54 protein-coding genes and 1 pseudogene (2 of these 55 running past the window's edge) are annotated in these 57,671 nt (G+C 39.1%); 2 read left to right on the forward strand and 53 right to left on the reverse strand.

Annotated features, from left to right (window positions below):
• The 20 genes and pseudogenes from dnaK to rpsB all read right to left on the reverse strand — a co-directional run.
• A protein-coding gene (gene dnaK, locus C3945_RS01420; protein ID WP_161877903.1) for a molecular chaperone DnaK crosses the window boundary here: on the reverse strand, nt 1-991 show its 5' portion. The gene continues 851 nt to the left of window position 1, outside the view; 991 of the gene's 1,842 nt are visible here — the first part of the coding sequence; it begins with the start codon at nt 989-991; its stop codon lies off the left edge, out of view.
• 32 nt (nt 992-1,023) lie between these two features.
• Entirely contained in the window at nt 1,024-1,596 is a 573-nt protein-coding gene (gene grpE / locus C3945_RS01425) for a nucleotide exchange factor GrpE (RefSeq protein WP_161877904.1), read from the reverse strand.
• Nucleotides 1,597-1,616: 20 nt separating this feature from the next.
• Nucleotides 1,617-2,645 (reverse strand): heat-inducible transcriptional repressor HrcA, encoded by a 1,029-nt coding sequence (gene hrcA, locus C3945_RS01430; RefSeq protein WP_161877905.1) that lies wholly within the window; start codon nt 2,643-2,645, stop codon nt 1,617-1,619.
• 235 nt (nt 2,646-2,880) lie between these two features.
• Complete coding sequence (locus C3945_RS01435; RefSeq protein WP_161877906.1) at nt 2,881-3,843, reverse strand: bifunctional riboflavin kinase/FAD synthetase; 963 nt, start codon at nt 3,841-3,843, stop codon at nt 2,881-2,883.
• A gap of 3 nt (nt 3,844-3,846) precedes the next feature.
• Nucleotides 3,847-4,770, reverse strand: a complete 924-nt coding sequence (gene truB / locus C3945_RS01440; protein WP_161877907.1) for a tRNA pseudouridine(55) synthase TruB — start codon at nt 4,768-4,770, stop codon at nt 3,847-3,849.
• Nucleotides 4,771-4,897: 127 nt separating this feature from the next.
• Nucleotides 4,898-5,263, reverse strand: a complete 366-nt coding sequence (gene rbfA / locus C3945_RS01445) for a 30S ribosome-binding factor RbfA (RefSeq protein ID WP_161877908.1) — start codon at nt 5,261-5,263, stop codon at nt 4,898-4,900.
• Between the two features lie 82 nt (nt 5,264-5,345).
• Complete coding sequence (gene infB / locus C3945_RS01450; RefSeq protein WP_161877909.1) at nt 5,346-7,844, reverse strand: translation initiation factor IF-2; 2,499 nt, start codon at nt 7,842-7,844, stop codon at nt 5,346-5,348.
• Between the two features lie 21 nt (nt 7,845-7,865).
• On the reverse strand, nt 7,866-8,165 hold the full coding sequence (locus C3945_RS01455; protein ID WP_161877987.1) for a YlxQ-related RNA-binding protein: 300 nt from the start codon (nt 8,163-8,165) through the stop codon (nt 7,866-7,868).
• Nucleotides 8,155-8,451 carry an RNase P modulator RnpM gene (gene rnpM / locus C3945_RS01460; protein ID WP_272928071.1) on the reverse strand — a complete coding sequence of 99 codons (297 nt, stop codon included), beginning with the start codon at nt 8,449-8,451 and terminating at the stop codon, nt 8,155-8,157. The genes C3945_RS01455 and rnpM overlap by 11 nt, the downstream gene beginning before the upstream one ends.
• 539 nt (nt 8,452-8,990) lie before the next feature.
• Nucleotides 8,991-10,023: pseudogene (gene nusA, locus C3945_RS01465) on the reverse strand (transcription termination factor NusA); the annotation flags it as partial.
• Nucleotides 10,024-10,051: 28 nt separating this feature from the next.
• Nucleotides 10,052-10,522, reverse strand: a complete 471-nt coding sequence (gene rimP, locus C3945_RS01470) for a ribosome maturation factor RimP (RefSeq protein ID WP_161877912.1) — start codon at nt 10,520-10,522, stop codon at nt 10,052-10,054.
• A 154-nt stretch (nt 10,523-10,676) separates the two neighbouring features.
• The gene (locus tag C3945_RS01475; protein WP_161877913.1) at nt 10,677-15,005 is read right to left on the reverse strand and encodes a PolC-type DNA polymerase III; all 4,329 of its coding nucleotides are present in this window, start codon (nt 15,003-15,005) and stop codon (nt 10,677-10,679) included.
• A gap of 311 nt (nt 15,006-15,316) precedes the next feature.
• Nucleotides 15,317-17,029, reverse strand: coding sequence for a proline--tRNA ligase (locus C3945_RS01480; RefSeq protein ID WP_161877914.1), 1,713 nt, complete (start codon nt 17,027-17,029; stop codon nt 15,317-15,319).
• A 30-nt stretch (nt 17,030-17,059) separates the two neighbouring features.
• Nucleotides 17,060-18,322 (reverse strand): RIP metalloprotease RseP, encoded by a 1,263-nt coding sequence (gene rseP, locus C3945_RS01485; protein ID WP_337249266.1) that lies wholly within the window; start codon nt 18,320-18,322, stop codon nt 17,060-17,062.
• 20 nt (nt 18,323-18,342) lie between these two features.
• On the reverse strand, nt 18,343-19,110 hold the full coding sequence (locus tag C3945_RS01490) for a phosphatidate cytidylyltransferase (RefSeq protein ID WP_161877916.1): 768 nt from the start codon (nt 19,108-19,110) through the stop codon (nt 18,343-18,345).
• 28 nt (nt 19,111-19,138) lie between these two features.
• A complete protein-coding gene (locus tag C3945_RS01495; protein WP_237585441.1) occupies nt 19,139-19,906 on the reverse strand; it encodes an isoprenyl transferase in 768 nt (255 codons plus the stop codon).
• Nucleotides 19,907-20,290: 384 nt separating this feature from the next.
• Nucleotides 20,291-20,848, reverse strand: a complete 558-nt coding sequence (gene frr / locus C3945_RS01500; protein WP_161877917.1) for a ribosome recycling factor — start codon at nt 20,846-20,848, stop codon at nt 20,291-20,293.
• Nucleotides 20,841-21,572, reverse strand: a complete 732-nt coding sequence (pyrH, locus tag C3945_RS01505) for a UMP kinase (RefSeq protein ID WP_161877918.1) — start codon at nt 21,570-21,572, stop codon at nt 20,841-20,843. Before pyrH ends, frr begins: the two co-directional genes overlap by 8 nt.
• A 236-nt stretch (nt 21,573-21,808) precedes the next feature.
• Nucleotides 21,809-22,690, reverse strand: coding sequence for a translation elongation factor Ts (tsf, locus tag C3945_RS01510; RefSeq protein ID WP_161877919.1), 882 nt, complete (start codon nt 22,688-22,690; stop codon nt 21,809-21,811).
• A 58-nt stretch (nt 22,691-22,748) separates the two neighbouring features.
• Nucleotides 22,749-23,507, reverse strand: a complete 759-nt coding sequence (gene rpsB, locus C3945_RS01515) for a 30S ribosomal protein S2 (protein ID WP_161877920.1) — start codon at nt 23,505-23,507, stop codon at nt 22,749-22,751.
• Between the two features lie 326 nt (nt 23,508-23,833).
• Here rpsB and C3945_RS01520 point away from each other — a divergent pair, with 326 nt between their 5' ends.
• A complete protein-coding gene (locus C3945_RS01520; RefSeq protein ID WP_161877921.1) occupies nt 23,834-24,436 on the forward strand; it encodes a lysophospholipid acyltransferase family protein in 603 nt (200 codons plus the stop codon).
• Nucleotides 24,437-24,772: 336 nt separating this feature from the next.
• Here the strand turns inward: C3945_RS01520 and C3945_RS01525 are convergent, their stop codons facing one another.
• From C3945_RS01525 to C3945_RS01545, 5 genes are all read right to left on the reverse strand, one after another.
• Complete coding sequence (locus C3945_RS01525) at nt 24,773-26,563, reverse strand: ABC transporter ATP-binding protein (RefSeq protein WP_161877922.1); 1,791 nt, start codon at nt 26,561-26,563, stop codon at nt 24,773-24,775.
• On the reverse strand, nt 26,563-28,320 hold the full coding sequence (locus C3945_RS01530) for an ABC transporter ATP-binding protein (protein ID WP_161877923.1): 1,758 nt from the start codon (nt 28,318-28,320) through the stop codon (nt 26,563-26,565). Before C3945_RS01530 ends, C3945_RS01525 begins: the two co-directional genes overlap by 1 nt.
• 105 nt (nt 28,321-28,425) lie before the next feature.
• Nucleotides 28,426-28,668 carry a YneF family protein gene (locus C3945_RS01535; RefSeq protein ID WP_161877924.1) on the reverse strand — a complete coding sequence of 81 codons (243 nt, stop codon included), beginning with the start codon at nt 28,666-28,668 and terminating at the stop codon, nt 28,426-28,428.
• A 232-nt stretch (nt 28,669-28,900) separates the two neighbouring features.
• Nucleotides 28,901-30,895, reverse strand: a complete 1,995-nt coding sequence (gene tkt / locus C3945_RS01540; protein ID WP_161877925.1) for a transketolase — start codon at nt 30,893-30,895, stop codon at nt 28,901-28,903.
• A gap of 108 nt (nt 30,896-31,003) precedes the next feature.
• Nucleotides 31,004-31,252 (reverse strand): DUF896 family protein, encoded by a 249-nt coding sequence (locus C3945_RS01545; protein WP_161877926.1) that lies wholly within the window; start codon nt 31,250-31,252, stop codon nt 31,004-31,006.
• Nucleotides 31,253-31,501: 249 nt separating this feature from the next.
• Here C3945_RS01545 and lexA point away from each other — a divergent pair, with 249 nt between their 5' ends.
• Entirely contained in the window at nt 31,502-32,137 is a 636-nt protein-coding gene (gene lexA, locus C3945_RS01550; protein ID WP_161877927.1) for a transcriptional repressor LexA, read from the forward strand.
• 93 nt (nt 32,138-32,230) lie between these two features.
• Here the strand turns inward: lexA and C3945_RS01555 are convergent, their stop codons facing one another.
• The 28 genes from C3945_RS01555 to C3945_RS01690 form a co-directional block, all read right to left on the reverse strand.
• Nucleotides 32,231-32,743 carry an adenine phosphoribosyltransferase gene (locus C3945_RS01555; protein ID WP_161877928.1) on the reverse strand — a complete coding sequence of 171 codons (513 nt, stop codon included), beginning with the start codon at nt 32,741-32,743 and terminating at the stop codon, nt 32,231-32,233.
• A gap of 37 nt (nt 32,744-32,780) precedes the next feature.
• Nucleotides 32,781-35,087, reverse strand: coding sequence for a single-stranded-DNA-specific exonuclease RecJ (gene recJ / locus C3945_RS01560; RefSeq protein ID WP_161877929.1), 2,307 nt, complete (start codon nt 35,085-35,087; stop codon nt 32,781-32,783).
• A 104-nt stretch (nt 35,088-35,191) separates the two neighbouring features.
• Entirely contained in the window at nt 35,192-36,055 is an 864-nt protein-coding gene (locus C3945_RS01565) for a DegV family protein (protein WP_161877930.1), read from the reverse strand.
• Nucleotides 36,056-36,090: 35 nt separating this feature from the next.
• Nucleotides 36,091-36,420 (reverse strand): LapA family protein, encoded by a 330-nt coding sequence (locus C3945_RS01570; RefSeq protein ID WP_161877931.1) that lies wholly within the window; start codon nt 36,418-36,420, stop codon nt 36,091-36,093.
• Nucleotides 36,421-36,531: 111 nt separating this feature from the next.
• Nucleotides 36,532-37,323: an SDR family NAD(P)-dependent oxidoreductase gene (locus C3945_RS01575; protein WP_161877932.1), complete on the reverse strand. Its 792-nt coding sequence runs from the start codon at nt 37,321-37,323 to the stop codon at nt 36,532-36,534.
• A gap of 39 nt (nt 37,324-37,362) precedes the next feature.
• Nucleotides 37,363-38,292, reverse strand: a complete 930-nt coding sequence (gene rnz, locus C3945_RS01580) for a ribonuclease Z (RefSeq protein ID WP_161877933.1) — start codon at nt 38,290-38,292, stop codon at nt 37,363-37,365.
• 56 nt (nt 38,293-38,348) lie between these two features.
• Nucleotides 38,349-39,650 (reverse strand): GTPase ObgE, encoded by a 1,302-nt coding sequence (gene obgE, locus C3945_RS01585; protein ID WP_161877934.1) that lies wholly within the window; start codon nt 39,648-39,650, stop codon nt 38,349-38,351.
• 261 nt (nt 39,651-39,911) lie between these two features.
• The gene (locus C3945_RS01590; RefSeq protein ID WP_161877935.1) at nt 39,912-41,051 is read right to left on the reverse strand and encodes a hypothetical protein; all 1,140 of its coding nucleotides are present in this window, start codon (nt 41,049-41,051) and stop codon (nt 39,912-39,914) included.
• Entirely contained in the window at nt 41,048-41,653 is a 606-nt protein-coding gene (gene yihA / locus C3945_RS01595; protein ID WP_161877936.1) for a ribosome biogenesis GTP-binding protein YihA/YsxC, read from the reverse strand. The genes C3945_RS01590 and yihA overlap by 4 nt, the downstream gene beginning before the upstream one ends.
• 204 nt (nt 41,654-41,857) lie before the next feature.
• On the reverse strand, nt 41,858-43,108 hold the full coding sequence (gene clpX / locus C3945_RS01600; protein ID WP_161877937.1) for an ATP-dependent Clp protease ATP-binding subunit ClpX: 1,251 nt from the start codon (nt 43,106-43,108) through the stop codon (nt 41,858-41,860).
• A gap of 110 nt (nt 43,109-43,218) precedes the next feature.
• Entirely contained in the window at nt 43,219-44,523 is a 1,305-nt protein-coding gene (gene tig / locus C3945_RS01605; RefSeq protein WP_161877938.1) for a trigger factor, read from the reverse strand.
• 150 nt (nt 44,524-44,673) lie between these two features.
• Nucleotides 44,674-45,624 (reverse strand): tetratricopeptide repeat protein, encoded by a 951-nt coding sequence (locus tag C3945_RS01610; protein ID WP_161877939.1) that lies wholly within the window; start codon nt 45,622-45,624, stop codon nt 44,674-44,676.
• An 83-nt stretch (nt 45,625-45,707) separates the two neighbouring features.
• Nucleotides 45,708-46,463, reverse strand: coding sequence for an acetyl-CoA carboxylase carboxyltransferase subunit alpha (locus tag C3945_RS01615; protein WP_237585445.1), 756 nt, complete (start codon nt 46,461-46,463; stop codon nt 45,708-45,710).
• Between the two features lie 57 nt (nt 46,464-46,520).
• Nucleotides 46,521-47,354 carry an acetyl-CoA carboxylase, carboxyltransferase subunit beta gene (accD, locus tag C3945_RS01620; protein ID WP_161877941.1) on the reverse strand — a complete coding sequence of 278 codons (834 nt, stop codon included), beginning with the start codon at nt 47,352-47,354 and terminating at the stop codon, nt 46,521-46,523.
• A complete protein-coding gene (gene accC, locus C3945_RS01625; RefSeq protein WP_161877942.1) occupies nt 47,341-48,726 on the reverse strand; it encodes an acetyl-CoA carboxylase biotin carboxylase subunit in 1,386 nt (461 codons plus the stop codon). The genes accD and accC overlap by 14 nt, the downstream gene beginning before the upstream one ends.
• Before the next feature lie 45 nt (nt 48,727-48,771).
• A complete protein-coding gene (fabZ, locus tag C3945_RS01630; protein ID WP_161877943.1) occupies nt 48,772-49,203 on the reverse strand; it encodes a 3-hydroxyacyl-ACP dehydratase FabZ in 432 nt (143 codons plus the stop codon).
• Between the two features lie 12 nt (nt 49,204-49,215).
• Nucleotides 49,216-49,722, reverse strand: coding sequence for an acetyl-CoA carboxylase biotin carboxyl carrier protein (gene accB / locus C3945_RS01635; protein WP_161877944.1), 507 nt, complete (start codon nt 49,720-49,722; stop codon nt 49,216-49,218).
• A gap of 2 nt (nt 49,723-49,724) precedes the next feature.
• Nucleotides 49,725-50,963 (reverse strand): beta-ketoacyl-ACP synthase II, encoded by a 1,239-nt coding sequence (fabF, locus tag C3945_RS01640; RefSeq protein WP_161877945.1) that lies wholly within the window; start codon nt 50,961-50,963, stop codon nt 49,725-49,727.
• Nucleotides 50,964-50,979: 16 nt separating this feature from the next.
• Nucleotides 50,980-51,714, reverse strand: coding sequence for a 3-oxoacyl-[acyl-carrier-protein] reductase (gene fabG / locus C3945_RS01645; RefSeq protein WP_161877946.1), 735 nt, complete (start codon nt 51,712-51,714; stop codon nt 50,980-50,982).
• Nucleotides 51,715-51,736: 22 nt separating this feature from the next.
• Entirely contained in the window at nt 51,737-52,660 is a 924-nt protein-coding gene (fabD, locus tag C3945_RS01650) for an ACP S-malonyltransferase (protein WP_161877947.1), read from the reverse strand.
• A gap of 80 nt (nt 52,661-52,740) precedes the next feature.
• Complete coding sequence (fabK, locus tag C3945_RS01655; protein ID WP_161877948.1) at nt 52,741-53,691, reverse strand: enoyl-[acyl-carrier-protein] reductase FabK; 951 nt, start codon at nt 53,689-53,691, stop codon at nt 52,741-52,743.
• 18 nt (nt 53,692-53,709) lie between these two features.
• Nucleotides 53,710-53,943, reverse strand: a complete 234-nt coding sequence (locus C3945_RS01660; protein ID WP_161877949.1) for an acyl carrier protein — start codon at nt 53,941-53,943, stop codon at nt 53,710-53,712.
• 18 nt (nt 53,944-53,961) lie between these two features.
• The gene (locus C3945_RS01665; protein WP_161877950.1) at nt 53,962-54,948 is read right to left on the reverse strand and encodes a beta-ketoacyl-ACP synthase III; all 987 of its coding nucleotides are present in this window, start codon (nt 54,946-54,948) and stop codon (nt 53,962-53,964) included.
• Entirely contained in the window at nt 54,948-55,403 is a 456-nt protein-coding gene (gene fabT, locus C3945_RS01670) for a fatty acid biosynthesis transcriptional regulator FabT (protein ID WP_161877951.1), read from the reverse strand. Before fabT ends, C3945_RS01665 begins: the two co-directional genes overlap by 1 nt.
• 252 nt (nt 55,404-55,655) lie before the next feature.
• Entirely contained in the window at nt 55,656-56,054 is a 399-nt protein-coding gene (locus C3945_RS01675) for a DUF2187 family protein (RefSeq protein WP_202623259.1), read from the reverse strand.
• A 95-nt stretch (nt 56,055-56,149) separates the two neighbouring features.
• Nucleotides 56,150-56,590 (reverse strand): MarR family winged helix-turn-helix transcriptional regulator, encoded by a 441-nt coding sequence (locus C3945_RS01680; RefSeq protein WP_161877953.1) that lies wholly within the window; start codon nt 56,588-56,590, stop codon nt 56,150-56,152.
• A gap of 62 nt (nt 56,591-56,652) precedes the next feature.
• Complete coding sequence (locus tag C3945_RS01685; RefSeq protein ID WP_161877954.1) at nt 56,653-57,222, reverse strand: NADPH-dependent FMN reductase; 570 nt, start codon at nt 57,220-57,222, stop codon at nt 56,653-56,655.
• A gap of 42 nt (nt 57,223-57,264) precedes the next feature.
• On the reverse strand, nt 57,265-57,671 hold the 3' portion of the coding sequence (locus C3945_RS01690; RefSeq protein ID WP_161877955.1) for a CDP-alcohol phosphatidyltransferase family protein. 175 nt of this gene lie beyond the right edge of the window; only the last 407 of its 582 coding nucleotides appear in the window; its start codon lies off the right edge, out of view; it ends in the stop codon at nt 57,265-57,267.

A 57,671-nucleotide genomic window follows, 5' to 3' on the forward strand; every position in this document is an offset into this window, starting at 1 on the left:
GCTCTTTACCTGTTTCTTTTTTAACTGCATCGACGACTGCTGGTATACGAGTTGATCCACCAACTAAAATAACTTGGTCGATTTCAGATTGTGATAAACCAGCATCTTGTAAGGCTTGACGAACAGGTCCTTTTGTTCTTTCAACTAGATCATCAGTTAACTCATCAAATTTCGCACGAGTCAATGTGATTTCTAAGTGCAATGGACCAGCATCGCCTGCACTAATAAATGGCAAGCTGATTTGTGTTGACGATACACCTGATAAATCTTTTTTAGCTTTTTCTGCTGCATCTTTCAAACGTTGCATAGCCATTTTGTCTTTAGACAAGTCAATGCCGTTTTCTTTTTTGAATTCATCTACTAAATAATCGATGACTTTTTTATCAAAGTCATCTCCACCTAGGCTGTTATCTCCTGAAGTAGACAGAACATCAAAGACACCGTCTCCTAATTCAAGGATAGACACGTCAAAGGTTCCTCCACCTAAGTCAAAGACAAGGATTTTTTCTTCTGTTTCTGTTTTATCTAAACCATAAGCAAGTGATGCTGCAGTTGGCTCGTTAACAATACGGTCAACTTCTAAACCAGCGATTTTACCAGCGTCTTTAGTTGCTTGACGTTGAGAGTCGTTAAAGTAAGCAGGAACAGTAATAACGGCGTTCGTTACTTCTTCTCCTAAATAATCTTCAGCGTATGCTTTTAAGTGTTGCAAAATATAAGCAGATAACTCTTGTGGAGAATACGTTTTGCCTTCAGCTTCAACTTTGAAATCTTCACCCATGTGACGTTTAATTGAAATCACTGTGTTAGGGTTTGTGATAGCTTGACGTTTAGCTACTTCTCCAACTTGTATTTCACCATTTTTAAATGACACAACAGATGGTGTTGTTCTGTTACCTTCTTTGTTAGGAATAATCTTTGCTTCTCCGCCTTCTAAAACGGCTACTGCTGAGTTTGTTGTTCCTAAGTCAATACCAATTACTTTTCCCATTAATAATCTCACCTTTATCTATAGAATTTTTTTTATAGTGTTACTGATACTTTAGCAGCACGCAAGACACGGTCTTTTAATTTATATCCTTTTTCAAAGACTTGTGCTACGGTATTGCTCTTTGCATCCCCTTCGGCTGGTACTTGTGTATACGCCTCGTGGATGTTTGGATCAAATGGCTCACCTACTGGATTAATGACCTCAATACCTTCAGACGCGAAGGCTTGTAAGAAACTGTCATAAACCATTTCAATTCCTTTTTTCAAATTCTTCCCAGCTTCTGTATCAACTTCAATACTTAAAGCACGTTCTAAATTATCCAATGCTGGCAATAGTTCTTTAGCCAATGATTGTGATCTATACTTCACGACATCTTCTTTTTCACGTTGATTGCGTCTGCGCATATTAGCCATTTCTGCTTGTAAACGTAAATAACGATCCGACAGTTCATCCAATTCAGTTTGGAGTGTCGCTACGTCTGAATTGACTTCTGATGTCTCTTCAGACTGTTCTTCATTAGTTGAATCCATTTCCTCTAACACTTCTTCTTCTTGAATCGTCGGCTCAACTTCTTCATTTGTGTTGTGCTCTTCTTTTTCTTTCACTATACTTCCTCATTTCTGTATTAATCTAAATAGTAATTTAAAAGGGTATGAGTGAGTTGTTTTCTAAATACATCCAACACTCCAAAAGTCTCGTCATATGCCATACTAGTTGGTCCTAATATAGCGATAACGCCTTTCCCATACTTACTTACATTATATGTGGTTGTGACTAAACTAAATTCTGTAAATAAGTCATTATTTATTTCATCGCCTATTCTAACGTCGAAATCTTGATTCATCTTCTCAATGAGATGAGTTAATCCGACTGAATTATCCAATAGGGAGTATAGAGATTTTAATTTTTGGCGATCCATGTTTTCGGTGAAATCAAGCAAGTTCAACTTACCAGATATATGATACCTTTCCTCAGTGGATTCGTCAAAAATTGTTTCTAAATTGATAAACATGTCAATCGCATTGGAAGCATATTTCCTTAAGAGCAGCGGAATATCTCTTTGCAATTTCCTGGTGACTTCCATTAAAGGTAGCCCTACAAGGTGATGGTTAAAAATATTCGCTACTTTTATCAAATCAGATTCTCGAATCGACTTAGGCAACTTAAAGACCTTGTTTTCAATTGTTCCATAGTCTGTCTGAATGATTGCCATGACATGATGATCATTTAACGCTACTAACCTGAAACCCGTTAACCGTGTATCGTCAGCTTTTGGGCCCAAAACAATAGCTGTATAGTTCGTCAATTCTGATAACAACTTGGCTGACTGATGCATGATGTCATCCATTTCCTCAACATGGTTTCCAAGCATTTGACTAATGACATCCAATTTATCTGGCGTCACTTCCTGCGGTCTAACCAAATGGTCGATATAAAATCGATACCCTTTTATAGATGGTATCCTTCCAGACGACGAATGCGTTTTTTGAATAAATCCAAGTCGTTCCAGATAATTCAGCTCATTTCTAATTGTAGCTGAACTGGCATCGATTTCCGATTCCTCAAGCAGTGTCTTCGATCCAATTGGAAGGCTCGTAGAGGTGTATAAACGAATCAATCGGTCTAAAATAATCATTTGTCTCTTTGTCAACATGTGCATCACTCCTTGGCACTTACGAGACAGGGTCATTTCTTCAATCTAATACTACATTAAATTAGCACTCGATAGTTACGAGTGCTAACACCATTAATAATGTAACAAATACTGATATGAGTGTCAATATTTTTGTCTGATTAATTTTGACTAAAGTCAATTTTTCTTTGATTTATCATCATTTCTTCTATATTAAGCTGGTTTAGCAATAAAGAAGGTGAAAAGAGTAGGACTATTAATAATCCAACTTGTTCAAGGTTACATTTGATAAGATTTCTTTTGACTCCAATTCGTCTTGTTCTAATCGCTGAATGAGTTCGTCTGCTGAATTGAACTTTATCTCATCTCTTAAATAGTCCACCCATTTAACCCTGACGTCTTCGCCATAAATGTCCTCTTTGAAATTAAACAAATGAACTTCGATAGAATAGCTTGGTCGGTGACCAAATGTTGGATTGTAACCAATAGAAGCCATACCATCAATCCATTCATTATTCACTTTCAACTTAACAGCATAAATGCCGCGCTTAGGAACCATAATGTAAGGATGAGGGTAGATGTTTGCTGTCGGGTAACCTAACTCCCGTCCTCTCGCATCCCCATGAATGACAAAACCACTAATTTCATACAAATAACCTAACAGCTCATTTGCTTCAGCTACTTTCCCCTCACTAATATACCGTCTGATACGAGTGGAACTAATTTTATCATTTTGGAATTCTTTCTTCTCTACAGTCACTATCTCAAATCGGTTTTTGGCATAGTCTGGAAGAGTCTTCATGTTTGCTTTATCTGCTTTACCATAAGTGTAATCAAAGCCAGCAACAACAACCTTAGCATGCCACCCAACGATGTAGTCGTCTACGAACTGTTGAGGAGGCAAATTACCAAAACGTGCTGTGAAATCCACTTCATATAAAATATCTACCCCTAATCGACGCATGATATCTTCTTTTCTATCTAGAGGCGTCAAATATGTGTGGGTGTCAGGGTCAAATCGGCGGTAAACAAAAGCGGGATGCCTATTAAAAGTCATCACTGCACATTTAATGCCTCTTTCTTTTGCAATCTTTATTCCTTTGTTAATGACTTCTTGATGCCCTCTGTGTATACCATCAAAGAAGCCTAGGACGAGTACAATATCATCCGGATAGATGTCATCCGTTTGATAAGGATGATGAATGTTTATTATTTGCACAGTCTACACCTTCAATTCATTTCGAAGTACTTTCACTGGTTTGATTAAACCATCTTTTCTTGGATGAACGCCATAAATAGCGACGGCTTGGTTTTGATAATAAAAAACGACTTTATCTTGTTCGTCTGATAGATAGAGCGCTCGTTCAAGAAGGGAGCCATTTTTAACTTTATCATACAAATCTTTTGTTAACTCAATATGTGGAAAATCTCCCAAAGCTCTTTCTAATGGCTGTAATCTCTCACCTATTTTACCAGATTCTGCCAATTCTTCAATTTGACTTAGTGTTAAAGCTTCTGTTCGGTCAAACCCACTGCTTGCTTCCCTTGTCAATTGTGACATATGAGAAGGGAAACCGAGCAGCTTTCCTGCATCAACAGCTAGTGTTCTCACATAGGTCCCTTTGCTACAAACGACTCGGAATGGAAAGCTAGCTGTTTCTTTTTCTTTATTCCATATTAAAGGGCCTGTACGGGTAAATGAATCGATGGTGACTTTACGAGAAGGTCGTTCGACAGTTTCTCCTGCTCTTGCATAGTCATACAGTCGTCTTCCGTTCACCTTGACGGCAGAATACATAGGCGGGACTTGGGTAATCTCTCCTTGAAAGCTTTGTAACACCTGATCAATATCTTCTTCAGTTAAGTTGCTTGGTACGGGACGTTCTTCCACTCGCTCACCAGAAGCATCCTCGGTCGTTGTGGCAAAACCCAGAGTCACTTCGCCTATATATATTTTTTCGGACTCCATCATGTATTCAACTACTTTAGTCGCCCGACCAATGGCTACTGGCAGCACGCCATCCACCTCTGGATCGAGGGTTCCTGAATGCCCAATTTTTTTGGTTTTCAAAATTTTTCTAAGCTTAAAGACCACATCATGACTAGTCATTCCTACTTCTTTCCAAACTGGAAGCAAACCTTCCATATCACTCACTCCTTTAATGGTTATTGGATTTGTTATGTAAATAAAAGAAGAGAGAATCCATGTCTATTAAAACAAAGATTCCCTCTTTCTAATTTAAGACAATCGACACACTCGTTCTAAAATGACTTTAACTGTCTAGGTTTTGATCTTCATCTCTGATTTGATTCAATAACGTATCAATTCGGTTACCGTAAGCAATCGATTCGTCTCTTGCAAACGTTAACTCTGGTGTTTTATGAAGACTTAGGCGGCTACCCAATTCTTTACGAATAAGGCCAGTAGCTTTTTCAAGACCCAGTTGAGTGTCTTTTATAGCGTCTTTATCTTCGTCAAGCGTACTGTAATACACTTGAGCTTGTTGTAAGTCGCCGGTTACTTCCACTCCTGTAATGGTCACACCGTCTACACGGGGATCACGGACTCGCTTCATAATAATGTCTGATACTTCTTTTTGAATTTCTTGAGATACTCTACCTACTCTGTACTTAGGCATCGTATTCACCTGCCTTTTCTACATCGTTTATGTCTAGCTAATAGTTTATCAGAAAAGGGGGTCAAGCTTAAAGCCTGACACATTATCTCTTGATTTCAACCATTTCATACGCTTCAATGACGTCATCTTCTTCAAGGTCATTATAACCTTCAATAGTCAATCCACACTCATAGCCATTTCTAACTTCTTTTGCGTCATCTTTAAATCGTTTCAAGCTGGATAATTTGCCTTCATAACGAACCACACCGTTTCTAATAACACGGATAGAACTGCTTCGTCTAATAACTCCATCTGTCACAAAACAACCCGCAATGGTTCCTACTTTAGAAACAACAAAGGTTTCTCTAACTAAAGCTTGACCTGTTACTTGTTCTTCGTATTCAGGGTCCAGCATACCTGTCATCGCTGATTCGATTTCATCAATCGCATTATAAATGACTCGGTGCATACGGATGTCTACTTGTTCACGGTCCGCACTTTCTTTAGCTTGAATAGTCGGTCTAACGTTAAAGCCAATAATGATGGCAGAACTTGCGGAGGCAAGGGTAACGTCACTCTCGTTAATCGCTCCAACGCCCGTGTGGATGATGTTTACTCTAACGCCTTCTACTTCGATTTGTTGCAAGCTGGACGCTAAAGCTTCTACCGAACCTTGAACATCAGCTTTAATAATAACGTTCACTTCTTTTAATTCGCCCTCTTCAAGACTTTCAAATAAGTTTTCAAGGGTTACTTTATTCGTTACTTTACGTTGTGCATCTGTTGCGACAGCTGATCTTGATTCTCCAACTTGTCTAGATGTCTTCTCATCTTCAAAGACAACGAAACGATCTCCAGCATGCGGTGTTTCATTTAATCCGGTAATTTCTACTGGAGTAGATGGTCCGGCTTCTTTCGTTCTTCTTCCTTTATCATTCGTCATGGTTCTCACACGACCGTAAGTGTTACCCACTACAATCGGATCCCCTTGACGAAGGGTACCTTGTTGAACTAATAATGTTGCAATTGGTCCTTTAGCTTTATCTAATCTTGCTTCAATAACTGTCCCAAGCGCTAGGCGTTTTGGATCAGCTTTAAATTCTTCTACTTCAGATACCAATAGGATCATTTCAAGTAACTCATCCAAACCTTCTTTAAATAAGGCAGAGATAGGAACAAAGATTGTGTCTCCACCCCAATCTTCTGGAATGAGACCATATTCAGTTAATTCTTGCATGACTCTATCAGGGTTAGCATCTGGTTTATCTACTTTGTTCACTGCAACAATAATAGGCACGCCAGCTGCTTTAGCGTGATTAATGGCTTCAACTGTTTGTGGCATCACACCATCATCAGCTGCAACAACAATAATCGCGATATCTGTGATATCCGCTCCACGAGCACGCATCGTTGTAAATGCCGCGTGTCCAGGTGTATCAAGGAAAGTAATCATCTTGCCCGCTTCTTCTACTTGATAAGCACCAATATGCTGAGTGATACCGCCTGCTTCGCCTTCAGTCACTTTAGTCTGACGTAAAGAGTCTAGAAGCGTTGTTTTCCCGTGGTCTACGTGTCCCATAATCGTTACAGTAGGCGGACGAGTTGTCAAGTTTTCTTCTACTACTTCAGCTTCGAAGAACGTATCAAAGTCAGTTAAATCTACTTGTACTTTTTCTTCTGTCTCAATACCATAATCAGCTGCTAACAGTTCAATTGTATCTTTATCCAGTGACTGGTTTTGTGTTGCTGCTACTCCCATCATGAATAATTTCTTCACGATTTCAGCGGGTTCTCTATGCAACTTTTTAGCCAATTCCGCAACTGTCATGCCATCTGTATATTCCAATACTTTCGGTAATTCTCTTTCTTTACGTGGCGTTGCTGGAACTTGAGAGGGTTGGTGATTATTTCTCTTCCCTTTACGTCTTCTTGCTCCTGCTGGTCCTCCGTGAATACCTCTGTGTTGTCTTGAGTTACGTCTACGGTTGTTTTCTGCCGTCTGCATTTGCTGCTCATCTGTTGTACGTTTAGGGATAGCTGTTTCTTGAGGTGCTTGAGTTTTGCTCGCTTTTGGTTTTCTATTAGCCTGACTAGTTGGTTTTGTTTGATTGTTTTTTATTTTCGATTGTCCTTTACTGTTATGAGAAGGTTTCTCACTTGAATTTTGCTGATTGCTTTGTCTAGACTGAGTTGGTTTGTTCGGTCTATTTTGGGTGTCAGCTCCACCAGTTTGCTTGGGTTTATTCGTATTCGTTCTGTTTTGATTCGGTCTGTTAGTAGCAGGTTTTGATTGAGTCGGTCTACTTGTATTAGACTGACTATTCCCCTTACTGCTATCTTGATTATTATTCTGGGCTTTCGTATTCGTTTTTGTCTCCGCTTGAGCTGATTGTGCTGGTTTAGCATCCTTGGTCTGAGACACCTTATTTGAAGTGGAATCTGCTTTTGCAGTCATTGCTTGTTTCAAACGAGTGACATCATTTGCCTCCATTGAAGACATATGGCTGTTGTACGCTATTCCAAGATCTTTTGCAGTCTCCAACACTCTCTTACTCGATAGATTATTTTCTTTAGCGAATTCATAGACTCTCTTTTTGCTCATATAATCACCTTCCCGTTCATATTAGAGCAATTTTTGAAGGGATTGTACGAAGCCATTATCTGTAACGGCACATACTGTTCGGTCCTTCCCTAAAGCGTGTGAGAGCTCTTCTCTTGATAACTGATTGACTACAGGAACCTCATAATAAACACACTTATTCAAAAATTGCTTTGTTGCATTTTCGCTTGCATTGGAAGCTATAAACACTAATTTCGCTTTACCTGATCTAACCGATTGGAGAACTAAATCTTCTCCCGAAATTAAACGGCCTGCGCGTTGGGCTAATCCTATAAGATTCAGTATACGGTCTTTATTGTTCATTTTCAATTTCCAATCTCGCTTGTCTGTAGTCGATGTACTCAATCAGTTCATCATAGAAGCTATCTTCCACATTGGCATTCAAGGCTTGGTTGATAAGATTCTTGTTTTTAGCCTGTAGAACAAGAGCTGCATCTAAAGTGATATACGCCCCTCTTCCATTTTTCTTGCCGCTTGGGTCGATGGAAACTTCTCCTTCTTTGTTCCTAACGATCCGAACCATATCATTTTTAGGCTTCATTTCGCCAGAAGCTATACATTTTCTCATTGGCACTTTACGCTTCTGCATCATTTTCCCACCTTAATACTCTTTTCTTTATTACTTACCAAGATCTTCAGCGTTGTCGAATGTTGTTTCTTGGTTTTCTGGGTATGTTGATCGTTCTGTTTCTGAAAATGGCACATTGCCTTCGCCACCATCTGTTAGTGTTTCCTCTTCAACCGTTTCATTAAACGTGGCTTCTTCGATTTCTTCCATCGAAGCGTTATAGCCTCGTTCTTCATCAATGCCGTCTCTTTCTTCGGCAAATTCGATTAAGTCTTCAACGTCATCTGAATTAAATTGGCCTTCTTCAAAATCAGTCTCAATGACTGGCTCTCCTGGCTGATCATCCAGCTGGCTTTCGCTTTCAGCATAAACCGTCGCATCTTCTGCGTCAGTGACTTCAATATCATCGAGAGATTCTACTTCTACAGAATCGTCATCTTCAAACAGGCTTGATGACTCATTTGCTAATGAATCCACTTCAAGTTCTGCTTCTTCGTTACCTTCGTTCAAGGCAGTGAAAAAATCATCGTCTTGCAGTTCTTCTGCTTCATCTTCCAGAGCCTTCATATCAGATTCAGATTTGATATCGATTTTAAAGCCGGTTAATTTAGCGGCTAATCGAACGTTTTGTCCACGTTTACCTATGGCTAGAGATAATTGATAATCCGGAACCACAATGACACAAGAATGTTGGTTGGAATCAAACTGAACATCAATTACTTGGGCTGGATTAAGCGCATTTTTAATGTAGGTTGCTGGATCTTTATCCCACTCAACAATGTCCATATTCTCACCATTAAGTTCATTAACGATCGCCTGCACACGAGCCCCTTTTGGTCCAACACACGTCCCTACTGGGTCCACGTTCTCATCGTGTGACGAGACTGCCAGTTTAGAACGGTCTCCTGCTTCTCTGGCGATAGAGACGATTTCAACTGTTCCATCATAAATCTCTGGTACTTCTTGTTCGAATAGACGTTTAATTAAGTTAGGATGAGTCCGACTCACAAAGACTTGTGGGCCTTTAGTCGAATTCTCAACTTTACTGACGTAAACTTTAATTCTGTCATGAGTTTGGTATGTTTCATTTTCAATTTGATCACGTTTAGATAATACAGCTTCTACTTTCCCTAGATTAACATAGATAAATTTATTGTCTTGTCTTTCTACTGTACCCGTCATCAAATCATCTTCATAAGCAATATACTCATTGTATATATTTGATCGTTCTGCTTCTCTCATTCTCTGCATAATGACTTGTTTAGCCGTTTGAGCAGCGATGCGCCCGAAGTTTTTAGGTGTAACCTCATATTTAATTCGGTCACCCACTTCGTATGCTCTATTCTTTTCTCTCGCTTCAGCTAAACTCACTTCAAGTTGAGAATCATAAACATCTTCTACAACTTCTTTCACTTGAAAGACGGTGATGGTCCCTTTATTATCATCAAAAACAACTTCCACGTTTTGTGATGTTCCGTAATTACGCTTATAAGCAGAAACAAGAGCAGCTTCCAGTGCATCGATAACAATCTCTTTAGAGATTCCTTTTTCTTTTTCCAATGTATCAAGAGCGGCTGCTAATTCATTACTCATTTATTTACTCCCTTATTGTTTATTCGAACTAAAATTCAACTGCTAATCTGGCTTTAGCGATCATGTCGCGTTTAATTCGTATATCTTTTCTGCGGGTTTTGATTTTAATATCCAAAACCAATTCGTCCTCGGTCAGTTCTTTCAACGTTCCTTCATAGATACTCTCACCTTCGATTGCACCTTGAAGTCTAACATGAATGAAACTGCCCACAGCTTTTTCGAAATCCTTTTCTGTGACTAAAGGACGTTCGGCACCTGGAGAAGAGACTTCCAAATAATACGCATGAGGAATTGGATCCGGTTGTATGGCATCCAGCACTTCTTCTAAACGCTCACTGAATAGAGCACAATCGTCTAAATCCACGCCATCCTCTTTATCTATATACAAACGTAAAAACCAGTTTCTTCCCTCTTTTACATATTCTACTTCGACCAATTCGTAGCCTAGTTCGTCAGCAATAGGTTCTGATATTGCTCTTACTTTATCAACGGTACTCAATCAGTACACTCTCCTCTCTAGTAACAAGTCGCAGGGGGCTTTAGGCTGTGAAAAAGAGTGAGCGGATTCGCTCACTCTTTACACGGTCTATCCACTTGATTCGTCTACAAGTTTAACATATATCTACTGTTGTGGCAACTTTGAGCGCCATGACTCAAATATCAAACAAGGATAGTTGGTTTTCATCTGGCAAACCTTGTAACGCATTGTTTGTATCCAAATACTCCATGACAGTTTTAGATACTTTTCCTCTTCGTGCTAAATCTTCTTTTGAAAGGAATGGACTCTCTTTTCTCGCTTCAACGATTGAGCGAGCAGCGTTGCCACCAAGTGAAGGTACAGCTCTAAAAGGAGCGATTAGCGCATTGTCCTTGATCGTAAAATTTGTCGCATCAGATTCATAGAGGTCAACCATCTTAAATTCAAAACCTCGTTCAACCATCTCGTTAGCCAACTCAAGTACCGTCAAGACATTTTTCTCTTTTGTCGATGCATCCATGCCTTTATCAGTGATTTCTTTCATCTTCGCTTTCAAGGCGTCTTTCCCTTGGCACATGGCTTCTAAATCAAAGTCACTCGCTCTGACAGAGAAGTAAGCTGCATAATAGTAAAGAGGATAGTGAACCTTAAAGTAAGCAACCCGTAAAGCCATCAATACATATGCTGTTGCGTGAGCTTTAGGGAACATATACTTAATTTTTAGACACGAATCGATATACCATTCCGGTACATCCTGCTCTCTCATAATGGCTTGCCATTCATCTGGTATGCCTCGGCCTTTTCTAACGTGCTCCATAATCTTAAATGCTATATCATCATCTAAGCCCTTGTGTTGCAAATAAACCATGATGTCATCACGACACCCAATGACTTCTGCTAGTGGGATATCGTATTTACGAATTAACTCTTCCGCGTTCCCCAACCAAACATCCGTCCCGTGAGACAATCCAGAAATCTGGAGTAATTCTGCAAAAGTTGTCGGTTTCGTTTGTTCAAGCATCTGCCTTACAAAACGCGTTCCAAATTCGGGTACTCCAAGTGTCCCCGTTTTTGAAAAGATTTGCTCTTCTGTGACGCCAAGAATATCTGTCCCGCTGAATAATTTCATGACGCCAGGATCATTTGCAGGTATGTCCAGTGGATCAATCCCTGATAAATCTTGAAGCATACGGATCATTGTCGGATCATCATGTCCCAGTATATCGAGTTTCAACACATTGTCATGTATGGAATGGAAATCAAAGTGAGTAGTCTTCCACTGAGAGTCTTGGTCATCCGCCGGGTACTGAATGGGTGTAAAGTCATACACATCCATGTATTCAGGGATAACAATAATTCCTCCAGGGTGCTGCCCTGTCGTTCGTTTGACCCCAGTCAAGCCCTTAGACAAGCGATCGACTTCAGCGGCACGGTAATTGAGTTGTTTATCTCTTTCATACCCTTTGACGTATCCAAATGCCGTTCGGTCTGCAATGGTACCAATGGTGCCTGCACGGAAAACGTAGTCCTCACCGAACAATTCTTTTGTATAGTGGTGCGCTTTTGCTTGGTATTCTCCTGAGAAGTTTAAATCAATATCGGGAACTTTATCTCCTTTAAAGCCTAAGAATGTTTCAAATGGAATATCATGCCCATCTCGGTATAAAGAACTTGAACACTTAGGACAGTCTTTTTCGGGTAAATCAAAACCAGATCCGACTTCCCCTTCTGTAAAGAATTCAGAGAATTGACACTCTTTACAGCGGTAATGTGGAGGCATAGGATTCACTTCGGTAATACCAGTCATCGTAGCGACGAAGCTTGAACCTACCGATCCCCTCGACCCTACCAAGTAGCCATCTTCTATACTTTTGTGAACCAGTTTTTGGGAGATTAAATAAATAACAGCAAAGCCGTTCCCTATAATACTCGTCAATTCTTTTTCTAAACGAGCTTCTATAATCTCTGGTAATGGGTTCCCATATAAACGATGCGCTTCGTCATAACTCATCTTACGGATTTCTTCTTCTGCCCCATCCATATTTGGTGTGTATAAATCCTTTTTAACTGGTGAGATGCCGTCTTCGATACGGTCAACCAAGTCATTAGGGTTCGTTATAACCAATTCTTTAGCCTTCTCTTCACCTAAGAAAGCAAAGGAAGCCATCATCTCATCAGTCGTTCTGAAATGAAGTGGAGGGTTTTTGAATCTGGAATCGTGAGAATTTTGAGTTTCCAATAAGATGTCTCTATAGATAGCATCTTCCGGATTCAAATAGTGTACATTCCCTGTAGCAATCACTTTTTTATCCAACTCTTTTCCAAGTTGAATCATGTTGGTGATGATGTCTTCTAAGTCAGTTTCATTTCTTACTAGTTCACGATCAATTAAATTCTGGTAAGCTTCTTTTGGCTGAACTTCCAAATAGTCATAATAGCCAGCCACTTTCTTCGCTTCTTCATAGCCTTTTTGCATCATGGCTTCAAAAACTTCCCCTTTAGCACAACCAGAACCGACTAACAGACCCTCCCTGTGTTTTTCCAGGTAAGAACGAGGAATACGAGGCACACGGTAAAAGTAATCAACGAGTGAGCCAGAGATTAACTTGAATAAGTTTTTCAAGCCATCCTGCGTCTGTGCCCAAATTGTCACATGACTCGGTCTAGAGCGTTTATAAGAATCCCCTTGTCCCATAAAATTATTCAGTTGATTATGATACTCGATATTGTGTTCCTCTTTTGCTTTTTTAACAAAGATCCAAAGGAGATTACCAGTGGTTTGAGCGTCATAGATAGCTCTGTGGTGCTGCTCAAGATTAACCTTAAACCGTTTAGCCAAGGTATTTAAACGGTGACTTTTAAACGTTGGGTTAACAAATCGTGAGAACTCCAATGTATCAATAACAGGTAAATTGGATTGACCCAAGTCGTGCTTTTTATAGGCTGTATTCAAGAAGCCCATGTCAAAGGACGCATTGTGAGCGACTAATATCGTTCCTTCTGCAAATTCTTTAAAGGCTTTTAAAACCTCTTCCTCAGTCTTTGAACCTTTAACCATCTCATCTGTGATTCCTGTCAGTTGTACCGTGGTTTCAGACAAAGGGTGTCCAGGGTCAATAAACTCTTGGAATTCCTCAATCACATTTCCTTTGTGCATTTTCACTCCGGCTAACTCGATAATGTTGTCGTATATGGCAGACAATCCGGTCGTCTCCACGTCAAAGACGACATAAGTGGCGTCACCTAAATGGTCAGACGTTTCATTGTATGCAACGGGTACGCCATCATCCACTAAGTTCGCTTCGATACCGTAGATAATCTTAATGCCATGCTTCTCTCCAGCAGCATGTGCATCTGGGAAGGATTGGCCGACAGCGTGATCCGTTATAGCTACCGCTTTATGTCCCCATGAAGCAGCTAATTCAACTAAAGACGTTGCACTAGGAATGGCATCCATTTGACTCATGTTACTGTGGGCATGAAGTTCAACACGTTTTTCATCAGCCGGGTAAGAATCTTTTCGAGTCTCGTGAAAGGTTTGAGTAATGTCTTGAACGTTCATAACCAAGTCTCTCATGAAGTTATCTTCTTGAACGCTACCTCTCACTTTTAACCACATACCTGTCTTGAGTTGACTAAAGATCTCCTCATCTTGTTCATTATTTGAGAATCGTTTACAGGTAAATGAAGAGGTGTAGTCTGTGATTTTAAAGATGAGTAATTTTCTTCCTGAACGTAAATCTCTAATTTCAGTATCAAAAACGTATCCTTCTATGGTCACTCGACGTTCTTCTTCTATGATATCAATCATTTGCATCATCTCTTCACTTGAAGAGATTGGTCGGCCAATTTTTATAGGACCACTCGCTTTTTTAAAGCCTGGCTGTTCTTTTTTCTTTTCGGCCGACTCAACTAGCTTGGTGTACTCTTCTGCAAGTAATTGATCGTCTTCTTCTTTTTGAAGTTGAAATTCTTTAACTTTTTCTATGCTGGCTTGTGCATCAACCAAGGGTTTAATCACAAAACGTTCTGGGAACCCAGCTTTAACATACTGTTCAGTTATCTTCGGAAGGAAATCATTTTCGTATTTACCCAGGGTTAATTCCTGATCAATCATAAAGACATAATGATTTCCCTGAAGGACAGGGTAACCATCTTCAAAGGCCTTGTTGCAAATGGGGGAATCGACTCCACTTGTTTTACAAGCATAGTTCCAGTACTGTCTGACTTTTTCTTCTGTGACGACGGGGTCTGTCGTCACGATGGTTAAATCCACTGTGCAAATAGAGTGAAAGGCCTTTTGAATGGATCGTTTTAAATCCAAATACAAAGAAAAGGGCAATATATTAGGAAGAGATAATTCTATCTTCCATAATTTTTCGTTTTTATAAACTGTTACTGACTCAACTTCACCCTTATGTAACCACTCTTTATCTTCATCCGATGGGTGAAAATCACTTTGTTTGAGTAAGGTTTGAAATAATTCTGCTTTATTTAGACTCACGGGTTAATCCTTCTTTCTAGTTAGGCTTTAACAGGTGTGATCTGTTTAACTGATTCGTTCACAAATGTGAACGTCATCCACTTGTCTTGTTAATACAAAACACGAGCAACCATCATTATGGTGGTGGACTGACTTTCAGCCTTATACCGGCTCTTACTTTAATCATCATTTTCTTAACGTCAATGGCGTTAGAAAAATCACTTATAAAGTTGTCCTTTCACACTATAATGACGATTGGTCGTGTTATAATCTACCCTATTTTAATATAGGTGTTCACTACAAATCTACAAAGCTGTTTTTTTAATAGACGTTTAGCTATGAGAGCCTGTAAAAATTTCAATAGTTTGAAGAATATCATCTGCTTTCGTTTCGACTAATTCTCCTGTCTTACGAATGGACACTTCTACAATACCATCAGCGGCCTTTTTACCTACCGTAATGCGTACAGGTATACCTATTAATTCAGCATCCTTAAATTTAACACCAGGGCGCTCGTTTCTGTCATCAATAAGAACGTCAAACCCTTTTTGTTTGAAGTCTTCATATAAACGGTTGGCCAACTCCATTTGCTCTTCATTTTTAACTTGAACAGGAACAATGTGAATATCGAATGGCGCAACTGAACGCGGCCAGACTAAGCCTTTGTCATCTGCATATTGTTCTGTAATAGCAGACAGTAAACGGCTGACACCAATACCATAACTTCCCATAATGACTGGAATTTGTCTACCATTGTTATCAAGAACAGTGGCATTCATCGAATCACTGTAACGTGTTCCTAGCTTGAAAATGTGACCTATTTCAATCCCTTTAGTGAAACGGAGGTTACCTTTCCCGTCAGGAGAAGGGTCTCCTTCTTGAACCATACGAATATCTGAATAGTCTTCAACAGTAAAGTCCTTGCCTGGGTTAACATTGATGAAGTGCTTGCCTTCTTTATTCGCTCCTGTTACTGCGTTGACAACATCGTGGACTTGTAAATCGGCTACGACTTTCACCTCTTCTGAAAGGCCAATCGGTCCAACATAGCCAGGTGCTGTTTTAAATAAGGTGTTAATCTCCTCTTCTGTTGCTGGTTCAACACCTTCAGCAGATAGTGCCATTCTAAGTTTAACGTCATTGACTTCCTGGTCACCTCTAACAATAGCCAGTACAGGTGTTTCTTTATCAGCCATATACAAGACGCTTTTCAGCACTTGTTTTTTATCGACCTCTAAAAAGCTTGCGACTGCTTCAATCGTTGTTGTGTCTGGTGTATCCACTTCTTTACGGTCTAGTTGAACGCCGGTACGAGGTGATTTTTTATACAGACTTGAAGCCATTTCCAAGTTAGCAGCGTAATCACTTTCGTCAGAATAAACGACAATATCTTCACCTGAATCAGCTAAGGCCATAAATTCTACCGAGTCTTTACCACCCATCGCTCCTGCGTCCCCAATAATGGATCGGAAGTTCAAACCAAGACGTTTAAATGCCTTGTCATAGGCTTGAGCAATTTGATCATAAGATTCATCTAAACTCTCATAACTGTCGTGGAAGGTATAGGCATCTTTCATGATGAATTCTCTTCCGCGCATTAAACCAAAGCGAGGGCGTTTTTCATCACGGTATTTTGTTTGAAACTGATACAGCATTAATGGTAATTTTTTGTAAGACTTAATGTCTTCACTTATTAATTTCGCAAAGGTTTCTTCGTGAGTTGGACCAAGAATAAAGTCACGCTCGTGTCTATCTTGAAGTTTAACTAAGTCTTCGCCATAGGTTTCATAACGTCCAGACTCTTTCCATAAGTCGGCTGGAAGTAGAGCCGGAAGTAGCATTTCTGATCCATCGATGGCATCCATTTCTTCACGAATCACTTGTTTAACTTTCTCAAGCACTCTATTAGCTAATGGTAAATAAGAATAAATACCAGCTGAAATCTGGCGTATATATCCCGCTCTTAAAAGCAATTGATGACTGATTACCTCAGCATCACTTGGTACATCTCTTAAAGTTGGAGCAAATAATCTTGACTGTTTCATTATAAAATCCAGTCTCCTTTTATCGTTAATTTAAAAAAAGAATGTTCTAATATCATTCCATGTGACCAGTATCATCAAGATGAATAAGAACAAGACACCGATCAGTGTAATGTAGCCTTCTTTTTCCTGACTTAATGGTTTTTTACGTATGCCTTCAATGACATTTAATAATAATTTGCCGCCGTCAAGGGCTGGTATAGGAAGTAAGTTCATAATACCTAAGTTGACGCTCAATAAACCTATCCAACTGATCAGACCGACAACGCCTGTTTGGACAACTGCTTCAGTTGTTGCATAAATAGCAACTGGTCCACCTAATTGATCGACGCTAAAGCCTCCAGTGAAAAACGAACCTAATAATATTATGATTTGACTGATAATTGAGAACGTCTCAGAAAAGCCAGCTGTCAGTTTAGCTGATAAACTGTCATCAATAAAGACACCAATACCGATTCGACCAATCTCTGTCCCTTGCTCTTCAACGCTTGTAGGGGTGAGGGTCTCTTCTCGTCTTTCTCCTTCTTCTGTTTCAATCTCAAAAGCCATGGGTTCATTCGGGCTCTCTTGAATCGTCAAGACCATATCTGTCCATGTTTCAATTGGTTCATCATCTATTGATACGATTCTGTCCCCTTCAGATAGTCCAGCCTCTGCAGCGGGTGACTCCGCTTCAATGGTTCCGATAATCGGTTCGTTAGATATCACTCCACCTTGCATAAAGGCAAGTATCGTAAAAGCAACAATAGCCAGAACAAAGTTCATTAACGGACCGGCTACGTTTGTCAGCATGCGGTTACCTAAAGAGGCACTTTGAAACTGACGGTCTAAAGGTGCAATTTGAAGGAGTGTGCCGTCCTTTTCAACCAATAATGCATCACGGTTGACAGAATAGACTTTTTCTTCCGTTTCCAACCCGACGCGACCGGCAATAAAGAGTTCCGTATCGAAGTCAAATGATGTCACTTCCATTGGTACAGCATCCATGGTGTTCTGCTCTGGATCCAAGTTTATTTGGCTAACATGATCTTGTTCGTCAAGCGTCAGCTGAACGAACATGCCGGGTCTGATTTCTGGTTCTTCTTCAAAGCCAGCCATACGAACGTAACCACCAAGTGGCAATAATCGAACGGTATAGGTTGTCTCCCCTTTTCGGTGGTGGAACAACTTGGGCCCAAAACCAACCGAAAACTCTCTGACAAGTATTCCCGCGCGTTTAGCAAAGTAAAAATGACCAAACTCGTGGATAATAACGATAATGCCAAAAACAAGTATAAATGCTAATATATTTTGTATCATAAGTGTTCTCCTTCAGGTTAAATTATGCCCATAATGAAAAGGACGTTCAACACGAGCAGCATACTGTCGAACCGGTCAAGTATACCGCCGTGTCCAGGCAGTAAATGACCAGTGTCTTTTGTACCATACTCTCTTTTAATTTTAGACTCAATTAAGTCTCCTGTTTGTCCAATGACTGATAAACCTACCATGAATAAGAGTGATAAGATATAGGAGTCAAATAGCTGAAAGTAAAATAGATAGACTGCACTAATAATAGCTGAAAGTAATGTCCCACCGACAGAACCTTCAATGGTTTTATTTGGTGAGATAGACGGTGCCAGTTTCGTTTTCCCCATTCGTTTTCCTATCATATAAGCTCCCGTATCTGTTGACCAGATAACCAATAAAATTAAAATGAGAAACGACGGGCTGTACTCTCTAAGCGCTACAAAAGAATAAAAGCCAATACCACTATAGCCAAGCATGAGTAGTGTCGACCCTGCATCAGGAGTCGTGTAGGTTATGTTGGTGACAGTATAAAACAAAAGTAAGACTGTTACCGCCATTAGGACTCTCATTAAATCAAGTGGCAGGATGCTAAAAGATAACACCATTAAAGCGACACCGATCAAGGCGGCTATGGATGGAAATGATTTTAGTTTGGATTTTTTCATTTGTATAAATTCAACTACAGCCAAAACTGCCAAGAGTGCCATCGCAACTTCAAGCGGCCAAGAGCCAAACCAAATTAAAGGAATAAATAAAAGTAATGCAATAACTGATGTTACAATTCTAATTGCCATCGATCTTCCTCGGCTTTCTTGTCATAAATTATAATGCCCCATATCGCCGCTGTCTGTTCTTGTAACTCAGCAACGCTTCATCTAACACGTCTCCATTAAATTCTGGCCACAATAGTTCTGAAAAATAAAACTCACTGTAGGCATTTTGCCAAAGCAAGAAGTTGCTTAAGCGCTGTTCGCCACTGCTTCTAATGAGTAAGTCAACATCTTGATAATCACCAATCGAATGGGTCATTAAATGTTCTTCAAATAAGCGCTCATCTATGTCGTCTACAGACAATTCATTGGACGCCACTTTTTTGCACAACTCTTTCGTCGCCTCAAGAATTTCTGCACGACCACCGTAGTTAAATGCGAAGTTTAAGATCATGCCAGTATTATCCTTCGTTTGTTCCATCGCTTTGGAGATGGCTTTTTTTGTAGAAGTCGGTACTTTATCTTCAAAACCTATCATGTTCACTTTCACATTCTTTTCTTGAAGTTCTGGAACAAAGGTATCAAAGAAACGAATAGGCAGTTGCATGAGAAAATGGACTTCTTGCGGTGGCCTCTTCCAATTTTCTGTAGAAAATGCATAAAGGGTTAACACATCAATCCCACGCTCGCTTGCACGTCGCGTGACTCGTCTGACAGCTTCCATTCCCTCTTCATGTCCTACTTTTCTTGGTTGGCCTTGCTGTTCGGCCCATCGACCGTTCCCATCCATTATAATAGCTACATGGCTGGGTTTGTTTATATTATCTTGTTCTAACATATTATTCGGTGTACTTTCTACACCATGCCCTCCTAGTGTCAAGATACATCTCTCTCATTGTAGTAAAAATAAAGATAAATTACCACTTAAAAATGAAGATGCCCGATTGTCTTTTACAATCGTTCTGTTTCTTGGCAAGTATTTTTTTTGCTATACTATATGTACTATAAAGAAAAAAGATTAAAATTTTTTAAGGAGGAAACAGCATGAGACGATTAAGAAAGTATGTCATGAGCATTATCATTACAACGGTAGTGACAAAGTTAGTGAACAAGTATATTATTAATAAACTATAGTAAAAAATAAAAGGAGAGTCGCTCAGGCCCTTTAATGCAGTACAGTTATCGTACTCTTTAAAGGTTCCGATGCTTCTCTCCTTATTTTCATGTGTTAACTGTTAATGTAAGGCGGATTGATGCATGCTCGTTACACGTCTAAGATTTCTTTTTCCTTTTCATCTGACAGAACATCAATTGCTTTAACGCTAGCATCTGTCAACTTTTGAACTTCTTCTTCATAATGACGTTGCTCATCTTGAGTCAACTCGCCATCTTTTTCTGCCTTTTTCAATGAATCCATCGCATCACGACGAATATTGCGAACAGCGATTTTTGTATTTTCTGCTTCTTTACCAACTTGTTTAGCAATATTTTTTCTTGTTTCTTCAGTCAATGCTGGGACAATTAGACGGATGACGTTCCCATCGTTTGCCGGTGGGATGCCAATATCAGATTGGTTGATCGCTTTTTCGATATCAGCCAATGTATTTTTATCATAAGGTGTGATTAATAAGACTCGTGCTTCTGGTACAGAAATTTGAGCTAATTGATTTAACGGTGTTGGTGCACCGTAGTAGTCAATAGAGATACGATTAAGTAAAGTCGGGTTAGCACGACCGGCACGAATCCCACCTAATTCTCTTACATAAGCTTGTTCTGCTTTTTTCATGCGTCCTTGAGTATCTTTTAAAATCTCTTTAGTCATCTTTTTTCCTCCTAACAGTTGTTCCAATGGTTTCACCCATTGCAACTCGTTTGATGTTTCCTTTTTGATTCAAGTTAAATACGACTAGTGGAATATCATTGTCCATGCTTAAAGATGAAGCCGTTGTATCCATCACTTGCAGTGATTTATTAATGATATCTAAATACGTTAATTCTTCGTATTTCACAGCATCTTTGTCAATGTTTGGATCTGATGAATACACACCATCGACGTTATTTTTTGCCATCATGATGACATCTGCTTGCATTTCAGCCGCACGCAATGCTGAGGTTGTATCTGTTGAAAAATATGGGCTCCCTGTTCCACCCGCGAATATAACGACTCTTCCTTTTTCAAGGTGTCGAATGGCTCTTCTTCTAATGTAAGGTTCAGCAACTTGACGCATTTCAATAGACGTTTGAACACGTGTGGGTACACCAATGTTTTCTAGTGAGTCCTGAAGAGCCAACGCATTCATGATGGTTGCGATCATGCCCATATAGTCTGCCTGGGATCGTTCCATACCCATTTCAGCACCTACATGACCTCTCCAAATATTTCCTCCGCCTACGACAATCGCTATTTCAACGCCCAATTCGTGTACTTCTTTAATTTCCTGACAAATCTCAGCGATTGTTGGGGGTTCAATACCAAACCCTTTTTCTCCTGCAAGTGCTTCGCCACTTAATTTCAGTACGATACGTTTGTACTTCGGTTCATCCATAAAATCTTTCCCTCCATCATTCATCACTCATTATTCTAACATAATTGAGCATACAGGTCATTAAAAAATACAGTCCTATTAGTGTATTCTCATATTCTCACTATAACTAGACACTTTTCCCAATCACTTGTGTCACATGGTAAGCGAATATGCTCTCTATTCTCTCTTATATAAAGACAACAACACAAAAAAACAATGAAGACTATCCATAAAGGATAGCTCCATTGTTTTAAACATTATTTGTTTTTTAATTGGCTTTGAACTTCTGCTGCAAAGTCTTCTGAACGTTTTTCAATTCCTTCGCCAACTTCATAGCGGATGAATGATTTAATTGATGCGTTGTTTTCTTTCAAGTACTGTCCAACAGTCTTGTCAGAATCTTTAACGAATGGTTGGTCTACAAGGCTAACTTCAGCTAACCATTTGTTTAGACGACCTTGAACCATTTTTTCAACAATGTTTTCAGGTTTGCCTTCGTTTTTAGCTTGCTCTTTCAAAATGTTTAACTCATGGTCTCTTGTTTCTTGAGGAACATCGTCACGAGTAATGTATTTTGGATTGATTGCTGCGATGTGCATCGCAACGTCACGAGCAACAGAAACGTCGGAACCTTCAACGTGAGTTAATACAGCGATACGGCCACCCATGTGTTCGTAATCTCCGAATACTTCACCTTCAGTTTTTTCTAGAACTGCAAAACGACGAAGAGTAATTTTTTCACCAATCGTTGTCGTTGCTTCTGTAATAACTGAAGACATAGAGTCTCCACCCATATCTAATTCAAGAGCGTCTTCAACAGATGCTGGTTTGTTGTCAGCAACAGTTTTAGTAATGTCTTTAACTAGATTTTGGAATTTTTCGTTTTTAGAAACGAAGTCTGTTTCAGAGTTAATTTCAGCGATAGCTGCAATATTACCTTCAGTATAAACGTTTGCTAAACCTTCAGCTGCAATACGATCTGCTTTCTTAGCTGCTTTAGAAACGCCTTTTTCTCTTAGGTAGTCAATAGCTGCGTCCATGTCACCGTTTGTTTCAACAAGTGCTTTTTTCGCATCCATCATGCCTACGCCTGTTTTATCACGTAATTCTTTAACTTGAGCTGCTTTAATATTTGCCACTAGTTTGTTCCTCCTAAGTCTTAGTAGAATGTTTTACTATTCGTTCAGGCTGAGTGAATTACTCGTTGTTGCCTTCTACAACTTCAACGATTTCTTCTAGAGAATCAGATTTAGCTTCTTCTTCAAAGCCTTCTTCTCCTTGGTTACCTTCGATAATAGCATCTGCCATTGTTTTAGTTAATAGTTTAACAGCACGAATCGCATCGTCGTTTGAAGGGATAATAACGTCCACTTCATCTGGATCACAGTTCGTATCTACCATAGCTACGATAGGAATGTTTAATTTACGAGCTTCTTGGATTGCAATGTGCTCTTTTCTTGGGTCAACAACGAATAGTGCATCTGGTTTACGAGGCATATCTTTGATTCCACCAAGGAATTTTTCTAGGCGATCGCGTTCTTTGATTAAGATACCGACTTCTTTCTTCGGTAAGACATCAAATGTTCCGTCTTCTTCCATTCTCTCTAATTGTTTCAAACGAGAGATACGTTTTTGGATCGTGTCCCAGTTAGTTAACGTTCCACCCAACCAACGGTGGTTGATGTAGTAAGCGCCAGCTCTTATAGCTTCTTCTTTAATTGCATCTTGTGCTTGTTTTTTAGTTCCTACAAAAAGAACAACGCCGCCATCTTCAGCGATGTCACGTACATAGTTGTATGCTTGATCGATTAACTTAACAGTTTTCTGTAAGTCAATGATGTAGATACCGTTTCTTTCTGTAAAGATATAAGGTTTCATTTTAGGGTTCCAGCGTCTTGTCTGGTGACCAAAATGTACCCCTGACTCTAGTAATTGCTTCATTGATACTACTGCCATTGTCTATTCCTCCAATATGGTTTTTTTATTTTCCCTCCCCTAGCTTCAACTGCAAGGACACTCCATGGCATCGGAGCACCATCCTGTACATCAACTAAGGTGTGAAATAAGTGCTTTTTGCACCGTTGATAATTATACCACATATGGCTTTGCAATGACAAGGCCCCTCAGGTATTATACTCATTAATTTTAAAAATGTTGAACGTTCCTCATAAAGATAAAGTAATTTTTTACGAGGAATAAGTACAAATCTACTTGATTAAAATCGCTTCGTCACTCATACTATTTGAGAGAGATAAAGTAATTAAGATAAGGATGATGCATCTATGTTTTTTTCATTTATTCGAGGACTCATTCGAATACTCATATATATACTTAATGGTAAACCAGAATACCAAGGCTTAGAAAACTTACCGAAAGACGACAACTATGTATTAGTTGCTCCTCACCGTTCTTGGCTTGATCCGGTGTATTTAGTCCTTGCCACTTCACCTAAGCAGTTTAGTTTCATGGCTAAGAAAGAGTTATTTAAGAATCCACTCCTGAGATGGCTGATTACTCACTTGAATGCCTTTCCTGTCGATAGACAAAAACCTGGTCCTAGTGCCATTAAAACACCTGTCAAAATTCTTAAGGAGACCGATCGTGGTGTCGGAATATTTCCAACTGGTACACGCCACTCGTCTGAATTAAAAGGTGGCGTAGTGACGATTGCCAAATTAAGTCAAAAGCCAGTCGTTCCTGCAGTTTACTATGGTCCGTTAACTTTTGGTGATTTAATCAAGCGTAAAAAAGCGATTGTTAGAATTGGCAAACCATTTATGGTGGAACGAAAAGTTGAAGGCGTCAAAGACGTCAATGCTTACTACTCTAACCGCATTCAGGAATCATTTGAAACTCTCGATAAAGAATTGAGTCAACAAACCTAAACTGAAAAGGCATGGTAGAAAATGATTGATTTTTCTTCTGTGATTTTTTATTGATTTTGTCCATTTTTCCGGTTAGTTAGCTTTTTGACTGACTAAATGGAAGAATACTCGCGTATTATTCCATTTACGTTCACTTTTTCATGAGTAATCGGAGTAATACTCCACTATTATTCACATTACTTCAGCGTTTTAAAGACTAACTGGAAAAATACAGCTTTATTATTCTAGTTACTCTAGAAATTGTTTGTCAAATTAGAACTATTAAACTGTTTGAATTTAATAATTTATATCAAAAAAACCCCTTCATGACTTTTTAGGTCACGAAGGAGTTTTTTCTTATGCTTGTTGCAATCCTAAGTTTTGAAGTTCATACATGTCTTTGTAGAGTCCGCCACGTTCGATTAATTCGTCGTGGGTTCCTCTTTCGACAATGCGTCCTTTATCCAGAACCAATATTTGGTCAGCATCTCTAATCGTTGAGAGCCTGTGCGCAATAGCGACGGTTGTTCGCCCTTTTCTCATGCGCTGTAGGCCTTCTTGGATGAGTGATTCTGTTTCTGTATCAATATTGGCAGTCGCTTCATCCAATATTAAGATTTTCGGATCTCTGACTATTGTACTGGCAAAAGAGATTAATTGCTTTTGACCACTTGAGAAGCTTGCTCCTCTTTCCACAACTTTCGCATCATACTGGCCATCCAATTGTTCGATGAAGGAATCAGCCTGAACGAAACGTGCGGCTTCAACAATTTCTCTATCCGTTATCGATGGATTCATCAAGCGGATGTTGTCTTTAATCGTTCCATAAAAGAGGAAGGAATCTTGCAAGACTAACCCGGTACGCTGGCGCAATTCTCTAATAGGGAATGACTTGATTGACTTCCCATCAATCAGAACTTCCCCTTTGTCGAAGTCATAAAAGCGCATCAACACGTTAATGATGGACGATTTACCACTTCCTGTGTGACCGACTAAAGCGACCGTTTCTCCAGGGTTAACTTTAAAGGAAATGTTTTTCAGTACTTCATTCTCACCGTCATAAGAGAAGGATACATCTTTAAACTCCACTTTTCCTTCGGTAATGACCGAATCAGGATTGTCCTCTTGTGCCGGCACGTATTCTTCGTTATCCATAACCGTTAAAATACGGCTGGATGATACGACACCATCTTGGAATAAACTCAAACTATCCATTAGACGTGTTAAGGGTCTGAAAAAGTCGTTCGCATAAGAAGTAAAGGCGAAAATGACACCAACTTCTACTGGGCTACTTAATGCATCATAACCGAATAAGGCAAGAATTAAAACAACAGCTAAAGTATATAAAAAGTTAATAACCGGACTTAATAGTAAGGCATTAATTTTGACCACTGAAAAGCGTGAGTCATAATAAGACTGGTTTGTCTCTTTGAACTCTTTTTGCAGACGCTTTTCTTGCCTGAACTGTTGAATGACGGCCATACCGTTAATCGTTTCTGCTAATTTACTATTTAGCATACTTAATTTGGATTTCATTTCGTTGTAATTTTTTGAACTGTAAACTTGATAGAAACGAACAATGACTAAAAGGATGGGCGCGAACAGTAAAATCCACAACGTCACTCTCACATCTAGTAAGAACATGGCTCCAAGAGAAATCGCCACACCTAGAACCCCTTGAATCAACGTTAAGAAGACGTGCCAAAAGTCTTTCATTGCCTCTGTGTCATTGGTTGCACGGGTAATAATCCACCCTGTTGCTGTTTTATCAAAAAAGCGCATGCCTAAACTGTGCAATTTAGTATAAAGTGCGTTCCTAATATGTTGAACTGTCTTTTCTGAGGCCATATTAAACAAATACAGTTCACAGTACCAGACGACCATCCGTACAAGAGTTACTCCAAAGTGTATAAAGGCAAAGAGGAGAACGATTCGTAAAGTAGCCGTACCTGTCGCTAAGTGGTCATCAATAAAGACTTGAATGATTCTCGGTAAAATCGCATTTGTCACAGCAAGAGCCAAACTGAAGCCAATAGCAACCATAAATTGCTTTTTGAAAGGAGAAGCGTAACTAAGAATGCGTTTGAGGATCGTCATTTGTTCCTTGAAAGGAATCGATCGTCTATCTTTTAATTCTTGCTGTTCCATTACTGATCCTCCCCTTCAATTTTACGTTCCAGTTGCTGCTGTTGATACATGTCTTTATACCATCCATCAACCTCAAGTAATTGATCATGTGTCCCACGTTCAACGATGGTTCCATCATCAACGACGATAATTTCTTCAGCATGCATAACTGAACTGATTCGGTGGGCGGCGATAATTGTAGTTTGTCCTTGTCTAACTCTCTTCAAGCCAGAAAGAATAATCTCTTCCGTTTTCGCATCAACCGCAGATAGTGAATCATCTAGTATCATGAGTTCCGGATTAATTAAAACCGCTCGAGCAATCGAGATCCGTTGTTTTTGTCCACCGGATAAGGATACCCCTCGCTCACCGACTTCCGTATCGTAGCCATTTGGTAAATCAACTATATCATCATGGATATTAGCTAATTTTGCTGCGGCTTCTACCGCAGATTGCGATAAGGTTGGATCAGCAAAGCGTATGTTTTCTCGAATCGTATTTGAAAACAGATAGTTATCTTGAGGGACATAACCAATATGCTTTAATAAAGCATCCAGTGTGTAATCTCTAATGTCATAGCCACCATAAGTAATCTGTCCTTTGTAATGATCATGTTCTCGAAGGAGCAGTTTAAGAATACTTGTCTTTCCTGCCCCCGTTCTTCCTACAATCCCGAGCGTTCCACCTGCTGGTAAGGTAAAGTGGATATCTTTCAGCGTTTCGGCATCTGCATCTGCATCGGGGTAGTTGAATGAATCAATAGCAAAAGTAAGGTTGCCTGAAATGGGTTTTTCTACTGCCCCTTGTCTTTCAATGATGCTGGTTTCTTCTCTCAAAAGATTTTCGATACGGTCGTAACTGGCAGACCCTCTTTCAATAATATTGAATAGTCGTCCAATAGCGAACATTGGCCACACCAACATGCCAATATAGTTTATAAAGGTAACAAAATCACCAATGGTTATTTCGTTACCCATAATGAGTAGTCCACCAATAAAAATTGTTAAAAAGTAAGACATGCCCATAATGAACGTGATAGCCGGATCGAATAAAGAATCAATTTTATAGACATCTTTGTTCTTTTCGACCACTCGATCCGTTTGAACATCGAAGTCTTCTATATCTTCTTTTTCTTGTCCAAAGGTTTTGATGACTTTAATCCCTTGAATACTTTCTTGAACTTTATCATTCAATTGAGAGAATGCTGCCTGAGCGTCTCTAAATCTTAAATGTAACTTTTTCCCTAATACTCTTGAGGCAATTGCTAATAGCGGTAATGGAATGACAGCAATGAGTGTCAATCTCCAGTCAACAACGAAAATCATGGCGACTAAAGTGGTTAACCCTACGCTGATTGCATCAGCCAACGTTAATATTCCTCCACCAGCTACCATTCTTAACCCACGCAAGTCATTCGTCGCGTGAGCCATTAAATCCCCCGTACGGTATTTTTGGAAGAAATTGCTGTCCATGTTTGTAAAGTGATTATATAATTGCTCTCTTACAATAGCTTCTAATTTAGCCGCGTTTCCCCAAATTTTTACGCGCCATAAATAGCGTAGCAAGTACTGACCCAAAGCCGTAGACGCTAAAATAGTTAGCCAATAGACTAAGGAGCTTTGTGTGATTTCGTTCATACCAATTTCATCTACAACTATCCCGATAATTCTTGGTGGAATTAGCTGAAGTATGGCTACTATAACTAAAGAAAGAATCCCTAATAAATAAGATTTTTTCTCTTGTTTAAAAAACCAGCTCAACCGTTTAAATATTCCCATTATTTTTATCCCCTATTGTTTTTATACTGTAAATCGATGTGACAACTTGTCATATTGAAAATAAGATTTAACGGACAGGTTGTGCTGTCCGTTACCTATTGTTTGTTATTTCTTTTTCTTTGTTTTTGCCGATTTTTGTTGTGTTTTCATTTGTGCCATCATCTGATTAATTTTTCTCTCAGATGGTTTTTGACCCATTTGTAACATCATCATGCGCAACATGTTTTCATCAATGGGTGGATTTTTTTCAAAATAATCCATCATATACTTTCTTGAGATGAAAAATCCTCCAACTAAACCTACGATTAACGCAACGATTATGAGTAATACCGCAACTACTGTGCTCATTAAATTCACTCCTTTCACTATTTTATCATACCTATTTGGTCAGTTTTTAACCTATTCTGAAATAAAACTGCTCACTGAATTATTCTACACAATAATACTCTAAAAATAAACCTATAAAGAGTTTTTCTCTTTATTATTCTCTTTCTTTTAATATAACGGTTAAAAAAAGCTCTCTTCCTGACGTAAAAAGCCAGAAAGAGAGGTTTTTCGTTAATGGTAAAAGGAATGCGTCTTATAGTGAACGGAATGTGTTAACGACGTTGTCAGTATTGAAACCATACTTATCAACAACGACTTCGCCTTTACCGCTGGCACCGAATTGATCAATACCAATGACTGCACCTTCTGTACCCGTGTATTTGTGCCATCCAAATGTTGATCCCATTTCAATTGCTACACGTTTCTTAACAGATTTAGGTAAGACAGATTCTTTGTACTCATCAGATTGAAGTTCAAAAAGATCCATACTTGGCATAGATACAACAGAAACGTCGTGTCCTTGCTCTTTTAATGCTTTTTGTGCTTCAACAGCAAGCGATACTTCTGAACCAGTCGCGATTAAAATACCTTCTGGTGTCTCTCCTTCAGATGGAGACAAGACATAAGCACCTTTTTGAACTGTTTGACGAGCATTTTCTTGTGTTCCAGGTAAAACTGGCAAGTTTTGACGAGTCAAGACAAGCATAGTCGGACGGTCTGTTGACGTTAACGCTACTTCCCATGCCGCTGCTACTTCGTTTCCGTCTGCTGGACGTAAAACAGTTAAGTTGTGCATGCCACGGAAGCTAGATAGTTGCTCAACTGGCTCGTGAGTCGGTCCATCTTCTCCTACCGCAATAGAGTCATGAGTCATGACGTAAATAGCAGGGATACGAGATAGAGCAGCTAAACGAACAGCTGGACGCAAGTAGTCAGTAAAGACGAAGAATGTCCCAACGTAAGAACGTGTTCCTCCGTGAAGTAAAATACCATTCAAAGCGGCAGACATAGCAAATTCACGAACACCGTACCAAATGTTACGTCCTGCATATGAATCAGCTTGGAAATCTTGTTCGCCTTTAATCATTGTATTATTTGATCCTGAAAGGTCCGCTGAACCTCCCCAGAAGTTCGGAACGTTTTTAGCAATTGCATTAATGACTTCCCCACTGGTTGCACGAGTCGCTGCACTGCTGTCTTCTACTGAATAGCTTGGTAAATCAGCATCCCAGTTTTCAGGTAAGTCGCCGTTAAGAGCTGATTCAAATTGAGCACCTAATTCAGAGTTGTTGCTCTTATATTGCTCAACCAATTCATTCCACTCTGCTTCAGCTTTTTCACCACGGTCAATCATGTATTCTTTGAAACGTTTTGATACGTCTTCAGGTACGAAGAAATCTTCGCCTTCCCATCCGTACGCTTCTTTAGCAGCTTTTGCACCATCTACTCCAAGAGGCTTACCGTGAACATCTGCTGTTCCTGCGTTCGTTGCACCAAAACCGATAACTGTTTTAATTTCAATGATTGTAGGTTGCTCTGTGTTTTCTTTTGCTTGAGTAATCGCTTTGTCGATTGCTTCTAGGTCATTACCGTCTTCGACAAAAATATGTTCCCAACCATACGCTTCAAAACGCTTACCAACATTTTCAGTAAAGGCTTTAGATGTTGGTCCATCCAGCTGGATATCGTTTGAATCATATAAAAGAACCAGTTTACCAAGCTTTAAGTGTCCAGCTAATGAAGCAGCTTCCTGAGAGACACCTTCTTGCAAATCTCCGTCACCACAAAGAGCGTAAGTATAGTGATCGACTACTGATTGGTCATCAGTGTTATAAACAGCTCCTAAATGAGCTTCAGCCATAGCCATCCCTACAGCGTTTGCAATCCCTTGCCCTAAAGGACCTGTTGTTGCTTCTACACCATCTGTATAGTGAACTTCCGGGTGACCTGGAGTACGGCTTTCAAATTGACGGAACCCCTTCAAGTCGTCGATGGTTACATCGTGTCCTGACAAGTGCAGTAAGCTGTATAACAGCATGGAACCGTGTCCTGCCGACAGAACAAAACGGTCACGGTTGAACCATTTTGAATTCTTTGGGTTAATATTCAAGTGACGTGTCCACAATGTATACGCCATAGGAGCTGCTCCCATTGGTAATCCAGGGTGTCCTGAATTAGCTTGTTCTATTGCATCTATACTTAGTGTACGGATTGTATCTACTGCCATTTGATCTATTTTATCAAACACTAAATCTCAACCTTTCGTTTGTTTAAATTTTAAACTTACTTGTCTATTGTACTATTAATTTAAAGCATTTTCAATAACTTGTGAGAACGGAATCAATTCCTTTGCAAACTACTCACTTGATCTATTGTGTAACCCTTTTTGACGCTGGATTTCTTTCAATTTATCAGGTGTGACGTCAGAACCCTCTTCATCAACAATTTTTAACCCTTCAATTTGATTTCTCATACCCGAACGAAATGCTTTGATGTATTCATCTCGAAGAGCTTGTTGCTCAGCTTTTTCCTCTGTCGTTAAACCTTCGCTTCGTTCTTTTCTCACTAATTCATTAATACGGTCAAGCTTATCTTTTTCTAACATGTTATCCTCCTTGATAGTCACTCTAAACAAAAAAGTCTATTGCATTCCTTATTTATGATACCATTACTGCGCTAAAAGTGGTAGAGATAACGGAAAAAAGACTGATTTAGACGCGTTTATTTTTCGAACATCCGTTTGATTTAGCCATTAACCTGTGATATACTTTTGGTAACAATAGAACAATCGTTCCGTTTTTATTTATTCATTATTTACTATAAAACTGACTCCACTAAAAGCGAGGGAATGCAAATGAGCACAAGAGGCCGTAAAGGTGAAAAACAACAAGAAATTTTAAAATATATTTATGAACAAGTAAAAAAGAAAGGTTACCCACCTACCGTTCGTGAAATTGGGCTGTCAACTGACTTGTCTTCTACATCAACAGTACATGGACATTTGTCAAGACTTGAAAAAAGTGGGTATATTCTTAGAGACCCTTCTAAACCTAGAGCAATTGAATTTACAGAATTAGGTTTGAACAAATTAGGAATTAGCCGTGACGAAGGTAAAATCCCATTACTTGGTGTCGTAACTGCTGGTGAGCCTATATTGGCTATTGAAGAAGCGACAGACTACTTCCCGGTTCCTAATGACTTAGAAGTTGAAAAAGGAAACTTATTCATGCTATCCATTCGTGGTAACAGTATGATTGAGGCAGGTATACTAGATGGCGACCATGTCATTGTTAGAAAACAGGATGCTGCAAACAATGGAGACATTGTGATTGCTATGACAGATGAAGATGAAGCAACCTGTAAACGATTCTACAAAGAAAAAGACCATATTCGGTTACAGCCTGAAAACTCAGCTATGGATCCTATTCTCTTAAATGATGTAACCATCTTAGGTAAAGTTGTTTCTTTGTATCGTAGCCACATTTTTTAAACAATCGTAAACAGCGATAAATCAAAAAGAACATAATCCTTGCAAGGAGGCATCTACTGCCTCACACTGCATTGATTATGTTCTTTATTTTTTCTAGTAATTCATTAATGTAAAGATATCGTAACCTTTAATTTTGTCTCTGCCTTTTAAGTCAGTCAATTCGATAAAGAATGCAGCTCCAACGACTTCCCCGCCTAATTTTTCGACGAGTTCGATTGTTGCAGCAATCGTTCCACCTGTTGCCAACAAATCATCCGTAATTAAAACTTTCTGACCTGGTTTAATGGCATCTTTGTGTAATTGAAGAATGTCACTGCCGTATTCAAGACCATAACTTACCTCGATGGTTTCTCTAGGCAATTTACCTTTTTTACGACAAGGCGCAAAGCCTACTCCCAATTCATTCGCTACTGGACATCCAACAATAAAGCCACGAGCTTCAGGGCCGACGATCATTTCGACGCCTTTTCCTTTAGCGTATTCAACAATTTTATTTGTTGCTTCTCTATAAGCTTCTCCGTCAGCCATCAAAGGTGATATATCTCTGAAAGTGATGCCTTCTTCAGGAAAGTTTGGTACATCAGCAATATACTTCTTAAAATCCATTTCTTTTCCTCCGTCTTCTTAACGCTGCTAATCCTACTTAAATCGTTTTGAGATAGTCGAGTAATTCAACAAAGGAACTGTATACAAGCGTCTCTTCTACTCGTATTTGTTCCAGCCGCTTTTTATATGTGACGGTATCTTCCAAAGGCTTCTTGTCTGGATTAGATACGATACTCAACTCTCCACTCTCTATTGTAACAAATTCATTCTCTAAAAACACCATAATCATGAATTTAACTGTTTCATTATCCGCTTTTAGCAATCGTTTTAGCTCTTGGGCATCCTTAGATAAATGAACGCTTCCTTTTTGATTGATATATTTATACAACTGGCCAAACTGTTCTCTTTTTGGCATGCCTTTGAAGTAATACTCGTGAGGAGCAAAGCTGTAAAGGTAAATGGAACGATCTCTGTAGACTTCATAGGTTTTTTCAAACACATCTAAACGGTCAGGTATGTCTACAATAACGACTGAGTTTTCTTCTCCTATCGAATCTATATGTTGGTCGGGTTCAATCAATTGGTAAGACGACGTCGGATGAATGCCTTCTGCCCATTTGCTTACATTATCTTTTTGAAAGAAAACAAAGTGAGTGTCTGGCATGTCAAAGACAGCTTTATCAACTGTTTTATTTCTGTAATCAAATAAAAGAGGTTCCTTCGCTTTGTAATCGACAGCCATCATCTGGACTTTCCGGTTACCGTTCCATTCATTAATAGATAGATAACCTATGATATCTATCTTAGGTGATGAACTCATGACCTGTTCCCAGTGAGCTGATTGGAAAGCAATCATATTTAATTGTTTATTATCTTTAGTCAGCGTGGATTTTAAATGCGTCTGATCTGCACCGATTTTTTTCACATTCTCTGGATAAACAGACTCTATTTTAAACAATGGTTTGGCATTGTGTTGCCCAAAAGGCTTTAATAAGCTTAATTCATCAATTAAGTCAGTGGTTACTTCTTCCCAGTCTACTCGGGTGTCAATCATGACTCTTTTACTTAGACTAACTGCTTCTAACGATTCACTTGCTACTTTGTTTAATGCTTCTGTGAAGTCTTCTAAGGCGTCTTTTTTCATACTTAAACCGCAAGCCATGTCATGACCGCCAAAATGAACCAAGTGGTCTTTTACTTCTGAGACACACTCATATAAATTAAAGCCTTCGATGCTTCGACCTGATCCTTTAATCGAATCTTGTTTTCCATTAGCTGTTAAAATGATGGTCGGCTTGTGTGTTTTTTCGACCACTTTACTTGCCACTATCCCAAGGACACCTTCATGCCAACTTGGGTCGTATAACACTAAGATGGCTTGACTCTTTTGTTCTTCTATTTTTTTAAAGGCTTCATCGGTAATCTCTTTTACCAACGATTTTCTTTCTTCATTTTTCGATAAGACAACTCGACTTAATTCTTTTGCTTCGCTATCATCAAAGGTCATGAGTAAGTCAACAACTAATCCCGCATCCCCTAATCTACCGACCGCGTTGATTGGCGGCGCTAATTTGAACCCTATAACTTCTTCGTCAATCGAATCAGCCGTTAGAGAAGACGCTGATAATAAAGCGATCAAACCGAGTCTTTGGGTTTGTTTCATTAGCTTTAAACCATAATAAGCGATCGCTCTGTTTTCACCTGTGAGTGAAACCACATCCGCTATAGTCCCAATAGCCGCTAACTCTACTAATTCTTCCGGCATATCTCCAAGTAAAGCAGTCGCCACTTTTAATGCGACACCTGCTCCAGACAAGTCCGGGAAAGTGTACTTGCCCGATGGATGTCTTGGATGAATAATAGCGTAAGCTTCAGGCAAAATGTCTGGGCATTCATGGTGGTCAGTGACAATGACGTCCACTCCAAGTGATTTCGCATGGCTGATGGCGTCGTGACCCGCAACACCATTATCTACTGTAATAATGAGTTCCGTTCCATTAGAAATGATGGCTTCAAAGGCATCACTATTTGGACCGTAACCATCGACGAAACGATTCGGGACATAATAATCGACTGAACCACCGATGGCTTCAATCGCTTCGTACATAATAACTGTACTCGTCACTCCATCTGCGTCATAATCCCCATATATCGTAATGTGCTGTTGCTTTTCAACGGCTTCTTGAATACGTTCGACAACTTTTTCCATTTCAAATAACGAAAATGGGTCTTGAAACTGTTCAACACTTGGTTTAATAAATTGATTAATCTCTTCTGTTGTATGTAAGCCTCTATTCATACAGAGACGAATAAATGTTTTAGAGCGTTTCATTTCTAAAGCTAGTTGTTCAATAATAGATTCTTCAACTGTTTCATCTTGTTCCCAAATTGTTTTTACTTGCACAGTGGACACTCCTTTTATACTCGCATCTTCCATTATAATAAAAAAAGAAGACACAATAAAGGTGTTCCTTTAAAGTATCTCCTCTATTCTTTTTATTTGTGAAGTTAATCCAGTATTTGTACACCTAGACCAATTAACCCTGGTCCAGTATGCACACCTAAAGCAGGACTGACTTGATCAAAGAAAAATTGTTCATAATTAGATAAACGTTCCTTCATAATCGTACGGATGGATTCTGCTTCTTTTAGAGCTGTCTCTCCACCATATGCAATAGCCAAATTATATTTTTTCGATGAACCAGCAAATTGTTGAACTAGATCAATTGTTTTGCTAATTGATTTTGACTGGCCTCTTACTTTAGCAACCGTATGGTAAATACCGTCCTCGTTACAAGTGATAATGGGTTTTAAGTTCATCATGCTGCCTAAAACAGAGGATACTAAACCAATACGTCCACCTTTTTGTAAGTATTCTAGCGTAGGTACATGGAAAAACACTTTCGCTTTTTCAATTCCTGCGGATAACTTAGCTTTTAATGTTTCCCAATCAATATCATTCGCTGCTTGATAAGCTGCTTCAACTACAGAAAATCCAGAGCCTATACCGATATTTTTTGTATCCAGTACGAATATGTCAAGACCTTCGTATTCATCTGCAACCACGCGCACCATATTGTTTGTGCCACTTAGTCCACTGGAAATGGTAATGGCCAATACTTTTTCATAACCTTCTGCTTTGATTTCATCTAACATGCCTTTAATCATCTCGCCATCGGGTAGAGACGTTTTAGGTATCTCTTTTTCCATTCTGCGATAAACTTCATCAGCTGTAATCGTTTCTTTATCGATATATTCCCCGTCTTCAAAAATTATCTTTAAAGGGATTACTTTGACGTTAAATTTATCCTTTACATATTGCGGTACATCGGAACCCGAGTCCGTTAGTATAGCGATTTTTTGTTTGTTCATCTTTTTTCCCCCTGATAGTTAATGTTAAGGATAGCTTAGTTAGTTAAGTCGCTATCATTATCCGTACTGTCTACAGAATAAAGGTCTGTCTCATCATTGGTCACATCATTATTAGCTTTTTCTGAACGGTACTTTTTAGATGATGTCTCTTTATGATTTCGCTTATTTCTGTATTCTCTGACTGTTGAGAATAAGGTGGCGATTAAAGCTCCCACTAAGACTGATACAAAAATAATTAAAATCAATGGCCACTCCACTACGGCGAATCCGAAGTTCAATGGTACTGAGTCGACATTTAAAACTGAAAGCCAGGCGACGAATATTATTAATACAATTGCACCTATCATGCTCCACTGTTTTTTCATTAGTTGCACACCCTTCCGAACTCTTTGTAGGTAAAGCTTACCATATGAATGCGAATATTTCATTTATACTGTATCGATTCAGTCCATTTAATTTCGATATCATTTACTGACTTACTTTAAATTAAAGACCGTTCGGGTTAGAACATCACTTGTATTGGGGAAAAGTGTATGGAGACGATGAGCCATGCTGAGCATTAAGGGCATATTAACTTCCCTTTTATTTGTTCCGATTATTTGAATGGTTTTTTTTGCCACTTTTTCTACTGGTAAGACAAGTGGTTTAATCCGCTTAACGTAATTACCATCAGGATCAAAAGAGTCAAAGAAAGGTGTTTCAACTGGACCAGGATTAATCGTCGTCACCCCTACATTAAAGTCATGTAACTCCAAGCGCAAGGCATTACTAAATCCAAGAACAGCGTGTTTACTTGAAGCGTAGACAGATGAATTGGGAGTAGCAATCTTTCCAGCAATGGATCCGACATTGATAATGTGTCCGGTTCGTCTTTTAGCCATTTTTGACCCTACGAGCTGCGACAAGTGCATCATGCCAAAGACATTCACTTTAAACATCTGCTCGACTTGTGACAGATCGTAATCCAAGAAGTATCCTGTGTGACCGTAACCGGCATTATTGATTAATACATCTATTCTGCCTAGTTTACTAAAGAGGTGGTCAACAGCACGTTTGATATCATCTGGACGTGAAACATCTAAAGGATAAGCAATCACATTAGCTTGATATTGATTAACACAGGTCTCTTTTATTTCAGTTAATTTATCTTTTCTTCTCGCACTAATGATGAGGGTGGCGCCTTTTTCCGCCAATCGATAGGCTAATTCCTCTCCTATCCCGGATGATGCCCCAGTAATCCAAATGATTTTATCTTTTACAGATGTCATTTATACTCCCCTTTTCAGCTAGTGATGGTGATGAAATTTTTATTTTTTTAAAGGAATGTCTACTTCCGTAAAGTCATTCATAATATACGATTCAGAGAAAATGGTTCTTGCTTCTTTTTCTAACTCCTTGCATTCTGCATACAAGTAGCGCGCACTAATATGAGTGAGCAAAAGTTTTTTTGCATTTGCGGCTTTCGCCGTTCTGGCTGCATCTAAATTAGTGGAATGATTGTAGCTCTTCGCTAATTCCTTGTCTGAATCAGTAAAGGTACTTTCATGTACCAAAACGTCTGCATCTTTTGCCAACGCGACACTGTTTGGTGTCGTCAATGTATCTCCAAGGATTGTCAGTATTCGGCCTCTTTGGCGAGGTCCTATAAAATCTTCACCGTTGATCTCTCTGCCGTCTTCAAGGGTAATGGTTTCGCCTTTTTTAAGCTTGCCAAATAAAGGTCCAAAAGGCACACCCATTTCCTTTAATTGATCTGCTTGAAGTTCACCTTCGCGGTCTTTTTCGACTAGTCTAAAACCATAGGAGGCTATGCCGTGACGTAATTTTTTAGTCGTGACGATAAATTGCTGATCCTCAAATAAAACCATATCATCTGAAAATTCCTTAAAGTGGATAGGGTATTTTATATGAGAGTGAGACAGTTTTAACGACGTTAAGACATATTGCTTTATCCCTACTGGCCCATAAATAGTCACCGGACTATCGCCACCCTGAAAGGCACGGCTACTTAAAAGACCCGGCAAGCCAAATATATGGTCTCCGTGCATATGGGTGATAAATATTTTTTCGATTTTTCGTGGTTTCACAGTCGTATTCAGTATTTGATGTTGGGTAGCTTCTCCACAATCAAACAGCCATAAGCTGTTGCGTTCGTCTAAAAGTTTCAATACCATACTTGATACATTTCGATGTTTTGCTGGCACACCCGATCCAGTGCCTAAAAATAACAATTCCATATCAAAATCCTCTACTTATACTGTTTTACTTAATCCGTAATCTTCTTTTCAATCGTCTAGTCAACAAAGTCAAATTCAAAGGTATCAATGCGAACCGTGTCACCATTTTTAGCACCACGTTTTCTTAACGCTTCGTCCACACCCATGCCTCGTAATTGTCTTGAGAATCGCATAACCGACGCATCAAATTGGAAGTTCGTCATTTGATAAAGCTTCTCGAGCTTCTCTCCAGTTAGAACCCATGTTCCGTCAGACTCTCTAGTGATGTGGAATTGTTTATCTTCTGGTGTGAAGGTGTACATGACACGTTCTTCTTCACCCGTTTCATCTTGGTATAATGGGAATTCTGGAGTGGTTTCGACTAAATCAGCTGTTCTGGACATCACGGTATTTAACCCTTTTTGAGTTAATGCTGAAATTTCATATATTTCAATGTCTTCTCCATTTTCTTTCATTGCTTCTTTAAAGTTCTTTAAATTCTCTTCTGCTAATGGCATATCCATCTTATTGGCGACAACCAATTGAGGGCGCTCCAATAATTTCAAGTCATACTGTTCCAATTCTTGGTTAATTGTATAATAGTCATCTACTGGATCTCTGCCTTCAATGCCACTCATATCAATCACATGAAGCAAAACTCGAGTCCGTTCGATATGTCTTAAAAATTCAATACCGAGTCCAACACCTTGAGAAGCACCTTCTATCAATCCAGGCATATCCGCTAAAACAAAGCTTCGCCCGTCTTCGGTACTGACCATGCCTAAGTTTGGAACCAACGTTGTAAAGTGATACGCACCTATCTTAGGTCTCGCTGAAGAAACAACAGAGAGTAGAGTTGATTTACCAACAGATGGAAAACCGACTAAACCGACATCTGCTAATACTTTTAGTTCTAATTCAACTTCTAACTCTTCTCCTGGCTCGCCATTTTCAGCCAATTCAGGCGCAGGATTTCGAGGAGATGCAAAGCGAATGTTTCCTCGTCCGCCACGTCCACCTTTAGCTACAACCGCTTCTTGCCCGTGTTCAACTAAATCTGCATAAACTTGACCTGTCTGTGCATCTTTAACGACTGTTCCAGGCGGTACTTTAACAAATAAATCTTTCGCACCTCGACCATGCATGCCTTTAGACATACCATGTTCGCCATTTTCAGCTCTGAAGTGACGATTATATCTAAAGTCCATTAAGGTTCTTAATCCTTCATCCACTACAAATATAACGTCTCCGCCTAAGCCTCCATCTCCTCCTGCAGGTCCACCATCTGGAACATACTTCTCTCGACGAAATGCCACCATTCCATCTCCACCGCTACCGGCTTTAATATTTACTTTAACTTGATCTAAAAACATCGACATATAAATCCCCTTCTTTCTAAGCGACGTTTAGTTTCATATACTTTCATGAAGCCTTGTGCCTATATATCTCTTTTATTCTACACTAAAATGACGCGCATATCTATTTACAATTATTGTTTAAGCTTATCCGTTTCTCTTTATTCCACTTTATTCAGTTAAAAAAGAGAAAAAACACAAGTCTTAAGTTGTCGACGCGGCGTTTTATTTCTAAACGCATCACAACTCAAGCTCGTGCTTCTATCATTCATTATTCTATTTTATTTAGGCTCTACTGCATACTTTTTTTGAGTAGTCACCATAAAATGTTGCTTGCTGCCCACCTACAAAAGAAGGTGTCTCTTCCACTTGAAGCTGTTCATATCTATCCATGTAACGCTTAGCCCAATCAGATAAAATATCATCAAATACAGTTATGGATTCTTCAACTTTATCGTCAGAGAATACTTTTATTGGCTCATCGCTAATATGTGTGTACTCGACATGCTTGAATGGATGGAAAACTGTTTCATCTTGAGTCTGGCTAAAATCAAAGAATTGTTGAACTTTTGCGTACGGTCTCATCACCTGAACTTCTTTTAAAACATCTTCAGAAATCCAAGAATGCTGAATAGATGGTCCTATTATAACAACATCCGCTTTAGATAATCGATAGAGGAGTTGGTTCATACCAACACATTGAATATCACTCATTAAATTAGCTTGCTCCATCATAGTTAACCACTGCTTGAAGTGGTCATCTATTTCAGTAATATAATCCATTCTATCAATAAACGTAACAGACGCATTAGATTTACCTATAATGTTCTTCATCACTTGTTCCGTGATGGGATGGTGACCAAGTACCAAGTAATCCACTGATTTTTTATGAGAGACACTAGCTTTAATTCGTTTAATTGAGCGATGTATATCTGATTGTAAGAGCGGTTCAATCGATTCTTTTTCACATAAAGCCAAAGAAAACTCCACTACTGTTTTAAAGAGTGAGTGAAGGACAGTTCTGACTGTTCGATGAGTATTGGCATGAACCAACGCATGATCAATGACTTCAACGGGTTCAAATACCTGATTAGAGGACGTAGCCACATTACTTGAAATAGACATCAAATGCTTGACAACATCTTCATTAAACTTACTGTACGTTTCTAATATCGTCTCTTCAAGAGTTTTTCCTGTAAAGTGCGATAAGTATCTTAATAAATCGCCATGTTTGAACTGTTTCTCATCTACATATAAGTAGTATTCATTTCTATTTTCAGTAATAAGAAGCACAACCTCTTCCACACCGATAAAATCAGAAATATCTTTTAAGTGTTGGGTTTGTGTTCGTTCATCCAATCTGTATTTATGAATGTCATCAGCTGATACGCTGTCTCGATTCACTCCATACATTAATAGTTTCATTCATTACCAGTCCTTGTATGAGCTAAAATTTCTTCCCAGATTTCTGTTCTTCCTTCTTTCGTCTCTGAAGAGAAAGCAAAGAAGGTATCCCCAGGTTCAAGCTCTAGTGTTTTCTTAATAATACTTTCATGCTTGTTATACTGAGATCGTTTAATCTTATCTGCTTTTGTTCCAACGACCATTACTGGTACACCGTAATGTTTAAAAAAGTCATACATTTGAACATCCAGCGGTGTAGGTTCATGTCTGAAATCGACTAACAATACACCAAGAACCAGTTCTTCTCTGGTGGCAAAGTAGTCATCCATCATATGGCCCCATTTTTCCTGCTCGGCGTTCGATACTTTTGCATAGCCATAGCCAGGAACGTCTACAAAAAACAATTCATTTTCAATATTAAAAAAGTTAAGTGTTCTAGTTTTACCGGGTTGACCTGATGTTCTCGCCAATTTCTTGCGTTTGACCATCGTATTGATAAAGCTTGATTTCCCTACATTAGACCGGCCCGCTAAGACGATCTCAGGAAAGCCATCATCCGGGTATTGTGTTGGAGATACAGCACTAATCGTTATATCAGCATGATGTATTTTTTCGATATCCATTCTATCTCTCCTCTAGAAGCGTGGTGAATCAATAAGTAGTATAACATAATATGAAAAAAATTAAAGGGTTTTATTAAAGCACTGTGACAAAGAAGGCCTATTGTTACAAAAAAATGTCGTATATATACCAATAGTTGCACGTAAAAGCACCCCCTTACTCTCTTCAATAAGTGAGGGTGTGCTTTAGTTTGTCTATTCAACTGTTTAGCTTACTTTTTGACCATCATGTCCAAAGAATACTGGGTTGATTTTGTGTTCAACTGTTTCTTCTGTGATGATAACTTTTCCAATATCGTCTCTACTTGGGACTTCAAACATGATATCAAGCATGATGCTTTCGATAATGGATCGTAGGCCACGAGCACCTGTATCGCGCTCGATTGCCTTTTTACCAATACTTCGAAGAGCATCTTCCTCGAATTCAAGTTCAACGTCATCAATTTCTAAGAGGCGCTTGTATTGTTTCACTAAAGAGTTTTTTGGTTTAGTCAGTATTTCAACTAAATCATCTTCAGACAGTTTTTCCAATACTGCTGTAATGGGCAAACGACCGATAAACTCTGGAATCAAGCCATATTTCAATAAGTCTTCTGGAACAATCTGTTGCATAATGCTGCTTTCTTCTTCGGCTTCTTTTAATTTGTTAGAAGCTCCAAAACCGATAACTTTTGCTCCTAGACGGTTCTTAACGATTGATTCTATCCCATCGAAAGCTCCACCAACGATAAACAAGATATTTGTTGTATCAATTTGAATCAATTCTTGGTGTGGGTGTTTTCTACCACCTTGAGGAGGCACACTTGCTGTTGTTCCTTCAAGAATTTTTAGCAAGGCTTGTTGAACCCCTTCACCACTCACATCACGCGTAATCGATACGTTCTCTGATTTACGAGCAATCTTGTCAATCTCATCCACGTATATGATCCCTCGTTGAGCAGCTTCGACATCGTAATTAGCTGACTGAAGAAGTTTCAAGAGAATATTTTCAACATCTTCTCCTACATAACCTGCTTCTGTTAGGTTTGTTGCATCTGCAATAGCAAATGGCACATTCAAAATTCTAGCCAATGTTTGAGCCAAGTAGGTTTTACCTGATCCTGTCGGCCCGACTAAGCAAATATTACTTTTTTGCAATTCGACATCATCTGCGTTATCTGACAGGTTGTTCACCCGTTTATAGTGGTTATATACCGCAACTGCTAATGCTTTTTTAGCGGCGTCCTGACCAATAATATAATCATTTAAAATTTCTCTGATTTCGTGAGGCTTTGGTACGCTCAACTCATCGTCGTAACTTTGCTTGCTGAATTCTTCTTCCATAATTTCCTGACACAAGTCGACACACTCATTACAAATGTACACACCCGGTCCGGCTACTATTTTTTTTACTTGTTCCTGCGATTTACCACAAAATGAACAGGAAATACTACCTTTTTGATCCCCATCATTAAACATATGCAGGCCACCTCTTTTCTATACCTAGTGTTTATTTATTTTCTCATACTCATCACTTTATTAAAAAGGGAATGCTTAGTAAGCATTCCCTTCTGTTTTAATCTTCACTCTTATTCAGAATCTGCTTCAGCTTCGAGTGTTTCTTTAGCAGTTGTTGTAATTAAGTCAATTGCTTTCTTCAAAGAGATATCTCTGTTTAACAATTCTGGAGAAAGAACAGTACGAACTTGCTCGATATCCATGTTGTATTGTTTAGCTAATTCTTCAACTTCTTTTTCTCTGTCTTCTTCAGTTGCTTCAAGCTTCTCAGCTTCAACAATTGCTTCTAGGACTAAGTTTGTACGAACGTTGAATTCAGCATCTACTTCGAACTGTTTGTGCAAGTCAGCTTCAGTAGAGTTAGTCATTTGGTAATACATTTCAGGTGAAATGCCTTGTTGTTTCATGTTGTTTAAGAACATGTCCATTTGACGGTGAACTTCATCATGAGCCATGTCGTGAGGGATTTCATCAATCTTAGCATTCTCAACTGCTTTTCTGATTGCTTCATCATCGCGAGCATCGTTAGCTGCTGTTTCTTTTCTTTCAACTAGCTCTTTGCGGATTTTTTCTTTTAATTCGTCAACTGTTTCAACATCTTCATCTAAATCTTTAACGAATTCGTCGTCCAGTTCAGGTAACTCTTTTGATTTAACTTCGTGTACTTTTACTTTAAAGACAGCTTCTTGTCCAGCTAAATCTTCTGAATGGTACTCTTCAGGGAAGGTAACCGTTACTTCTTTTTCGTCGTTAGCTTTAACGCCAACTAATTGCTCTTCGAATCCAGGGATGAATGAGTTAGAACCCAATACTAGAGAATGGTTTTCACCTTTTCCGCCTTCAAATGCTTCGTCGCCTTTGAACCCTTCAAAGTCAATAACAACCGTGTCGCCATTTTCAGCTGCATCTTCTTTTACAACTAATTCTGCTTGGCTTTCACGACGTCTTTCAAGAGCATCTTCTACATCTGCATCCGATACATCGCGATCTTGTTTTGTAACTTCAAGTTCTTTGTAATCGCCTAGTTCAACTTCAGGTTTTAACGTTACTTCAGCAATTAATTCCCAGTCTTGGTTCTTCTCAACAGATTTAATATCAATGCTTGGTTGAGCAACGGGTTCAATTCCAGCTTCTTCAACAGCTTTTGAATAAGCTGCTGGTAAAAGATCGTTTAACGTATCTTCATATAAAGCAGCTTCTCCAAATTGTTGTTCAAAAATTTTACGTGGTACTCTTCCTTTACGGAAACCAGGTACATTAAGGTTCTTTTGTACCTTTTTAAAGGTTTTATCTAAGCCTTGTTTCACTGTTTCTTGATCGATTGTAAATTCCAAACGACCTGATGTTGGACCAGTTTTTTCAAATGTTGTGCTCATATTTAATTACCCTCCGAAAATAAATTGTCTTTTACGTCGTGACATGACTTCTTCCATGATTTTGAAAGATGATTGTTTATCGCCGTATTATAAAACATACTCAATTATCATACAATATTTTAACGTTAAAGTAAACTATACCTGTCTATTTCATTGGATTACTTTGTATATTTTCATTTTCCAATCATGAATGATCTGATTATCTTCATCCGATACCGCTACTTTCAATTCGTGAGAGTGATCTATGGACGATATGATACTGTCGATCCACATCTGTTCCTTGCCTTTAGCGATGACCTCATCGATGAACGGGTACGCAATTAATAAAATGAGTTTCACTTCACTCATGACATGTTCCATCAACGATGGATTTTGTTCAAGTTGGTTAGAGACCGATTGGATGATGAATAAGACCCTAGGGTGCTCTTCAAACGGGACAAATTGATTGGGTTTAATTGTTTTCAGTTCGCCGAACCATTCGTATACATACTCTTCAGTGTCCTGTCTTTCAATTAAAACGGATAGTAAACTAGAGCGTGCTAACGCATGGACGTACGGATTAGTAAAGACCGATGGAGCAACTGCTTTTAATTTATCTGTCGGTAAAGCTTCAGCTTGATCAACTATGGCAAATTGCTCTTCTGGTGTTAACGAGGCCAGAGAGAATAGCTCTTTCATTACTTCATCTTCTCGTTGTTTCTTTTGGTTTCTTACCTCATCGCTTCTAGAGGCTAACTCTTCATCCAATTTATTCCACGACTCTTTATAGCCCTTTAAACCTCTTTTAAGGTAATCATTAATGTATCGTTTCGCTCTTAAAAATTGACCATTTTCTATTAATAGTTCTACAAAAATCAGCATCCGTTTTTCATACGCTTCGTAATAAGAAAGCTTTTCCTCAGCTAATGCCAAAGCCTGTTTTGGATACCCACTTTGAAGCATCGCTGTGACAAGTAAAATATTTAACTGGTCATCTTTTTTTAATTGATAGGCTTTCTCCAAGTAATTGACGGCCTTCTCATAATCGTGAGACTGTAAGCAAGCCATCGCTTCTTTCATATACATATGATAGTTTTTAGGAAATTCTATTGGTCCACCCATGTACCCACACTCCTCTAGTTCATTGTACCATAACCCTTTTTAATGATAAAAAAATAAAGCAATAGGATAAAAGATCCCATTGCTTAGAAGTGTCTAAATCGATTGTAACGTGTTTCTATTAATTCGTCTTTTGGTACTCGTTCTAGACTGTTAAAGGTTTCATGAATCTGACCTTTTAAATCCTCCATTAACTTCTTCTGATCGATGGCTAACCCATTTTCATTTTCGGGAATAACTTTTTCAACAATCCCTAATTCCAGAAGGTCTTTTGAGGTCAATTTCATCAATTCTGCTGCCTCGCTTGCTTTTTTAGCATCTTTCCACAAAATTGACGCAAAGCCTTCAGGTGACAAAATGGAATAAATAGAGTGTTCCATCATCCACACCTCATCTGCCAATGCCAAGCCTAAAGCACCCCCGCTTCCTCCTTCACCGATAATGATAGAAAGAATGGGCACACTTAAGCTGCTCATTTCAAATAAGTTTTTAGCAATGGCTTCGCCTTGACCTCTTTCTTCTGCTTCTACACCGCAGTAAGCTCCAGACGTATTAATGAAATTTAATATGGGTCTATTAAACTTCTCAGCTTGTTTCATTAGCCTTAAGGATTTTCTATACCCTTCTGGATGGGCTGATCCAAAGTTGGTTCTCATATTGTCTTCTATTGTTTGACCTTTTTGATTACCGATGACCGTAATGGCACGGCCGTTTAATCGACCAATGCCTCCCCTGATTGCTTCATCATCTTTATACAATCGGTCTCCGTGCAACTCAAAAAAATCATCCATTAAATGAGTGACAATATCAACCATGTTAATCCGATCAAGTTTTCGAGCCATTGAGACGGTATTCATTGCGTCACTCATCATAACTCTCCTCGCTTCAAACTATTGGTTTCAGTGTACAGACAAGAGATAACTAAGTGTCTCTTTCATCTTATTGCGTTCCACTATTGAGTCGATAAAACCATTTTTCAGAACGGTTTCAGCTAACTGAAAGTCATCCGGTAAAGATTCGTTTATCGTCTGTTCAATCACCCGTTTACCAGCAAAACCGACTAGAGCTCCCGGTTCAGAAAGAATGATATCGCCTAGCATGGCAAAACTAGCAGTCACTCCACCTGTTGTCGGATCCGTCAAAACAGTAATGTATAATAGGCCGCTGTCAGAATGGCGTTTAATCGCTGCACTGGTTTTAGCCATTTGCATGAGTGAGAAAATGCCTTCTTGCATGCGAGCGCCCCCTGAGGCAGTGAATAGCACAACTGGCAATTTTCGCTTCGTTGCTTCTTCAAATAATCGGGTTATCTTCTCTCCCACCGCCTGCCCCATGCTTCCCATTATAAAGTAAGAGTCCATGATGCCAATGGCTGTTTTGTGTCCTTCAATTTCAGCTACTCCAGTAACAACGGCTTCTCTAAGACCAGTTCTAATTTGTGTCTGAGCAATCTTTTCTGTATAACCAGGGAAATCTAGAGGGTTTTCTGAATGAATGGATGCATCCCATTCGGTAAAACTTCCTTGATCGGCTATAAGAAATAATCGTTCCTGAGCTGTTATTCTAAAAGCGTAATGACAGTTCGGACACATGCGTTCAATGCCAAGCGATTTAACATAAATCGGCTTTTTACATTGAGGGCATTTTTCAAACATGCCGTCTGGAACAGTCGGGCCATTTTGAGTAGTGGATTTTTGAAGAGTGATATAGGATCGTTTCTTAAATAATCTCATCATCCGCCTCCTTTAGCTTAGTCCAATTTGGAATAAAGCGTTTAGATAGGGTATCTGTTGTGTAAGAACCGTCTAAAAACTCGTCATCTTCAAGTAAGTCCATGTGAAAAGATAAATTAGTTTGGATGGGATCAATGACCATCTCATCTAATGCCCGACGCATCTTAGCTATTGCTTCTTCTCGGTCTTTACCATGGGTAATCACTTTGGCAATCATCGAGTCATAATGAGGTGGAATCATACTTCCAGCGAACATAGCTGTATCAATTCTTAAGCCTAATCCACCAGAAGGCAAGTTCAGAAGATCAATGGTTCCAGGTGACGGCGCAAAATTATATTGAGGATTTTCTGCATTGATACGGCACTCAATTGCGTGTCCTTTAAATTCAATTTCTTCTTGTGTAAAACTTAAAGGTAAGCCATAAGCAATCCGTATTTGCTCTTTGATAATATCATAAGACGTAATCATTTCGGTTATGGGGTGTTCCACTTGAATACGAGTGTTCATTTCCATAAAGAAAAAGTTCTCCTCTTCATCAACTAAGAACTCAATGGTTCCCGCATTTTCATAACCGACAAATTCAGCTGCTTTTACGGCACTTTCGGATATCTTTTGTCTTGTTTCAAAAGATAAAGATGGGCTAGGCGCTTCTTCCAATACTTTTTGATGATTTCGTTGCATAGAGCAATCTCTTTCACCTAAATGAATAACATGACCTTCTTTATCTGCAAGCAATTGAACTTCTATATGCTTGGCAGGAGAAATAATCTTCTCAACATACATGCGGTTATCATCGAAAGCTGCTTTAGACTCATTTTGAGCCTGAAGAAAGCCAGGAATCAGTTGGGATTCGTCATGAATCATCCTCATCCCTTTTCCTCCACCACCGGCTACAGCTTTTATGATGACAGGTAAACCTATATCAGCAACGATGCCTTCCAACTCTTCGACCGTTGTAATGGGTGAACTGCTACCTGGTATAACTGGTACATTGGCCTTTTCCATCATTAAGCGGGCATTTGACTTATTTCCCATCTGCTCAATAACTCTCTTGTCCGGTCCAATAAAGGTAATATTGACTTCTTCACACATGGCAGCAAATAAACTATTTTCTGATAAAAAACCAAATCCCGGATGGATAGCTTCAGCTCCAGTAATAACCGCAGCACTTAGAATATTATGTATATTCAAATACGATTCTGTCGCTTTAGGTGGACCAATACAAACCGCTTCGTCTGCTAACTGCATATGAAGGGCATCTTCATCAGCAGTTGAATAAACAGCTACGGTCTTGATATTCATTTCCTTACACGCCCGAATAATTCTAACGGCGATTTCACCTCTGTTGGCTACGAGTATCTTTTGAAACATGTCCGATCCTTCCTTACTCCATCAATGTGGTCTGTTTATAGTAATTTATCTACCAATGATAAATGTCATTTCAGCTTCGCATACTTTTTTTCCATCAACATACGCGACGCCTTTTCCAATACCAGCGTAATCTTTTAATTTAACAATGTCTACTTTTAATTCTAACACATCTCCGGGTACAACTTTCTTACGGAATTTTACTTTGTTTAAACCACCTAAGTAAGCCGTTTGTGATTTGAATCGATCTAATTTCAACAAAGGAATGGATCCCGCTTGAGCCAAACTTTCAATAATTAAAACCCCTGGCATAACAGGTTCTCCTGGGAAGTGTCCTTGGAAAAACTCTTCGTTAATGGTCACGTTTTTAATCGCTGTGACGTGTTCTCCAGGGATCAACTCTGTTACTTTATCAATAAAGTAAATAGGGTAACGGTTAGGTATTAATTCTTGGATTTCTTTAATGGATAATGTAGTCATTAGTGTTCTCCTCTACTCTGTATCTATTTTAATGAGTGCTTGGTTAAATTCAACGGCTTGTCCATCTTCTACTAAGATCTCTTTGACTATTCCGTCGACATCACTTTTGATTTCATTCATCACTTTCATCGCTTCGATGATAAATAATGTTTGACCGGTCGTTATGCGGTCTCCTGGTTTGACAAAAGCTGGTGTCTCAGGAGAAGACGACAAATAACTGGTTCCAACAATAGGTGCATGAACGACATGAAGGTCAGCCTCGTCCTCATCTTTACCTGCATCTTCTACGCGATTATCACGGGATGATTCTGGTAATGGAGTAGACTGAACTTGATCTGAATCCCCCATAGAATAAACCTTTGAGTTCGTTTGAACCATCGTATCAACAGAGGACACATAAGCTGTATCTATTTCTCTCTTACTCATTTTTATGGAAAAGTCCCCTTGACTCAATTCAAAGTATTTAAATGAAGAGGATTCAATCACATGAATTAGCTCTTTGACTTCTTCACTAGTCATCTTTACTCACCTTCCCATTTTTTAAAGCATGTGACTGCATTGTGTCCGCCAAAACCTAATGAGTTATTCAACGCGTAGGTATAAGTTAACGGTCTTGCTTCATTTGCAACATAGTCTAAGTCACAATTCTCGTCCGGTGTTGTTAGGTTAATCGTTGGAGGAACGATGCCTTCTTCTAATGATTTCAGTGCAGCAATAGCTTCAATAGCACCTGTGCCACCTAGTAAGTGTCCGGTCATACTTTTCGTACTTGACACTAATACATCTTTAGCTGACTCTCCTAAAGCAGATTTAATGGCCGCTGTTTCAGCCGAGTCATTTGCTGGTGTGGATGTTCCATGAGCATTGACATAACCAACGTCTTTAGGTTCTATACCGGCTTCTTTCATTGCCAATCGCATCGCTCTTGCAGCTCCTGATCCGTCTGGTGTCGGAGCAGTCATATGGAAACTGTCTGCTGTCGTGCCGTAACCAACAATTTCGCCATAAATGTGAGCCTTTCTGTTTAATGCCGAGGTTAAACTTTCTAAAACAATAACCCCTGCCCCTTCACCCATAACAAAGCCATGTCTGTTTTTATCAAAAGGAATGGACGCCTTATTAGGGTCTTCACTGGTCGATAAAGCTTGAAGAGCAGCAAAACCAGACATACCAATTTCATTGACACTGGCTTCTGATCCACCTGCCAACATATAGTCTGCATAGCCGTGTTTAATTGTTCTAAAGGCTTCGCCTATTGCATTATTTCCTGTTGCACAAGCTGTCACTAGTGATAGGTTAGGTCCTTGTGCACCCGTTGCTATAGAGATATTTCCTGCTACCATGTTTCCAATAGCCATAGGTACAAATAAAGGGGCGACTCGGTCTAAGCCTTTGTCATGCATTTTAATAATGGTATCTTGCATTGTCTGCAAGCCACCGATACCTGATCCAACCATGACGCCTAACCGTTCTGGATCAAAGGATCCTTCGGTTAAACCACTGTCAGCCATTGCTTGTGCAGCTGCAGCTACTCCGAACTGGGAAAATAGATCCATGCGCTTCGCTACTTTACGGTCCATGTAATCTTTTGGCTCGAAATCTCTTACTTCTCCGGCTACGTGAATATTAATGACTTCTCCGTCAAATTTCGTTAACGGACCAATCCCATTTTTTCCTTCTTTCATTCCGTTCCACATATCTTCAGCTGAATTTCCTAAAGGCGTTATCGCACCTAATCCAGTCACAACTACTCTTTCCATCTTGTGCCTCCTCATTCTATCCGTTCATAACCATGCCACCATCAATATTGAATACTTGGCCTGTTATGTACTCTTGACTGCTCAAAAAATGAACCATGTCGGCTACTTCTTCTGCTTTCCCTAATCGTTTAAGAGGGATTAAATCCATTAAGCCTTCTTTAACGTCATCAGTCAACACAGTCGTCATATCAGAATCAATAAACCCTGGAGCTATCACGTTCGCTTTTATACCGCGTGGTGCTAGTTCTTTGGCAATGGATTTTGTAAAGCCAATTACCCCTGCTTTACTTGCTGCATAATTGGACTGTCCTGCATTTCCAACGACACCAACCACACTTGAAATATTAATAATATGACCTGATCTTTGTTTTAGCATCAACTTAGATGCTTCTTTGGTCATAAAAAAAGTGCCTTTCAAGTTGATATCCAATGTAGCATCGAAATCCTCTTCTGATAAACGAATAATCAAGTTGTCTCTTGTAACACCTGCGTTATTAACTAATACATCGATCGTATTAAAAGCTTTCTTCGTTTCTTTAACCAATTGTTTCGCAAATGAAGCATCACTGATATCCCCAATAATAGGCAGAGCGGTTCCCGGCAAAGAGTTAAAGAACTCTAAAACCGATTCAGGCAATTCTTTACGGCCATTGACCACAACATTATGACCGTCTTTAAGAAAAGCAGTGGCGATAGCTTTACCTATCCCCCTTGAACTTCCTGTGACGATCACTGTTTTTTTAGTGTCCATTCTATTCTCCTTTTTAAACACTCTAATTATTTAGAATTTTATTTAACTGAGATACATTTTCAACGTTTTTGACGTTAACCTTTCGATCGATACTTTTAATAAAGGTCCGTAGAGTTTTCCCAGGTCCTAATTCAACGAACGATTCGACACCATCATCTATCATTTGGACGATCATCTGTTCAAATTTGACGGGTGAAGTCATTTGCTTAACAAGCAACTGTTTAACCTCTTCTTCACTTGAGTAAGGTGCTGCTGTAACGTTTGAATAAACAGGATAAGAAAAAGAGTGTAAAGCTAGCTTGTCAATCTCGTTTTCTAATAGCTCGGAAGCTGATTGAAGGAGTGGCGAATGAAATGGTCCACTAACCTTTAATTCAACGACACGTTTAGCTCCAGCTTCATTCATCAATTGAGACGCTTCTTCAACTGCTTTACTATGGCCTGAGATGACTAGTTGATTCGGCGTGTTATAATTGGCAATACCAACTACACTACTTGTAGATGACAAGCGTCTGCAAATAGCTTCAACTGCCTCTTTTTCCAAGCCTATAATTGCAGCCATCTTGCCGGTCCCTTCAGGAACTGCCTCTTCCATTAATTGTCCACGCTTATGGACTAGAGCGACTGCTTCTTTAAACGTCATGACCCCAGCTGATACTAAAGCAGTGTATTCTCCCAAACTTAGTCCTCCAACCGCATTTGGATAGACACCTGCCTCTTTCATCAGTTGATCAATTGCATAGCTTACAGTTAAGACAGCAGGCTGTGTGAATGGGGTAAAATGAAGTTTAGGGTTATCTTCAAAACACAAGTCAACCATGTCAACCCCTAATGTGTCTCCTGCTTGTTCAAAAATGTCTCTAACAGAAGCGTACGTTTCATATAATTCTTTAGCCATTCCATTGTATTGAGCCCCTTGCCCACTATAAATAAATGCTGTTTTCAACTGATTCATCCTTTCTAAATAAACGGCAACTATTTCATCATTGATTTTACTTTGATTATCAAAGTATCACATTAAAAAAATTAAAAGCTCAATGAATTCGTTACTGCCGCTCTGTATTCAGTCATTAATTCTTGAATGATGTCTTCACAGCTCTGTTCTTTTGAAACAAGACCTGCAATTTGACCAGCCATAAATGATCCACCATCTTTATCCCCTTCAATAACGGCTTTACGTAAAGCCCCTTTACCAATATTTTCTAGTATAGAAAAATCAGGGTTTTCATCACTCGACATGGACTTTTCAACCTTCAAATATTCTCTAGTCAGTTTGTTTCTTAGTACCCTTACAGGGTGGCCTGTAATCTGTCCTGTAACGACTGTATCGATATCTTTTGATTTAATAATTCGTCGTTTGAAGTTCTCATGAGCTATACTTTCATGAGCGACAACAAAGCGGGTACCCAGCTGAACAGCAGATGCCCCAAGCATTATAGCTGCAGCCACGCCTCTTCCATCAGCAATTCCACCAGCCGCTATCACTGGAATAGATACGGCATCCACTACTTGCGGGACAAGAGCCATAGTCGTCAGTTTACCAATATGACCCCCTGCTTCCATTCCTTCGCAAATAATCGCATCAGCGCCTTCTTTTTCCATACGACGAGCCAATGCAACAGATGCTACGACTGGAATAACGGTTATGCCCGCTTCTTTAAATCGTTTCATATATTTACCCGGGCTGCCTGCTCCAGTCGTGATGACTTTAATGTTCTCTTCACAGATGACATTAACCACTTCATCCACATAGGGAGATATTAAAAGTACGTTAACTCCGAAAGGCTTGTCGGTCATCTCTTTGGTTCGTTTAATCAGTGCTCTGACAAATTCTCCCGGTTCATGACCTGATCCAAGCATCCCTAATCCTCCAGCATTTGACACGGCAGCAGCCAGTTCAGGGGTTGCTACCCAAGACATGGCTCCTTGGATAATCGGGTAGGTGATTCCTATTTGTTCAAGTAATGGATGTTTCATCTGGGAGCCCCTTCTCTATTAGTTTGTTTCGATTTGTTTTTCTACATAAGTAACTAAATCTTCAACAGTTGATAATCCTTCTTCTGATTCAATTTTAATATCGAACTCATCTTCAATATCATTAATGATTTGGAATAAGTCTAAACTATCAGCTTCTAATTCTTCTCTAAAGTTAGTTGAACGTTGCACTTCATTCTCGTCTTTGTCTAATTGGTCTACGATAATTTCCTGAATTTTTTCAAAAGTTGTCATGTTGGTTTCCTCCAATATTTATAATTCGATTAGTATCGTTCCCCAGGTTAATCCCCCGCCGAACGCACTTAATACTATTTTTTGTTTGCTTCCTAATACCAATTGCCCATTTTTTACATAATCATCTAATAATATAGGCAAGCTGGCTGCAGATGTGTTTCCATACTGTTGAATGTTCATAGGGAACTTACTGAGTGGCACACTCACTTTTTTTGCTACAATTTCGATAATTCTTGCATTCGCTTGATGAAGAAGAATGTAATCAACGTCTTCCATAGATAAATTAGCTTCACTGACGACACTCTCTATACTGCTTGGAATGGTTCGAGTAACGAAGTTGAATACTGAACGGCCATCCATCTTTAAATATCCCTTGTTTTCTTCTTGTTGCTCGACTAAAGGATTGTTAACGTCTTGTGCCCCTATAGTAAGGGCATCACCACGATTACCATCCGAATGCATATCTTCTGCATATAAACGGTTCGAGTCGTGTGCTTTTTTCAGGAGAACGCCACCCGCACCATCTCCGAATAAGACAGCTGTTTTCCGATCAGACCAGTCAATTGTTTTTGATAAGACTTCGCCACCAATGATTAACGCATGGTCATAAGGCATATGCCTTAGCATTTTTTCAGCCACTGACAAGGCATAAATGAAACCTGAACAGGCTGCGCTTAAATCAAAGGCCATAGCATTCGTTGCTTTTATAGCTGACTGAACTTTGTTGGCAACAGAAGGTGAATTGGTATCCGGTGTGACTGTAGCCACTATGATTAGTCCAATCGAGCCAGGATCTAAGTCTTGACCTTTAAGGGTATCTTCTGCTGCTTTAATACATAAATCACTGGTGTTTTCTCCATCAGAAATATAGCGTTGTTCAATACCTGTGCGTTGCTTGATCCATTCATCTGACGTGTCCATCCACTTAGTTAAGTCATCATTAGTGACCACTGTTTTTGGAACATACTTTCCAGTCGAAAGAACCTGTACACTTGTTGTGTCCATCAATCTGGCAACCGCTCCTTTGTCCGTTCTAAAAATCCATGAAGGCTGATTAATCCTTTCATCAGAACGGCTGATTCTTCTTCATTCATTTCTGTGATCGTTTCTTTTACCATGTCTCTATGAAATTTATCATGAAGACGGTATAGTAAACGCCCTTTTTTAGTAAGTGAGAGCTTAACGACTCGCCTGTCTACGTCACTTCTTACTCGGATGACATATCCTTTACGAACCAGATTGTTTACTGATACAGTTAACGTACCGACAGTTACGCCAAGCTTTTTAGCTACTTCGCTTGTCGTGTTTGGTTCATACATTCCGATTGCATCAATGGTATGCATTTCTTTAATAGAAACATCTTTAAATTGGCTAGATTGTAGTGTACGCTCTTCAATTGCTAATACATCATTAAATATTGAAACTAAATAGCTGTTAATCTGTTGAACTTGTCGATCCACATCAGCTCCTCCTATTCGTTTAATGCCTAGTTTGCTTCTCTTTTTTAATTGCTTTGATTATCAAACTATTTGACTATCAAAATACTAACGCAGATTAATCAATCTGTCAACATGAATTTTTATAAAAAAAAGTGATGGTATTGCTATCTTTAGTGTAAATCCTAAAATGGCGGCTTTTTATCACTCCATTCCCCTAGATTTTTTCCAAAAAAAAATAAGCCACCATAAATGACTTATTTTGCACTCTATCTTTTATTCGGTTGGCTCATCAACTGGTTCAAAGTCTTTCATTTCACTTTCGAAGTCATCATCAATTTGATTTTTAAAGCCTTCGATGTCTTTGAAATTGACTACTGTTTTCTCTTCGACTAGGTCATGCATACGAGCAGTCGAATTTTTCCAGTTGATTCTTACGATAGCACTATTGGTTAGTAACTTTTCAATCGTGCCTTCCATAGGTTCATCACGAAATGAAAAGATAATTTCGTCTCCTACATCAGGTCTAAGGTTCTCTTTGATCGTCTCTATAATTTCCACTGCCTCTTTATATGGTAAATTTAAAAGATTGGCAATTCGGGAGTTACTGGCCCCTTTACGAAGCTCAGTTTCTACTAGCTGCTGAACTTCAGCGGTAATCTTTACTTTTGCCACTTCCATCCCCTCGATTCTTCCATTAAATTATTATGGTTCTTTAATGATTATACCATAAATCATCATGCTTTTCTAATCAGCAAATAGTGCCATAACTAATTAAGCAAATCTTTGGCTTTATACCCAACTTTTTTTAAGATAGACTGCAAAACAGTCACTTCTTCTGGTGTACAATCTTGAAATAATTCCGCGATTTTCTCAGCATGTTTAGGGAAAATTGCTGTCATTAATCTTTCGCCTTTATCAGTTAACTCGCAAAAGGTTACTCGACGGTCCGTTTGATCAGCTACTCTTAAAACAAATCCCTTTTCTTCCAATCGGTCCACCACATAAGTAATGCTACTGGACGCGAGCAAAATTTGTTTACCTATCATTTGAATCGGCTGTCTCCCTTTACTATAAAGGAGTTCAAGAACCGTAAATTCTGTTGCGTTAAGTCCATGTGAGGACATGTCTTTTTTTACGACTTTTTCCACACTTGATGAAGCTCTTAAAATAATCGTTAATGCTTTTAGCTCTTCTTTATGTTTATCCATTTTTTCACCACCAAAAAACTAACTAAGGGACTAAGAAGTCCCTTAGTTACTTGTCTTTCTTATTATTGTTGTTTCTTTTCACGTACACCCATCATTGCTTCCGTCCAAGGTAACAACTGACCCAGCATGGTTTCTACTGCCTCTTTGTTATTTGGTATCGGATTTAATTGACCATCTTTAAAGTCAAAGAAAATGGAGAGGGCTGGGTTTGTTCTTACGTGAGCGACTTGGAATTCAGATAATACTGTACGCAACTGTTCAGCAGCTCTTACTCCACCAGCAGAACCGTAACTAACAATACCCGCAGCTTTATCATTTAACTCGGAATATATAAAATCTAGTGCATTTTTCAGTGCACTCGACATACCATGATTGTACTCAGGTGTCACAAATACATAGCCGTCCATGCTGCGTACCTTATCCGCCCATGGTTTTTGTTTTTCTTTTTCCACCAAATCATCTGTATATGCAGGAGAAGCAGGTTCAGCAAACATCGGTAAATCGTAATCTTTGATATCAATTAGTTCGTACTCAGCGCCGCCAAATTCATTGGCAACTTCTAGCACCCATTTGGCAACATCCAAATTGACGCGGTTTTCTCTAATTGTACCCGTAACAATTCCTATCTTCATTGTACATCCTCCTATTGATATTTCATTACATCCTTTATTATATCACATTTCCACTTTTTCATCTTGTTGATTGTCTAGAGACTCGTGAGCTCGTTTAAACAGCTTTGAATAGCTGACAAAAGAAAGCAATTGAAACACGCTTGCCACTGCAACAATACTGTAAAGTGCTGTTCTGGACAGATTGGGCATAATAACGGCTACAAACATGGTGAGGTAAAAAATAATGGTCGCTATTTTCCCATACCACTCTGCACCATCAATGGTTGCTCCTCTTTTGTATAAACGTATATTTTCAACAAGCATGAATCCTTCCTTTACAATAAACAGTAAGAATAAGAATATAAATATAGGCCATCTAATCATCAATACTGCGACGACAGCCAATTGCGTCAATTTATCAGCAACTGGATCTAAAAGGGTTCCTAATTTTGTCTTCTGGTCAAACCGTC

It is taken from the genome of Alkalibacterium sp. MB6 (assembly GCF_009935905.1).
In the GTDB taxonomy this organism is placed as follows: domain Bacteria; phylum Bacillota; class Bacilli; order Lactobacillales; family Carnobacteriaceae_A; genus Alkalibacterium.

What these genes read in the sequence shown, in the direction of transcription:
- hrcA (WP_161877905.1), bottom strand. Translation starts at nt 2,645, where the DNA reads ATGTTGACAAAGAGACAAATGATTATTTTAGACCGATTGATTCGTTTA.
- truB (WP_161877907.1), bottom strand. Translation starts at nt 4,770, where the DNA reads ATGGAAGGTTTGCTTCCAGTTTGGAAAGAAGTAGGAATGACTAGTCAT.
- rbfA (WP_161877908.1), bottom strand. Translation starts at nt 5,263, where the DNA reads ATGCCTAAGTACAGAGTAGGTAGAGTATCTCAAGAAATTCAAAAAGAA.
- infB (WP_161877909.1), bottom strand. Translation starts at nt 7,844, where the DNA reads ATGAGCAAAAAGAGAGTCTATGAATTCGCTAAAGAAAATAATCTATCG.
- C3945_RS01455 (WP_161877987.1), bottom strand. Translation starts at nt 8,165, where the DNA reads ATGAACAATAAAGACCGTATACTGAATCTTATAGGATTAGCCCAACGC.
- rnpM (WP_272928071.1), bottom strand. Translation starts at nt 8,451, where the DNA reads ATGCAGAAGCGTAAAGTGCCAATGAGAAAATGTATAGCTTCTGGCGAA.
- C3945_RS01480 (WP_161877914.1), bottom strand. Translation starts at nt 17,029, where the DNA reads ATGAAACAGTCAAGATTATTTGCTCCAACTTTAAGAGATGTACCAAGT.
- C3945_RS01490 (WP_161877916.1), bottom strand. Translation starts at nt 19,110, where the DNA reads ATGGCAATTAGAATTGTAACATCAGTTATTGCATTACTTTTATTTATT.
- frr (WP_161877917.1), bottom strand. Translation starts at nt 20,848, where the DNA reads ATGACTAAAGAGATTTTAAAAGATACTCAAGGACGCATGAAAAAAGCA.
- pyrH (WP_161877918.1), bottom strand. Translation starts at nt 21,572, where the DNA reads ATGGATGAACCGAAGTACAAACGTATCGTACTGAAATTAAGTGGCGAA.
- rpsB (WP_161877920.1), bottom strand. Translation starts at nt 23,507, where the DNA reads ATGGCAGTAGTATCAATGAAGCAATTACTAGAGTCAGGGGTACATTTT.
- C3945_RS01520 (WP_161877921.1), top strand. Translation starts at nt 23,834, where the DNA reads ATGTTTTTTTCATTTATTCGAGGACTCATTCGAATACTCATATATATA.
- C3945_RS01525 (WP_161877922.1), bottom strand. Translation starts at nt 26,563, where the DNA reads ATGGAACAGCAAGAATTAAAAGATAGACGATCGATTCCTTTCAAGGAA.
- C3945_RS01530 (WP_161877923.1), bottom strand. Translation starts at nt 28,320, where the DNA reads ATGGGAATATTTAAACGGTTGAGCTGGTTTTTTAAACAAGAGAAAAAA.
- C3945_RS01535 (WP_161877924.1), bottom strand. Translation starts at nt 28,668, where the DNA reads ATGAGCACAGTAGTTGCGGTATTACTCATAATCGTTGCGTTAATCGTA.
- C3945_RS01545 (WP_161877926.1), bottom strand. Translation starts at nt 31,252, where the DNA reads ATGTTAGAAAAAGATAAGCTTGACCGTATTAATGAATTAGTGAGAAAA.
- lexA (WP_161877927.1), top strand. Translation starts at nt 31,502, where the DNA reads ATGAGCACAAGAGGCCGTAAAGGTGAAAAACAACAAGAAATTTTAAAA.
- C3945_RS01555 (WP_161877928.1), bottom strand. Translation starts at nt 32,743, where the DNA reads ATGGATTTTAAGAAGTATATTGCTGATGTACCAAACTTTCCTGAAGAA.
- C3945_RS01565 (WP_161877930.1), bottom strand. Translation starts at nt 36,055, where the DNA reads ATGAACAAACAAAAAATCGCTATACTAACGGACTCGGGTTCCGATGTA.
- C3945_RS01570 (WP_161877931.1), bottom strand. Translation starts at nt 36,420, where the DNA reads ATGAAAAAACAGTGGAGCATGATAGGTGCAATTGTATTAATAATATTC.
- C3945_RS01575 (WP_161877932.1), bottom strand. Translation starts at nt 37,323, where the DNA reads ATGACATCTGTAAAAGATAAAATCATTTGGATTACTGGGGCATCATCC.
- rnz (WP_161877933.1), bottom strand. Translation starts at nt 38,292, where the DNA reads ATGGAATTGTTATTTTTAGGCACTGGATCGGGTGTGCCAGCAAAACAT.
- obgE (WP_161877934.1), bottom strand. Translation starts at nt 39,650, where the DNA reads ATGTCGATGTTTTTAGATCAAGTTAAAGTAAATATTAAAGCCGGTAGC.
- C3945_RS01590 (WP_161877935.1), bottom strand. Translation starts at nt 41,051, where the DNA reads ATGAAACTATTAATGTATGGAGTGAATCGAGACAGCGTATCAGCTGAT.
- yihA (WP_161877936.1), bottom strand. Translation starts at nt 41,653, where the DNA reads ATGGATATCGAAAAAATACATCATGCTGATATAACGATTAGTGCTGTA.
- clpX (WP_161877937.1), bottom strand. Translation starts at nt 43,108, where the DNA reads ATGTTTAATGATGGGGATCAAAAAGGTAGTATTTCCTGTTCATTTTGT.
- tig (WP_161877938.1), bottom strand. Translation starts at nt 44,523, where the DNA reads ATGAGCACAACATTTGAAAAAACTGGTCCAACATCAGGTCGTTTGGAA.
- C3945_RS01610 (WP_161877939.1), bottom strand. Translation starts at nt 45,624, where the DNA reads ATGGGTGGACCAATAGAATTTCCTAAAAACTATCATATGTATATGAAA.
- C3945_RS01615 (WP_237585445.1), bottom strand. Translation starts at nt 46,463, where the DNA reads ATGGCTCGAAAACTTGATCGGATTAACATGGTTGATATTGTCACTCAT.
- accD (WP_161877941.1), bottom strand. Translation starts at nt 47,354, where the DNA reads ATGAGATTATTTAAGAAACGATCCTATATCACTCTTCAAAAATCCACT.
- accC (WP_161877942.1), bottom strand. Translation starts at nt 48,726, where the DNA reads ATGTTTCAAAAGATACTCGTAGCCAACAGAGGTGAAATCGCCGTTAGA.
- fabZ (WP_161877943.1), bottom strand. Translation starts at nt 49,203, where the DNA reads ATGACTACATTATCCATTAAAGAAATCCAAGAATTAATACCTAACCGT.
- accB (WP_161877944.1), bottom strand. Translation starts at nt 49,722, where the DNA reads ATGACTAGTGAAGAAGTCAAAGAGCTAATTCATGTGATTGAATCCTCT.
- fabF (WP_161877945.1), bottom strand. Translation starts at nt 50,963, where the DNA reads ATGGAAAGAGTAGTTGTGACTGGATTAGGTGCGATAACGCCTTTAGGA.
- fabG (WP_161877946.1), bottom strand. Translation starts at nt 51,714, where the DNA reads ATGGACACTAAAAAAACAGTGATCGTCACAGGAAGTTCAAGGGGGATA.
- fabK (WP_161877948.1), bottom strand. Translation starts at nt 53,691, where the DNA reads ATGAAACATCCATTACTTGAACAAATAGGAATCACCTACCCGATTATC.
- C3945_RS01660 (WP_161877949.1), bottom strand. Translation starts at nt 53,943, where the DNA reads ATGACAACTTTTGAAAAAATTCAGGAAATTATCGTAGACCAATTAGAC.
- C3945_RS01665 (WP_161877950.1), bottom strand. Translation starts at nt 54,948, where the DNA reads ATGGACACAACAAGTGTACAGGTTCTTTCGACTGGAAAGTATGTTCCA.
- C3945_RS01680 (WP_161877953.1), bottom strand. Translation starts at nt 56,590, where the DNA reads ATGGATAAACATAAAGAAGAGCTAAAAGCATTAACGATTATTTTAAGA.
- C3945_RS01685 (WP_161877954.1), bottom strand. Translation starts at nt 57,222, where the DNA reads ATGAAGATAGGAATTGTTACGGGTACAATTAGAGAAAACCGCGTCAAT.